Annotated in this window: 46 protein-coding genes, 1 rRNA gene and 2 pseudogenes (2 of these 49 cut by a window edge); 24 read left to right on the forward strand and 25 right to left on the reverse strand. The window is 28.4% G+C overall.

Annotated elements, in window-relative coordinates:
• The 3 genes from rpsR to ACJA22_RS01780 all read left to right on the forward strand — a co-directional run.
• On the forward strand, positions 1 to 188 hold the 3' portion of the coding sequence (gene rpsR / locus ACJA22_RS01770; RefSeq protein ID WP_406617421.1) for a 30S ribosomal protein S18. The gene continues 103 nt to the left of window position 1, outside the view; the window shows 188 of its 291 coding nt (coding positions 104-291); its start codon lies beyond the left edge, outside the window; it ends in the stop codon at positions 186 to 188.
• Between the two features lie 184 nt (positions 189 to 372).
• Complete coding sequence (gene msrA / locus ACJA22_RS01775) at positions 373 to 1,329, forward strand: peptide-methionine (S)-S-oxide reductase MsrA (protein ID WP_406617422.1); 957 nt, start codon at positions 373 to 375, stop codon at positions 1,327 to 1,329.
• A 200-nt stretch (positions 1,330 to 1,529) separates the two neighbouring features.
• Positions 1,530 to 3,182: an IS1634 family transposase gene (locus ACJA22_RS01780; RefSeq protein WP_406617423.1), complete on the forward strand. Its 1,653-nt coding sequence runs from the start codon at positions 1,530 to 1,532 to the stop codon at positions 3,180 to 3,182.
• A 159-nt stretch (positions 3,183 to 3,341) separates the two neighbouring features.
• On the opposite strand, the gene rrf is transcribed toward ACJA22_RS01780, so the two are convergent.
• The 3 genes from rrf to ACJA22_RS01795 all read right to left on the reverse strand — a co-directional run bounded on the left by rrf (position 3,342) and on the right by ACJA22_RS01795 (position 4,841).
• A 5S ribosomal RNA gene (gene rrf, locus ACJA22_RS01785) occupies positions 3,342 to 3,447 on the reverse strand.
• A gap of 168 nt (positions 3,448 to 3,615) precedes the next feature.
• The gene (locus tag ACJA22_RS01790) at positions 3,616 to 4,326 is read right to left on the reverse strand and encodes a purine-nucleoside phosphorylase (RefSeq protein WP_406617424.1); all 711 of its coding nucleotides are present in this window, start codon (positions 4,324 to 4,326) and stop codon (positions 3,616 to 3,618) included.
• 53 nt (positions 4,327 to 4,379) lie between these two features.
• Positions 4,380 to 4,841, reverse strand: a complete 462-nt coding sequence (locus ACJA22_RS01795; RefSeq protein ID WP_406617425.1) for a Sua5/YciO/YrdC/YwlC family protein — start codon at positions 4,839 to 4,841, stop codon at positions 4,380 to 4,382.
• A gap of 65 nt (positions 4,842 to 4,906) precedes the next feature.
• On the opposite strand from ACJA22_RS01795, the gene ACJA22_RS01800 reads away from it, so the two are divergent.
• Genes ACJA22_RS01800 through ACJA22_RS01815 form a run of 4 tightly spaced genes read left to right on the forward strand, consistent with a single transcriptional unit; the run spans position 4,907 to position 10,078 of the window.
• Entirely contained in the window at positions 4,907 to 6,883 is a 1,977-nt protein-coding gene (locus ACJA22_RS01800) for a DHH family phosphoesterase (protein WP_406617426.1), read from the forward strand.
• A gap of 12 nt (positions 6,884 to 6,895) precedes the next feature.
• A complete protein-coding gene (rplI, locus tag ACJA22_RS01805; RefSeq protein WP_406617427.1) occupies positions 6,896 to 7,351 on the forward strand; it encodes a 50S ribosomal protein L9 in 456 nt (151 codons plus the stop codon).
• Entirely contained in the window at positions 7,341 to 8,762 is a 1,422-nt protein-coding gene (dnaB, locus tag ACJA22_RS01810) for a replicative DNA helicase (protein WP_406617428.1), read from the forward strand. The genes rplI and dnaB overlap by 11 nt, the downstream gene beginning before the upstream one ends.
• Entirely contained in the window at positions 8,762 to 10,078 is a 1,317-nt protein-coding gene (locus ACJA22_RS01815) for a hemolysin family protein (RefSeq protein ID WP_406617429.1), read from the forward strand. The genes dnaB and ACJA22_RS01815 overlap by 1 nt, the downstream gene beginning before the upstream one ends.
• A 107-nt stretch (positions 10,079 to 10,185) precedes the next feature.
• Here the strand turns inward: ACJA22_RS01815 and rplS are convergent, their stop codons facing one another.
• From rplS to rpsP, 3 genes and pseudogenes are all read right to left on the reverse strand, one after another.
• Complete coding sequence (gene rplS, locus ACJA22_RS01820; RefSeq protein WP_406617430.1) at positions 10,186 to 10,536, reverse strand: 50S ribosomal protein L19; 351 nt, start codon at positions 10,534 to 10,536, stop codon at positions 10,186 to 10,188.
• Positions 10,526 to 11,209: a tRNA (guanosine(37)-N1)-methyltransferase TrmD gene (gene trmD / locus ACJA22_RS01825; protein ID WP_406617431.1), complete on the reverse strand. Its 684-nt coding sequence runs from the start codon at positions 11,207 to 11,209 to the stop codon at positions 10,526 to 10,528. The genes rplS and trmD overlap by 11 nt, the downstream gene beginning before the upstream one ends.
• A 160-nt stretch (positions 11,210 to 11,369) precedes the next feature.
• A pseudogene (gene rpsP, locus ACJA22_RS01830) lies at positions 11,370 to 11,627 on the reverse strand (30S ribosomal protein S16); the annotation flags it as partial.
• 733 nt (positions 11,628 to 12,360) lie between these two features.
• Here rpsP and ACJA22_RS01835 point away from each other — a divergent pair.
• A complete protein-coding gene (locus tag ACJA22_RS01835; protein ID WP_406617432.1) occupies positions 12,361 to 12,852 on the forward strand; it encodes a hypothetical protein in 492 nt (163 codons plus the stop codon).
• Positions 12,853 to 13,002: 150 nt separating this feature from the next.
• Here ACJA22_RS01835 and ACJA22_RS01840 read toward each other — a convergent pair whose 3' ends face one another.
• Both ACJA22_RS01840 and ACJA22_RS01845 read right to left on the reverse strand, forming a co-directional pair.
• Complete coding sequence (locus ACJA22_RS01840; protein WP_406617433.1) at positions 13,003 to 14,433, reverse strand: M17 family metallopeptidase; 1,431 nt, start codon at positions 14,431 to 14,433, stop codon at positions 13,003 to 13,005.
• A 12-nt stretch (positions 14,434 to 14,445) separates the two neighbouring features.
• The gene (locus ACJA22_RS01845; RefSeq protein ID WP_406617434.1) at positions 14,446 to 15,066 is read right to left on the reverse strand and encodes a hypothetical protein; all 621 of its coding nucleotides are present in this window, start codon (positions 15,064 to 15,066) and stop codon (positions 14,446 to 14,448) included.
• Positions 15,067 to 15,491: 425 nt separating this feature from the next.
• Between ACJA22_RS01845 and ACJA22_RS01850 the strand changes: the two genes are divergently transcribed.
• The 3 genes from ACJA22_RS01850 (at position 15,492) to ACJA22_RS01860 (ending at position 22,554) form a co-directional block, all read left to right on the forward strand.
• Positions 15,492 to 15,812 carry a hypothetical protein gene (locus ACJA22_RS01850; protein ID WP_406617435.1) on the forward strand — a complete coding sequence of 107 codons (321 nt, stop codon included), beginning with the start codon at positions 15,492 to 15,494 and terminating at the stop codon, positions 15,810 to 15,812.
• A 300-nt stretch (positions 15,813 to 16,112) separates the two neighbouring features.
• Positions 16,113 to 20,624: a hypothetical protein gene (locus ACJA22_RS01855; RefSeq protein WP_406617436.1), complete on the forward strand. Its 4,512-nt coding sequence runs from the start codon at positions 16,113 to 16,115 to the stop codon at positions 20,622 to 20,624.
• Between the two features lie 277 nt (positions 20,625 to 20,901).
• Complete coding sequence (locus tag ACJA22_RS01860) at positions 20,902 to 22,554, forward strand: IS1634 family transposase (RefSeq protein WP_406617437.1); 1,653 nt, start codon at positions 20,902 to 20,904, stop codon at positions 22,552 to 22,554.
• Between the two features lie 335 nt (positions 22,555 to 22,889).
• Here ACJA22_RS01860 and ACJA22_RS01865 read toward each other — a convergent pair.
• The 9 genes and pseudogenes from ACJA22_RS01865 to secG all read right to left on the reverse strand — a co-directional run bounded on the left by ACJA22_RS01865 (position 22,890) and on the right by secG (position 30,805).
• Positions 22,890 to 23,771 (reverse strand): annotated as a pseudogene (locus ACJA22_RS01865) (type II restriction endonuclease).
• Positions 23,758 to 24,522: a DNA-methyltransferase gene (locus tag ACJA22_RS01870; RefSeq protein ID WP_406617438.1), complete on the reverse strand. Its 765-nt coding sequence runs from the start codon at positions 24,520 to 24,522 to the stop codon at positions 23,758 to 23,760. The pseudogene ACJA22_RS01865 and the gene ACJA22_RS01870 overlap by 14 nt, the downstream one beginning before the upstream one ends.
• A gap of 5 nt (positions 24,523 to 24,527) precedes the next feature.
• Positions 24,528 to 24,920, reverse strand: a complete 393-nt coding sequence (locus tag ACJA22_RS01875; RefSeq protein WP_406617560.1) for a DNA adenine methylase — start codon at positions 24,918 to 24,920, stop codon at positions 24,528 to 24,530.
• Positions 24,875 to 25,351 carry a DNA adenine methylase gene (locus tag ACJA22_RS01880; RefSeq protein WP_406617440.1) on the reverse strand — a complete coding sequence of 159 codons (477 nt, stop codon included), beginning with the start codon at positions 25,349 to 25,351 and terminating at the stop codon, positions 24,875 to 24,877. Before ACJA22_RS01880 ends, ACJA22_RS01875 begins: the two co-directional genes overlap by 46 nt.
• A 380-nt stretch (positions 25,352 to 25,731) precedes the next feature.
• Positions 25,732 to 26,016, reverse strand: a complete 285-nt coding sequence (locus ACJA22_RS01885) for a putative quinol monooxygenase (protein ID WP_406617441.1) — start codon at positions 26,014 to 26,016, stop codon at positions 25,732 to 25,734.
• Between the two features lie 8 nt (positions 26,017 to 26,024).
• Positions 26,025 to 27,575 carry a methionine--tRNA ligase gene (metG, locus tag ACJA22_RS01890; protein ID WP_406617442.1) on the reverse strand — a complete coding sequence of 517 codons (1,551 nt, stop codon included), beginning with the start codon at positions 27,573 to 27,575 and terminating at the stop codon, positions 26,025 to 26,027.
• Positions 27,565 to 28,365: a tRNA1(Val) (adenine(37)-N6)-methyltransferase gene (locus tag ACJA22_RS01895; RefSeq protein WP_406617443.1), complete on the reverse strand. Its 801-nt coding sequence runs from the start codon at positions 28,363 to 28,365 to the stop codon at positions 27,565 to 27,567. The genes metG and ACJA22_RS01895 overlap by 11 nt, the downstream gene beginning before the upstream one ends.
• Positions 28,365 to 30,557 (reverse strand): ribonuclease R, encoded by a 2,193-nt coding sequence (gene rnr / locus ACJA22_RS01900; RefSeq protein WP_406617444.1) that lies wholly within the window; start codon positions 30,555 to 30,557, stop codon positions 28,365 to 28,367. The genes ACJA22_RS01895 and rnr overlap by 1 nt, the downstream gene beginning before the upstream one ends.
• Before the next feature lie 2 nt (positions 30,558 to 30,559).
• Positions 30,560 to 30,805, reverse strand: a complete 246-nt coding sequence (secG, locus tag ACJA22_RS01905) for a preprotein translocase subunit SecG (RefSeq protein ID WP_406617445.1) — start codon at positions 30,803 to 30,805, stop codon at positions 30,560 to 30,562.
• Positions 30,806 to 31,003: 198 nt separating this feature from the next.
• On the opposite strand from secG, the gene rpmG (ACJA22_RS01910) reads away from it, so the two are divergent.
• From rpmG (ACJA22_RS01910) to rpmG (ACJA22_RS01920), 3 genes are all read left to right on the forward strand, one after another.
• The gene (rpmG, locus tag ACJA22_RS01910) at positions 31,004 to 31,156 is read left to right on the forward strand and encodes a 50S ribosomal protein L33 (RefSeq protein WP_406617446.1); all 153 of its coding nucleotides are present in this window, start codon (positions 31,004 to 31,006) and stop codon (positions 31,154 to 31,156) included.
• 157 nt (positions 31,157 to 31,313) lie between these two features.
• Positions 31,314 to 32,966, forward strand: coding sequence for an IS1634 family transposase (locus tag ACJA22_RS01915; protein WP_406616757.1), 1,653 nt, complete (start codon positions 31,314 to 31,316; stop codon positions 32,964 to 32,966).
• A 55-nt stretch (positions 32,967 to 33,021) separates the two neighbouring features.
• The gene (gene rpmG / locus ACJA22_RS01920) at positions 33,022 to 33,141 is read left to right on the forward strand and encodes a 50S ribosomal protein L33 (RefSeq protein WP_406617447.1); all 120 of its coding nucleotides are present in this window, start codon (positions 33,022 to 33,024) and stop codon (positions 33,139 to 33,141) included.
• 234 nt (positions 33,142 to 33,375) lie between these two features.
• Here rpmG (ACJA22_RS01920) and ACJA22_RS01925 read toward each other — a convergent pair whose 3' ends face one another.
• The 3 genes from ACJA22_RS01925 to ACJA22_RS01935 form a co-directional block, all read right to left on the reverse strand.
• Positions 33,376 to 34,299 (reverse strand): 5'-3' exonuclease, encoded by a 924-nt coding sequence (locus ACJA22_RS01925; RefSeq protein WP_406617448.1) that lies wholly within the window; start codon positions 34,297 to 34,299, stop codon positions 33,376 to 33,378.
• Positions 34,299 to 37,226 carry a DNA polymerase III subunit alpha gene (gene dnaE, locus ACJA22_RS01930; protein WP_406617449.1) on the reverse strand — a complete coding sequence of 976 codons (2,928 nt, stop codon included), beginning with the start codon at positions 37,224 to 37,226 and terminating at the stop codon, positions 34,299 to 34,301. The genes ACJA22_RS01925 and dnaE overlap by 1 nt, the downstream gene beginning before the upstream one ends.
• Before the next feature lie 188 nt (positions 37,227 to 37,414).
• Entirely contained in the window at positions 37,415 to 38,110 is a 696-nt protein-coding gene (locus ACJA22_RS01935; RefSeq protein WP_406617451.1) for a leucine-rich repeat domain-containing protein, read from the reverse strand.
• Positions 38,111 to 38,382: 272 nt separating this feature from the next.
• Between ACJA22_RS01935 and rplJ the strand changes: the two genes are divergently transcribed.
• From rplJ to ACJA22_RS01955, 4 genes are all read left to right on the forward strand, one after another.
• Positions 38,383 to 38,892 carry a 50S ribosomal protein L10 gene (gene rplJ / locus ACJA22_RS01940; protein ID WP_406617453.1) on the forward strand — a complete coding sequence of 170 codons (510 nt, stop codon included), beginning with the start codon at positions 38,383 to 38,385 and terminating at the stop codon, positions 38,890 to 38,892.
• A gap of 31 nt (positions 38,893 to 38,923) precedes the next feature.
• Positions 38,924 to 39,295: a 50S ribosomal protein L7/L12 gene (rplL, locus tag ACJA22_RS01945; RefSeq protein WP_406617455.1), complete on the forward strand. Its 372-nt coding sequence runs from the start codon at positions 38,924 to 38,926 to the stop codon at positions 39,293 to 39,295.
• Positions 39,296 to 39,614: 319 nt separating this feature from the next.
• Complete coding sequence (locus tag ACJA22_RS01950; protein ID WP_406617456.1) at positions 39,615 to 43,295, forward strand: DNA-directed RNA polymerase subunit beta; 3,681 nt, start codon at positions 39,615 to 39,617, stop codon at positions 43,293 to 43,295.
• Positions 43,288 to 47,763: a DNA-directed RNA polymerase subunit beta' gene (locus ACJA22_RS01955; protein WP_406617457.1), complete on the forward strand. Its 4,476-nt coding sequence runs from the start codon at positions 43,288 to 43,290 to the stop codon at positions 47,761 to 47,763. The genes ACJA22_RS01950 and ACJA22_RS01955 overlap by 8 nt, the downstream gene beginning before the upstream one ends.
• Positions 47,764 to 47,907: 144 nt before the next feature.
• On the opposite strand, the gene ACJA22_RS01960 is transcribed toward ACJA22_RS01955, so the two are convergent.
• From ACJA22_RS01960 to recA, 4 genes are all read right to left on the reverse strand, one after another.
• Positions 47,908 to 49,347 (reverse strand): ABC transporter permease, encoded by a 1,440-nt coding sequence (locus ACJA22_RS01960; RefSeq protein ID WP_406617458.1) that lies wholly within the window; start codon positions 49,345 to 49,347, stop codon positions 47,908 to 47,910.
• 13 nt (positions 49,348 to 49,360) lie between these two features.
• A complete protein-coding gene (locus ACJA22_RS01965) occupies positions 49,361 to 50,212 on the reverse strand; it encodes an ABC transporter ATP-binding protein (protein ID WP_406617459.1) in 852 nt (283 codons plus the stop codon).
• A gap of 181 nt (positions 50,213 to 50,393) precedes the next feature.
• The gene (locus tag ACJA22_RS01970; protein ID WP_406617460.1) at positions 50,394 to 51,233 is read right to left on the reverse strand and encodes a TIGR00282 family metallophosphoesterase; all 840 of its coding nucleotides are present in this window, start codon (positions 51,231 to 51,233) and stop codon (positions 50,394 to 50,396) included.
• A 316-nt stretch (positions 51,234 to 51,549) separates the two neighbouring features.
• Complete coding sequence (gene recA, locus ACJA22_RS01975) at positions 51,550 to 52,542, reverse strand: recombinase RecA (protein ID WP_406617461.1); 993 nt, start codon at positions 52,540 to 52,542, stop codon at positions 51,550 to 51,552.
• 159 nt (positions 52,543 to 52,701) lie between these two features.
• Between recA and recU the strand changes: the two genes are divergently transcribed.
• Entirely contained in the window at positions 52,702 to 53,172 is a 471-nt protein-coding gene (gene recU / locus ACJA22_RS01980; protein WP_406617462.1) for a Holliday junction resolvase RecU, read from the forward strand.
• A gap of 21 nt (positions 53,173 to 53,193) precedes the next feature.
• Here the strand turns inward: recU and ACJA22_RS01985 are convergent, their stop codons facing one another.
• Positions 53,194 to 53,469, reverse strand: coding sequence for an HU family DNA-binding protein (locus tag ACJA22_RS01985; protein WP_406617463.1), 276 nt, complete (start codon positions 53,467 to 53,469; stop codon positions 53,194 to 53,196).
• 679 nt (positions 53,470 to 54,148) lie between these two features.
• Here ACJA22_RS01985 and rpsJ point away from each other — a divergent pair.
• The 5 genes from rpsJ to rplB all read left to right on the forward strand — a co-directional run.
• Positions 54,149 to 54,454 carry a 30S ribosomal protein S10 gene (gene rpsJ / locus ACJA22_RS01990; protein WP_406617464.1) on the forward strand — a complete coding sequence of 102 codons (306 nt, stop codon included), beginning with the start codon at positions 54,149 to 54,151 and terminating at the stop codon, positions 54,452 to 54,454.
• 60 nt (positions 54,455 to 54,514) lie between these two features.
• The gene (rplC, locus tag ACJA22_RS01995; protein ID WP_406617465.1) at positions 54,515 to 55,324 is read left to right on the forward strand and encodes a 50S ribosomal protein L3; all 810 of its coding nucleotides are present in this window, start codon (positions 54,515 to 54,517) and stop codon (positions 55,322 to 55,324) included.
• Entirely contained in the window at positions 55,324 to 56,367 is a 1,044-nt protein-coding gene (gene rplD, locus ACJA22_RS02000) for a 50S ribosomal protein L4 (protein ID WP_406617467.1), read from the forward strand. Before rplC ends, rplD begins: the two co-directional genes overlap by 1 nt.
• Positions 56,367 to 56,852 (forward strand): 50S ribosomal protein L23, encoded by a 486-nt coding sequence (gene rplW / locus ACJA22_RS02005; RefSeq protein ID WP_406617468.1) that lies wholly within the window; start codon positions 56,367 to 56,369, stop codon positions 56,850 to 56,852. Before rplD ends, rplW begins: the two co-directional genes overlap by 1 nt.
• Before the next feature lie 67 nt (positions 56,853 to 56,919).
• Positions 56,920 to 57,671, forward strand: partial view of a 50S ribosomal protein L2 gene (gene rplB / locus ACJA22_RS02010; protein ID WP_406617470.1) — the 5' portion only. 94 nt of this gene lie beyond the right edge of the window; only the first 752 of its 846 coding nucleotides appear in the window; its start codon is at positions 56,920 to 56,922; the stop codon falls past the right edge of the window.

Here is a 57,671-nt window from a genome sequence, read left to right on the forward strand (position 1 = left end):
AAAGATACATCGCAGGTACAGGTAAAATCAAACCTCATTCAGCAACAGGAACATGTGCAAAACACCAAAGAAAAGTTGCTAACGCAATTAAAAGAGCACGTTTCATGGCTTTAATGCCTTACATGAAAGATCGTGTACGTGTTATGGCTGCACCTAAAAAAGAAGCTTCTAAAAAAGAAGAAAAATAATTTATAGTGATCACGAATAAAGGCTTATCATAAGTCTTTATTTTTTTTATTTTGTTTTCATATTTAAGGCAAAAGTATGCTTTTTTGCTTAAAAAATATCAAAAAATTAACTTTTTACATTTATTTTAAATAACTTTCTTTTATAATAGGAAATCATAAACAAAAATGTTAAAGGAGACTTGATATGAAAAAGATTTATTTAGCAGGCGGATGTTTTTGAGGTGTTGAAGCATTTTTTAAGAAGCTACCAGGTGTTGTTAAAACTACAGTAGGTTATGCTAATGGTATCTCAACAGAAGCAACATATAAAAATTTAAAAAATACAGATCATGCTGAAACAGTTGAAATTGAATATGATGAAAATAGAATCAATTTAGCCGAATTATTAGAACGCTTTTTATATTTAATAGATCCTTATTCTATTAATAAACAAGGCGAAGATGAAGGCAGACAATATCGCACAGGTATTTACTATTTAGATGATTATAGTAAAAACTGTGCTAATTTAACAATTAAATATTTTGAAAAAGCTCACAATAATAAAAAAGTTTCAGTGGAAGTTTTACCACTGAAACACTTTATTGATGCTGAAGATTATCACCAAGATTATTTAGATAAAAATCCTAATGGTTATTGTCATATTAATTTACAAACAGCTTATGATCCGATTTGAAAATTTGATAAATTATCAAAAGAAGAAATTGAAAAATTAAATTTATCAAAAGCAGATTATGACATTTTAATTAATAAAGATACTGAAATGCCTTTCACTTCTGAGCTTTTAAATCAAAATGAAGATGGCTTATATGTAGATAAAATTAGCAAGCAACCTTTATTTATTTCAGATGATAAATTTGATGCTGGATGCGGATGACCAAGCTTTAGCAAACCAATTATTTCTAGTACATTAATGTATCAAGATGATTATTCAATTAAGAATCGTAAAAGAGTTGAAGTTTTATCAAATGGTCAAGAAAGTCACCTAGGTCATGTCTTCAATGATGGTCCTCAAAATATGGGTGGTTTAAGGTATTGCATCAATGGAGCTTCTTTAACGTTTATTCCTTTAAAACAGTTAAATAATACAATTTACGAAAGATTTATTCCTTATTTTAAAGCATCATGCAAAGATGTTAAATAATGTTTAAAACATATTAAAAATAAAAAGATTAGCATCAATTTACGGTGCTAATTTTCATTTCAAAATAGTTTGAAGAATAATAATTCCTGAGTTTCCAAGTTGGAGCTCTTTTTTATTACTTTTTTCAGTGTTATTTATATACAAATAAAAAAAGTTATTTTTTTACATAATTACATTGTAATTTGTGGTATAATAAAGATATGAAAAAAGACAAATGACTATTAATTTCAAGAAAAAATAAGAACTCTACTTACTTATCTTTAGCACTTTCAGGAGGATTTGGCAAAGGTTATAAGAAATCTATCGGTATCAGTACAGTTGAAAAATGAGAAAAATATTGTTCTGATCCAGTAGAAAAAATTAAAAAACTATCTCAAAACTACAATACTGATTGAGATAGAAATATGATAATTAGACAATTAGAGTTAGATATAAGCAAGGTTAAAATTGAAACAAAACAGTTCAATTATGGATATGATTTGTTATACAGTTTCTTAGAAAAATTAAATCCTTTTAAAGATGCTAAAGTATCAAAATCCAAGTATTTAAATGATTTATTAAAATATATGATTTCAAATAGAATTGTAAATCCGGGTAGCATGCTTTCATCCTTTAAAAATAAAGACAAATTCAATATAAATTTAGAAGTTGAAAAGACGACATTTTATAATACTTTAGACTATTTAGCTGAAAATAAAAATAACATTTTAAAGAGTGTTAACGATACATTGATCAAAGATAAAAATAGAAAAATAGATATTATTTGATACGACTCTTCAACGGTATATTTTGAAAGTTTTGTAAGAGAAGGATTGAGATATCCAGGTTATTCTAAAGATGGAAAATTCAAAGAAGATTCAAATTTTTTAGGTTTAGCAACAGATGAAAACGGCATTCCAATTCACTATAAATTATTCAAAGGGAACACTGCTGATGCATCAACATTTATTAATTTTATTTTGAATATAAAATCACAATATGAATTAAACAAAGTAACACTCATTGCTGATAGAGGAATGAGTACAAATAGAAACATAAGATTCTTAGAAGATAACGATATTGATTACATTTTATCTTATAGATTAAAAGCGGCTTCAAATGACCGAAAGACCTTTGCAATAGATGAATCCGGCTATTTTGGAGACAATAATTTTAAATATAAAGAAACTACTTTTTATTCGTTTTGAAAGAATAGAAGAGCAAACGGACACAAGAGAAGATTGGTAGTAACATATAGTAAAAAAAGAGCATTAAAAGATAAAAATGATAGACAAATTTTAATCGATAATTTTATTAAAAGACAAGATAAAGACGGACTAGTTCATGTTCAAGTAATGTTCGGTCAAAAGAAATTTAAATTCTTCGAAAAAGTTGGTGGTAAAGGTTATTACAAACTTAACTATGACAAAATTATCGAAGATGAAAAGTTTGACGGATATTATGCTTATGAAACCTCTAGATTTGATTTATCACCTGAAGAAATTGTGAATTTATATTCAAAACAATGACAAATAGAATCAAACTTTAGAGCTTTAAAAAGTGCTTTAGGTGTAAGACCTATTTATGTATGAAGTGAAAAGCATATTGAAGGTCATTTCGTACTTTGCTTCTTATCTCTTGTTTTATTAAATTTTGTTATTTATTATTTAAACAAAGGTTTGAAAGAACTCGGTGTTGTAGATGAAAAAATCACAATCAAAAAATTACAAGATGTAATAAAAGAAACAATCAAAACATGCAAGATTATTGACGGAAAAATTGAAAGTGAAGAATATATTATTAACGACAACAATAATCAAGCAATTCAAGATTATCAAACATATTTAAGAATTTTAAATGAATTAAAATTTTAAATTATTAAAAACAGCTCATCAAACAGATGAGTTGTTAAAAATTACATTGTAAAAGTTGGAAACTCGGGAAAATAAAAAGATTAGCATCAATTTACGGTGCTAATTTTCATTTCAAAATAGTTTGAAGAATAATAATTTAATTATAAAAAACGAAATAAAAAAACGCGGCGTCCTATTCTCCCATCTCTGGTACCTTCGGCGCTAAAGGGCTTAACTACTGAGTTCGGAATGGATTCAGGTGATCCCCTTTGCTATGGCCACTAAATATATATTACATTATTTTGAAAATAACGTAAATATTTTTTTCGGATTTTTTTATGTTTATAAATTCCAATTTTAAAAGTCCTAAAACTAGAATTTAATAATTTAATATTATTATTTATTAAAATAACACAAGTCAACTATAAGTAAGTAATGAATTAATAAAAGATCATTAAAGCTTATCGATACTATTAAGAGCTATTTCAAACATAAGAGAAAACTCTAATAATCTTTCATCACTAGTCATCGATGCCCCAGTTATTAAGTTTTCTGAAACACTTAATAATGCAGCGGCTTTTTTATTGCATCTTTTAGCAGTTGCAAAAAGAGCAAAGCATTCGTTATCGACTGTTTGGCATTTAGTAATTTTTATTGTTTCTTCTAATGGTCTAAGGCTATAGAATACATCAGTAGAATGACAAGAAACCTCCTTAAGACTTACATTCATATTATGAGCAGTTGCTTTTAATACGTCCATAGTTTTCTTATCAGGATATTCTTCATGTGTGCTTTCACCTGTCATTAATTCAACGAATCCTAAACCATCAGCGTAAGCTCTTTTTACTAAAACGGGTTGTTTTATATTTAGCTCTTTAACATATGAACCGGTTGAACCAACTCTGATGATAGTATCAACATCATATTCTGTAAATAATTCATATGCATAGATTCCCATTGAAGCACAACCCATGCCACTTGCTCCAATGGAAACCTTTTTGCCTTTATATTCGCCCGTAAAGAAATATACATTTCTTACATCTGAAACTAATTTAACATTTGTTAAAAATTTATTTGCCATGTATTTTGCCCGAAGTGGATCACCAGGCATTAAAACTATTTTAGCAATTTCGCCTTTTTGGCAACTAATATGTGGTGTTGGCATTAAAACTCCTTAATTATTATAAGTAATAAACATTGTTATTATAAATGAAAAAATTATCTAATCCATTCTTTTGTGTCTAAATTATAAATTTTGCTTGGTTTATGATCTTTACTTCCTTCGCCAAAATTATAAATATTTTTAACTTCTGGGAAGATTTTAGAAGCATCCTTAATATCAATTGGACTTTCTCCTGAAAGATTGCAACTTGTTACATACATTGGTCCATTTTCATTTAAAAATTTAAGTAATTCTGGTTGGTTAGGCATACGAAAACCTTGACCATTTACAATAATAGAATAAGCTCCTGGTCAATATGTTTTTGCCCATTTTATAGCATCATTAGTAAATTCTTTAAATGAGCTTGCTTGCTCAATTGAACCAACTAAAATCATAATTTTTTTATTAATTGGGCGTTTTTTCAAATAATATAAACAGTTTAAAGTGTTTTGGTTAATTGGTCCACCAATTCCTGTTACTGTATCCGTTGTACATATAAAAATCTTGCTAAAGTCCATTTTTTTCTCCATATTATGTGCTTATTTAAGTATAAAACTTGATATTAATATATAATTTTAATATTATGAACCAAAAAAAGAAAATATTATTTTATTTTTGCTTTGCTTTTGTATCTTTAGTTTTTGCAATTTGTTTTATAGTTTTAATTTTAAAACAAAAAAACATATATAACATTATTTTTGGAACAATTGGAATTGCTTTAGGAGTTATAGGAACAGGTATTTTTACAACTCTAGCATTAAAAAACTATTGATATAAAAACGCAATTGTTAAAAACTCATTTAACGAATTTGTTGATGAGATGATTAGTTATAACTCAGTAGGATTACTAATTTACGATAGCAACTATCGGATTTTATGAACTAGTTCATTCATTAAAAACCGTTTTGGTAGAAAATGAATTGGAACTACTTTAAATGAATTCTTTAGTAAGTTAGGCATTGATTTTGACATTAATAAAACTAATATTTCTTTTAACTACAAAGACTCAAATTATGTAGTGGACATATGACCTTTAAAAAGCTGTTTAAGCATTCGTGATAACTCAATTGAACAATACATGATTGACATATATAACAATGAATCAGCAGTAATTGGCGAAATTGAAGTTGATAACTATGCTTTATATCAATCAATTTTATCTGAAGAAGAATTATACACAGTTAACCAAACTGCAATTAATTTACTAGATGATTTAGTAGCAAAATACAATTTTGTTTATCGTCAATATACTAATGGTAAGTTCTTAATTTTTACAAACCGCGAGTCAATTGAAGCAATGAGTGCAATTAATTTTAACTTCTTTGCTAAACTACACGGTGCTTTAAGAAATACAAGTCAAAATACATTAATTTTATCTTGCTCAGCTGGTTTTGCTTATGGCTATAGAAGTTTAAGCGAAAAAATGGAACAAGCTAAATTTGCTTTATTACAAGCGCAAAGCCGTGGTGGTGACCAAGTTGCGATAGTTTCAAATATTAATAGACCTAAATACTTTGGTTCATCAAGTGAAATCTTATATGATGTTAGTCGTACCAAGATCGCTAATATTGCTAATATTATCGAAGCTAAAATGAAAGATCCTAACATTAAGAAAGTATTAATTTATGGTCATGCTAATGCTGACTTGGATGCTTTAGGTAGTGCTTTAGGGTTATGAACTTTAGCAAAACAATTTAATAAAGAAGCTTATATTTGTTCAACTACTCAAGATGCTACAGCTAAAAAAGCGCTAGCTAAATATCTTCCTAATAAAGAAGAAATCTTAATTAAAGCTCAACAAGCAAATCGTTTAACTGATGAATCAACTTTAGTCTTCTTAACTGATATTTCAGATATTAAACGTACCGATAACCCAGAATGTATTTCAGGTGCTAAAACAAATAATATTTTCATTTTAGATCACCATAGATTAGGAACTACAATTGAGTTTTGTCCAAAGATTAATCGTTATATTGATCCAGCTGCTTCAAGTGCTTCTGAAATCGTTTCTGAAATTATCATGTTTATCCAAAGACGTATTAAATTAGAGCCATACGTTGCACAAATGCTTTTAAATGGTATTTATTTAGATACACTTCAATTTACAAAACATGTTAACGCTAGAACCTTTTTAGCCGCTGGTTGATTAGAAGAAAGAGGAGCTGATTCAGCTAAAAGTAGTGAAATTCTTAAAATTGATGAAGCAACTCAACTTAAAGTTAATGAATTGCTTGAAAATATTCAAGAAGTTCGTCCAGGCTATTTCTTAGCTTATAAAGATATTCCACTTTCAAATGATGTGATTTCGATCGCTGCTGAAGAAATCTTAAAAATTAGTAACCGTAAAGCAGCATTTGTGGTTGCTAGATTAGAAAATGAAAAAGTATATAAAATGAGTGCTCGTAGCTTCATTATCAATGTTCAATTAATTGCTGAAGAAGTTGGTGGTGGTGGTCACTTTGGTACTGCTGCTGCTACAACTAAAGAAGACTTTAATACTTTCATCGATAATATTAAACAAGCTATTGTAAGTGCTAGAGATGAAAATAAATTTAATTAATAAAGGAGAGTTATGAAAGTAATTTTAATTAAAGATTGTAAAGACGGTAAAGCTAATACAGTTGTTGAAGTTTCTGATGGATACGGTTTAAACTTTTTAGTAAGAAAAGGTTTTGCTCTTCCATACAATGAAAAAACTAAAAAAGAACTTGAAAAAAGACTTAGTGAACTAACTAAAAACGAAATGGAAGTTAGAAAAGAAGCTTTAGAAATTAAAGATAAACTAGAACAAGAAAAGTTACATTATGATTTAAGTGCTAACATTGATGCTAATGGAAACTTAAATGTCCATGGTGCTATTTCAACTAAAGACTTAACTAAGGATTTAGCTGAAAAAGGCTATAAATTAGATAAATACGCTATTCAAAAGGTTCATCTTTTAACTGAAGGCTTACATGAAGTTGATGTAATTGTATATAAAGATATTGTTGCAAAATTAAAGGTAGAAGTAATTATCCATGTCAAATAATCATCCCTTAACAACCTCTAAATTTTCAAAACCAAGGATTGAACAAGCCTTGCTTGGTTTAGCTTATATACAAGATAGTACATCAAGTAAAATTCTCCCTTACCTTACAAGGGAAGATTTTACTGTGCGCGAATATGCTGACTTTTTCGATGTTTTATACGAATTATTCATGAGTGCAAGCTCAATTAATCACGAACAAGTTTTATTATTAGCTCAAAAAAAAAACTATAAATTTATTAACTTTGAATTTTTAAGTTCAATGGAAATGAATGCAGGTTTAACATCAAATATTGCCAACAACTTAAAAGAATTAGTTCGTCTTACTAAATTAAGAACTCTCGAACAAAAATTAAATAGAATTCAAAATGAAATTAGCACAAATGTTGAAGTAGATGAAAACATAATTGTTAATGAAATTCAAGATTTAATTCTTGAACTTGATAAAAGTAGTGCTCAAAGTAGTTTCATAACCTCTAAACAAGCTAGTGATGAATTAATGAAAGACATTGATCAAAGAAGAATGCTTGATCCAAATACAATTAGAGGTATTACAACTGGCTTTAAAGATATTGATACTAATACCCAAGGTTTCCAACCTGGTGAATTTATTATTATTGCTGCTCGTCCTGCAATGGGAAAAACTGCGTTTGCATTAAACATTGCTAATAATGCCGCAAAGAACAATAAAAAAGTTGTTTTCTTCACTTTAGAAATGACCGCAATCAGCTTAATGACTCGTTTATATGGTATTAATACTGAAATTGATTTAAATAAATTTAAAAAGGTTCAAGATTTAAGTGAAACTGATCTTCTTAAAATTGGTGCAACTAGAGAATCATATATTAACAAACTTAACCTTTTAATAGATGAATCGGCTGATAACGATATCAATAATATCATCTGAAAATGTAGAAGATTACAAAAGGTTCAAGGGTTAGATTTAATTATTATTGACTATTTACAACTTTTAAGTAGTTCAATTAGTAACCGTGACAACCGTCAAAATGAAATTGCTAAAGTTTCACGTGCTTTAAAAACTTTAGCTCTTGAATTAAAAATTCCTATCATCGCACTTAGCCAATTAAGTCGTGAAGTTGAAAAACGTGAAAATAAACGTCCTATTCTTTCGGACATTAGAGAATCTGGTGGAATTGAACAAGATGCTGATATTGTTATGTTCCTTTATAGAAAGAACTACTATAAGAAAAAAGGTGAAGTAGTTGAAAACAAAATGGAATATGGTGATATCGGTGAAATAACTGATGTAATTATCGCAAAACACAGAAATGGTCCAACTGATGACTATCAATTATTATTTAGAATGAATTGTGGTAAGTTCATGGACACTGTATGAAAAATGGATGACAATTTAAATACTAAAATTAAAACTAGCGAAGAAGGGGATGACTAATGCCTGAGTATCTGAAAATATTGACCTTAATTGGGATGTTTGTTTTACTTATTTTAAGTGGTATCTTTAGTGCTTGTGAAACAGCTTATACTACTTTAAACCCCGGCAAAATTGAAGTAATGATCGATAATAAAGAATTTGGTGCTAAAGTTATCAAAAAGCAGCACAAATTCTTTAACCAAACTTTAAGTACAATTTTAATTTGTAATAATATAGTAAACATTGCAACTTCGGCAATTATCTCTTATATTTTAAGCAGCTGATGACTTAAGGATAATCCTAAAGTTGAACATTATAATGTTCTTATTTCAACCGCAATCATGACCCCAATTATTGTTATGTTTGGTGAAATATTGCCTAAGCTAGCTGCAAAAAAACATCCTGTTGGAACTGCTAAAGCATTTTGCTATTTACTCGAAGCTTTATACTATATATTTTGAATTTTTACCTTTCCAATTAGTAAGATTGGTAAAAAAATCTACATCACAAATACAGAAGATGATGTTAAAGGATTAATCGATGTAGCACAAAACGAAGGGGTGCTTGAAGCCAACGAAAGTATTATGGCTCAAAACGCCTTAGACTTAGATAGCACACGTGTTTCTAAACATTATGTAAAACTTAAAGATGTTTATAAAATAGATTGAAATGCCTCAGTATCTGATGCATTAGAAATTTTCAAAGAAACTAACTATAGTAGATTACCTGTTATTAAAGATGATATGCCAATTGGGATAGTTCACTTAAAAGATATATTCCATTTACAAAAAGGTAAAGTAATTAATTATTTAAAAACTATTCCTTATGTTTCGATGAATTTCTCTCTTTCAACAGCTTTAGAAAAGATGAGAAGAAAGAAATCACAAATGGCTTTTGTTACTAAAAACACAACTAGTGGCGAAGTTATTGGGATTATTACAATGGAAGATATTCTTGAGGAAATAGTTGGTGAAATTTATGACGAATTTGACTCTGAAGAATGAGAAGATTTCTTCGAAATCAGCTTAGAATTATTCCATGTTTCAGGTAAAGTTAAGATGAAAGAAATAATCAAAAGACTTGAAGTTGATTTAGAACTTAGTGAAGAAGAATTGAATCAAACACTTTATGAGTTCCTTTCTTCAAGAGTAAAACATGAGCTCAGATTAAATACTAAATATGAATTTGAAGACATTAGTTTCAAAGTTATTAATGTTAGTCCTAAGAATAAAAAAGACATTAAAGTTGAAATAGAATTAGGTAATGAAGTTGATATTGATACATCAACTGATACCGAAGTTCAAGACGTTAAAGAAGGTGAAAATAATAATCAATAGATATGCATTAAGGTGCATATTTATTTTTTGTTTAATGCTGTTTAATAGGGAAATTAGGCAAAAATAAAATCACCTCTAAAGTGAGGTGAATATTATTTAAATTAAAATTATCTCTTAATTTCCTTAAGACGTGCAGCTTTACCAGTTCTGTTTTTCATGTAGTAAAGTTTTGCTCTTCTAACTTTATTTGAACGAACAACTTCGATGTGTGCAATCATTGGTGAGTGTAATGGGAATGTTCTATTAACACCAATACCAAATGAAATTTTTCTTACTGTAAAAGTTTCTCTTGTACCTGATTCTTTTTTGCTAATTACTAAACCTTCAAAAACTTGGATACGTTCTTTTTCGCCTTCACGAATACGTACGTGAACTTTAACATTGTCACCTACACGGAATTCAGGTAAATCAGGACGTAATTGACTTTGTTCAACTAATTCAATTAATTTATTTCTCATTGTTAATCCTTTCAATAATATCTGGACGATTTTTTAATGTTTTTGCATATTGAGCTTTTTTCTTTCATTCTTCAATTTCTTTATGATTTCCATTAAGTAAGACTTCAGGAACTTCCATACCTTTATACACTCTAGGGCGTGTATATTGAGGATAATCTAATAATCCTTCACCTTGGAACGATTCATATTCATGGCTTTCTTTTTTAATAACCCCATCAACCAATCTAATGATTGAATCAGCCATTACCATTGAAGGTAATTCACCTCCAGTTAAGACATAGTCACCAATTGATAATTCTTCATCTACTAGTGAAACTACTCTTTCATCAAAGCCTTCATATCTTCCTGAAATAAATGTTATTTCATCATACTTAGCTAATTCATTAGCTTTATTTTGATCAAACACTTTACCTTGTGGCGTTACTAAGATTTTGTATCCGCCTCTATTTTTTAAAGAATCTAATGCTAAATCAATAGGCTCAACTTGTAACAACATTCCATGACCACCGCCAAAGATTTCATCATCAACTTTATGATGTTTATCTTTACTAAATAGTCTAAAGTCTATTACATTAATATTGATCAAATCTTTTTCTATTGCTTTAGCAATAATTGATTCGTTAATAAAAGGTTCATAATAGTTTGGAAATAATGTTAAAAAATTTATTTTCATATATTATTTTTCAGTTTTTTTAGTTGATTTTTTTGTTGTTGTAGTAGTTTTTGCTGTTGTAGCAGTTTTTGTTTTTTAGCGGTTGTAGTTTTTTAGCAAAAGCAGCTTCAGCATCTTTCTTTGTTGCTTTCTTTGATTCAATAAGAATTTCTTCTACATCTGCTTTAGCAGCTTTTTGGAATTTTTCATTTAAACCGTGTTGTCTAAATAAGTTGTAAACGGTTTGTGTAAGTTGTGCACCATCTTTAATTCATTGAATTGTAGCTTCTTCGTTAAACACAAATGCTTTTGTGTGAGGGTTGTATTGACCGATAGCTTCGATAAATCTACCATCACGAGGAGCACGAGCGTCAGCGACTACAATTTTGTAGCAAGCATTAAATTTGCTTCCTAAACGTTTTAGTCTAATTTTAACCATTTGGTTACTCCTTTTTATAATAATGTTCATACCATATGTCAAGCAAAAGTGCTTGACACCAAGTTATTTACATATATATTTTAATATATAAGTTATTTTTTGAAAACAAAAAAATAAAAAAAGAAAGACCATTTAAGATCTTTCTCTTATAGCATAAGACAACTTAAAAACGAAAGCTACCGCGCACAACAACTTTCAGATTATCGTAAGAAGGGAGTATTAAACTCTTAAGCAACCATTTCCTGTGGAAATAGTAATCATTCGCCTTGAGAATGCATCATTATTATTCTAATACAATGTTAGACAAATTCAAAGAAAATTTTTTATTTTATTTATTCATTCTAAAAGTAAAAGTTCCAGCATTATAAAAAAAGGTTTGTAATTATGCAAAAATAAGTCCTTAAAAATAATAATAAAACACGTAAATAAAATATGCATTCTATTATAGTTTGCGGTTAATGACAGCCATTTAATGTATTTGCAATTGAATAATTTTATTGTCATTTAGACAAATATTTTTTTAGAATTTTTGGTTTTTATTTTTTTAATAAATGAAAAAATCCAAAAAACAATTTTATTATTTCAATATAAAAATTATAGTCTTTAAATAAATATTATTTAAAGTCCAAAAGTTTTGCAAGAAAGTTTATAAAATAATTATTTTGGTCAATTTTGACTATAATTATATATAAGAGCATAAAACTCTTTTTAATAAGATAAGAAAGGAAAAATAATGAATAATAATCACAAATTAGGTTTCACTATTTTTAGTTGAATAATATATATTGGTGTGCTAGGCATTGCATGTTATATGATTTATTTAGTTGTTAATGTATCTCAAGCTTTTGATAATAATATTGCTAAGATGCAATCATTCTCTGATCGAATCGGTAGATATTGATTATTTGCGAAATATATAAATGCAAGCTTATATAAAGAATGAATCTCTTCTATTATTGCAATGTCAATCTTTGGTGTTTTTGGAACATTATCATGTATTGCTATAACTATAATGAACGACAGATATTTCAAAGGTGGATGATTAGTTAGAATAGTATTATTGATTTTTCTATGCATAGTAGCTGCTTTCGTAATTATTATGTTCATTATCATTATGACTGATGCATTTTATTCAAAAAATTACGAATTCTTATTATCAAGACAAACAAGAAAAGACCATGCAGAATTAATTGAACAACTTAAAGACTTAATTGGTAAAAAATAAAATTCAGATTTTATTTTTTATAAAATTAAAATTAGCATCGAATACGGTGTTAATTTTTTTATCTACTTAAAATTTTATTCTTAGCCTATAAAACAGAAAAATTGTGCAAAATAAAATGAAGAAGATTTTTACCTTCTTCAAATTATTAGTTTATTTTAAATTTACAAATTCAACTAAAGTATCAATTAATACACCTTGTGGTTTTCCACCTAAATCAGCTGTACCAGCTACATCACAGTGGATATAAGGAACCATATTTGTAAATTGTTTTAAGAACATAGCAGCTGTATTGCTATCTGATTTTTCTGAACTATTATAGTTATTTAAATCAGCCACAATACTTTCAGTATTTGGTTCATTATAATCTTCGTGGAATGGCAATCTTCAAACTTTTTCATGTGCAACATTACCAGCTTGTTCCATTACTTTTCAGTTATCATCTTCAGTTGATCAAATACCTGAATAAGTTGCTCCAAGAGTTCTTAAAACTGCTCCAGTTAATGTACCAACATCAATTAAGGTTGTAGCATTTAAAATAGTTGCACCATAATATAAACCATCAGCCATAACTAAACGACCTTCAGCATCTGTATCAGTAACTTCAACACTTAAACCTGACATTGATTCATAAAGGTTTTCAGGTAAAGCAGCATCACCATCAAGACGGTTGTCTGTTATACACATTACAACAGCCATATTCTTTTTAATTTTAAGTTGAGCAACAGATTTTAAAGCATAAGCAGCAATAACACTTCCTGACATATCATATTTCATACCTTCCATATGATATCCTTTAGTATTAACGCCACCAGTATCAAAGGTGATACCTTTACCAATTACTACTACTTTATCTTTAGATTTTGGATTACCATTATATTCTAGAACAACAACGCGAGGTTCATAGGTTGATCCTCTATTAACTGCTAGAATTAAGTTCATCTTAATTTCTTTTATTTGTTTTTTATCTAAAACTGATACTTTAACATCTTTTAATTCTTCAAAGTCTGCTTTTATATAATCTGCTAATTGTTCTGATGTACAGTAATTTTCGGGCATTACTTGTAAGTTTCTACAAATATTTCTATTCATTGCGATAATTGCATATTTATTAGCTAATTCTTTTCATGAATCATTTGCTAATAAAAATGAATATTCATTTTTGGTAGCTTGTTCTTTTTTCTTGTTAAATAAGTCTGCGTAATAAAAGATAATTCTTGAATAAAAAGCTTTAAGAGCATCTTCAATCTTAATTTTGCCGTTAACAAATGAAGCTATATCAATTTGGTAATTTCTGCTTCTTTTTACAATAACATTGTCAATCAATGAAACTAAATCATCATAATCTTCAAATTTTTCATCAAGAAAAATGTATGCTTCATTATTTTCCTTAAATTCTGTAATTGCTAAATTTTTCTTGCTAATTAATTCAAATTTATCATCTTTTGAACCATTTTTATATTGAGCTTTAAGTAAGATTTTGTTATCTCTTTTTGTAGTATATAAATTTAAAACTTTATCCTTAGCACTTGCTTTATCAAGAAGTTCTTTTAATTCTTTTGTATTAAGTGTATTTTCTTTCATATGTTCCTCCTATTATTTGACGGTGTCAAAATAATCTACAATATAATCAATTTCAGATGAGAAAAGTTTCACAAATAAGTATTGAAAGTTTTTAAAATCTGAGCTATCATAATCTCTTAATATTCTATTGTATTGACGAAGTATTAAGTTAGCAAAACCATCTAAATCTTTTATTTTCTTAAATGGTTTATTGAAAGCAGTATCATAACTTGTTGTGTTATAGTAACTCTTATTTAAATCAATTAAATCTAAATGAATAGTTAAAAACTTGCTTACAAAATCAAATGAAAAGTCTTCATCTCCAGCTAAAGCTCTATTCATATTTACATCAATTCTGTGCACATCATTTTTATCATCAGGATTTACGAAAACGGCTATTTCAAAGTATATATCGTTTCAATAGTCTACCATTTTAGCAATCTTAAAATCATGATGAATTGCCTTTATATCGTTATCAATATAAAAGTATGAACCATAATCAACAAGTTGTAATTTTGCTTGAATATTATTGTCCAAAATAACAGTTGCTTTTTTATCTAATTCTTTAAAAGAGTTAAATTCTTGTTCATTTAAGTCTTTTTCAAAAATATAAATTCTATCTTCGTCAGTATCAATTCTTTTAATTAAACTCATAATGCCTCCATTTGAACTGTTAATAATTATATTCTAAATAATTGTGCTTTTACATATTTATACCTTATAAATGCTTAAAAATTGCTTAAAACCAGGAGAACATTCATAGACATTTTTAAAATAAGACCTCTTTTTATGTTTATTAATTAATAAATAAAAGAAGAAAACAACAAAAATATTTCCTACTTTTTAAATCAAAAATTTGCTTTCAACAATTACAAATAGATTAGTTAATTTAATGTAAAAAAACACATCAAATTTTGGAGCAATATTGACGAAAATATAAGTAAAAAAGGAAGAAACAGACATTTAATTTTTGCTATAAATTTGGCTAAATTAACAAAAAAATTTTTTGTTATAATTAACCTATGTTTTATATAATATATAAAAAAATAATTTAAATTAAAAATATAAAGGAGAAAATCATGGCAGATAAAAAACGTAAAGCTGGCGCAGGACTAGTTATAACAGCATCTATTCTAGTTTCTATCGCAGCAATTTCAACAACTTATGCTTTAGTAGCTAAAGATGCTAAACAAGTGCTCGAAAAAGCTCAAACTGATGCTAATAACAAACTAGTTGAAGTAAATAATGCTAAAAATGAATTTGACCAAGCAATTCAAGCTTTAAATGATGAAAAAACAAGATTAGAAAACAATAACGAAAATGATAAATATAAACAAATTATCAGCCATTTAACAAATAAAATAAATGAGTTAAATCAATCAGTTGCAGATGCTCAATAAGTTCAAGCAATTAAAGCTTTAACTGAAGACGCTAAAAATGAACTTATTTCATCTCAAGCATGAAGTCAAAGCGCTGATAACTTATCAAACAAAATTAAAGAAGCTAGTCAATTAGTACAAGATGCAAAAGATCCTGCTATCCAAAATGCTAAAGAAGAATTAAATGGTGTTCTTCAAGAAGCCTTAAGTCAAAATGGAAAAGGTGATAAGACTGCTTTAGATAATGCTAGCGCTAAATTAGAAACTGCAATTAATAAATTTAATGTTGCAAATAAAAAGTTAAATGATGAAAAAGAACAATTGCTTAAAACATATGAAGCAAAAGTAAAAGAACTTCAACAACTTAAAACAAAATACGATCCTAATTCGACTGATATCATTGTAAAACAAGTAGATTGTACAAATGTGCTTAAAGATATTAATACAGCTTTAAACAACTTAACACCTTTATTAACAGTAGCTGCTAATAAAGCAGATATTGAAGCAAAAATTGCTTATGCTGATGGTGCTATTCAAAAAGTTAATGATGATATTAACAAATTATTAAAAGAATACCAAGAAACTGTTAAGAAGTTACAAGACTTAATTGCTGAAGCTAAGAATTTCAAAGACACAATGAAAGATAATTCTTTAAGCGCTGCTAAAGATGCTTTACAAACAGCAATTGAAAAAGCTACACAAGCAATTACAACTAATACTCGTGAAGCAATTACAACAGCAACAAATGAGTTAACTCAAACTTACAATAATGCTAAGAAACTATTTAAAGAATGTGATGACAATAAAGCTAGATTATTACAACAAATTGCCAACTTATTAAAACAAGGTAATGAAAAGGTTCAACCTTTTACAAATGATGTAAACTATGAAACTTATGTTCAACAAATGAACCAATTAAAGACTAAATATAGTGTATATAACAAAAATAGTGAACTTAAAGCACTTCAAGATGCACATGATGCTCTTAAAGGAGAAATTGCTCAATTAATTCAAAATATTGATAATACTACTCAACAACTTAATGCTGCAAATAGTGCATATAACAGTGTAATTCAAGCATTAATAGCAAAACAAACAGAATTAAGTAACAATAATACTTTAAAACAATATGATGCTATTATTGCTGATATTACTACACATCTTGCTGACTTCAATAATGAAAAGGATAGCGCAAAAACAATACAACAAATTAATGATTTAACTTCTAAGGTTACGGCATATACAGCTACTATAGATGGCTGACAAGCTGCTGCTACAAGTCTTTCAGACAAAATCCAAGAAGTTTCACAATATATTAGTAAAAACAATTATCCTTCGCTTTCAAGTTATTCTCAATTACAACAAGCTATTGAAGAAGCTAAAAAATCATTAGAATCAGGAACAGAAGCTTCAGATAAAGATAATGAAAATAAATTAAAACAAATTTATGAACAATACCAACAAGAAGTTGCTCAATTGAATAATGATAAAACACAAGCTTTACAAAGAAATAAATCATTAATTAATCAAATTAATGAACTTAAAAATGAAATGGAAAAACCTTCTGCTGTAGCTGATTATACTAATGCATTAGGTAAAATTTCTGCCGCTGATCAAAGTAAGTTATTAACTCCTTTAACTGAACAAAATACATTAGATTCAATTCTAGAAGCAAATAGAAAGCTTGATGAATTATTACAAACTGTTACAGCTGATAAAAAGGCTGCTGAAGATGCATATGCTCAAGCTAATAAGGAATTAGATGAATTAATTAAAGAAGCAAACACTAAACTTCAAAGTGCTGAAAATATAACAGATTTACAATCAAGTCCAAGTTATACTGAACTTAAAAATGCTGTTGCCTCTGCTAAACTTGCTTTAAATAAGAAAATAAGTGATATTAATGCAGAACGTCCAAAATTAGAAAAAGCTATTAAAGACTTTGAAAAAGCCGAATCAGCTTATGACCAAAAAAGAACTCAAGTTATATCAGCATTAGATGATGCAATTAGAAATGCCAAGGAATGTTATGAAAAGGTTTCAAAGATTACTCCTTTAAAGAATGATCCTCAAGTTACTGCTTATCAACAAGCTATTAAAGATGCAGAGAATGATCGGAAATTAATAGATACAACTTTTCCAACTATTCCAAATGCACGAATTGAACAATTAGCTAAAGCTTTAAATGACCAAACTAAAAGCATAGAATCATTAATTGAACAAACTCTTAAATCTCAAATAGAAAGCTTAGATAAAAAGATTCAAGATGCCACTGAAATAAAAAACAAGATGGCAGATCCTGTTTTAAAGAAATATGCTGATGAATTGTCTAACGCTATTTCACAGGCTCAAACATCAAAAAACAGCAATGATATTAATACTATATATCAAGCTAATCAAGATCTTGAAAGTGCAATTTCTACAGCAAAAGGTGTATTAGAAAAATTTGATGTTTATAAACAATTATTAGACTACAAAGCTAAAATTGAAGCTGGACAAGCACTAATTAAACCAGGTGATGCAAAAGCTTCAAAGATTGCCTCAGACGCACTTGAAGCAATTAATAAAGTTAACTTCGATACTCAAAGTAAAGAAGAAATTCAACAAGCTGTTGAAAATGCTAAAAAAGCATTAGCTGATATTGTAAAAGCTAGAGCTGAATTTATATCTACTTCAGTCCAAAAATTAATTAAGAACACTGAAGGTGTAGATAATATTATCGATAATATTAAAGTAAGTAGTATCGCTGAAACTCTTAAACCTCAATTAGAAGGCTTAAATAATAAAATTTCTGCTTTAAATCCTTCAACTGACATCGATAAATGAGTTAAAGATATTAATAACTCAATTAATGCTTTAGAAAAAAGTTATAACGAAGAATTCGTTAAATATGAAACAGTAATGAGATCGTTGAAAGACACTTTTGATGGTTTAGTTGGAGAATTAGGTAAATTAATTGTAAGTGATGATTTTGAAAATATTAAAGATAATGAAACTACACTTTACAATACACTTATAGCCTCATACAATGAATATAGTCCAGTAAAAGCCTACAGTATTGAAAAAACAATAAGTGACAAAACACCTAAATACTTTATTGATGCAAATGCTAATTTAAATAACTTAATGAGTCCTGAAAACTTGAAGGTTATTAATACTGTTAGTCAATTCGTTAAATGAGTTCAAGAATTAAAATTACCAACATCATTTTTAACCATAAAAAATACTCTTGAAGAACATGGAACTGACTTTGAAGACTTTATCAATGCTGGTAATAACATATGTCAATTACTAAAAAATTCAAATATTGATATTAATAATGTTTCATTAAATGAATTGCAAACAGCTTATAATAATGGACTAAATGATGCTAAAGCATTTGTTGATGCATTTAATGAATATTTAAATGCTAGAAGTAAATTAAGTAAATATATTGATGCAAAACCAATTAGTGATTATTCAAATGTTCAAAGTTGACTAAAAAAATTATTTAATGCTGAACCTGATTATTCAGCACAAGGTGTTAAAACAACAACCAAAGATCTCGTAGAAGCTAAAGCAAAATTAGAAACACTTAACGGTCTAACTACAGATACTAATGGTTTAGACACATTAAATCAATTATTTGCGGATAAAAAGGAAGCAGAAGCAATATTTAAACAAAAACCTGAAGAAATTAATGGTTATCAAAATGCAGACCCAATATTTGGCAAATTGATTAATTGATATACAAATCTTTTAAGTGATGATAACACAATAATTCAAGATTTTTCAAATGAAAATTATCCAAACAATAAAGCAAAATATAATGGATTAAGAAAAGATTCAAATGATTTATTAGCAAGATTAAAAGACACTATTGAATTAAACAAAATAGAAGCTAAAGCATTGAACTATATTCAAAATATTGGCCCTAATAATCCATATTTCCAAAACTTTTCATCTAATTTAAAAGTAGGATACCAAGCGGCATTAGAACAATTATGTTTTAAAGTTCAAAAAGCTACCGATTTTATTAATCTAGATTATTTAAATCCTGATACCGTTCACAATGAACAAGCAGCAAAAGGTCACAAATATTTTATTCAATTCTTAAAACAAATATGCAATTACGGATTAGAATTAACATTTGAAGATCCTTTTGAAGGTTCAAACGAATCTAATAACAAACAATATATGAAAAACTTAATTGCTAATAAAAACAAATATAATGAAGTGTTAAAAACTGCAAAAAGTAAAAATGAAGTTTTAGAAGATTTAATGAATAATTATTTTGGATTTCAAGATACAAAAGATTTTAATCAAGATGGAACAGATATATATAAATTCTTCAAAGCTCTAAACTCTAATTGGAATGCATTCCCACGAACTCAGGCACAAAGAAAATGCTGATTTGACATCATACAAGATACTAGATTTAATTGAGGTGCTCAAAATGGTTTGCAAAAATGAATGTTTCGTCTAAAATACACAAGTACAAATCAACCATTTGATAGATTTGTATTAAACAAAGACGGAGCCTTTGATTCAGTAAGTTCTCTTAATGCGCTTGAAAATAATGGCGAGTTATACTATTTTGATGGTCAAACAAGTATATATACACAATATATTACATTGTGAGTGGGTAAGAACACTTCTAATAAAGCTAGTGAAGTTGGAGTGTTGAGATTGTTCTTACTTGGAATAAATTTATATAATGCATTATTGGACCCATCAAATCCAAACTTCTTGAATGGGTTTGACTTTGAGAATTATGATACTTATCCTGGCTATACGGGCAATCATCATAATGTATTTATGTTATACAAACTTTATATCACATTAGCAAAATAATGCATATCAGTTGATCCAATTAATCCTTAAATTAATAATAATTTAAACTCAATTTATAAAATACTATCTAACATTACAATTAAAAATACTAGATTGTAATCTCAAAAGCTACAGTCTTAAAAACAAGAAGATATATCTTTATACAAGGTATATCTTTTTTTCCTGAGTTTCCAAGTTGGAGCTCTTTTTTTATTACTTTTTTCAGTGTTATTTATATATAAATAAAAAAAGTTATTTTTTTACATAATTACATTGTAATTTGTGGTATAATAAAGATATGAAAAAAGACAAATGACTATTAATTTCAAGAAAAAATAAGAACTCTACTTACTTATCTTTAGCACTTTCAGGAGGATTTGGCAAAGGTTATAAGAAATCTATCGGTATCGGTACAGTTGAAAAATGAGAAAAATATTGTTCTGATCCAGTAGAAAAAATTAAAAAACTATCTCAAAACTACAATACTGATTGAGATAGAAATATGATAATTAGACAATTAGAGTTAGATATAAGCAAGGTTAAAATTGAAACAAAACAGTTCAATTATGGATATGATTTGTTATACAGTTTCTTAGAAAAATTAAATCCTTTTAAAGATGCTAAAGTATCAAAATCCAAGTGTTTAAATGATTTATTAAAATATATGATTTCAAATAGAATTGTAAATCCGGGTAGCATGCTTTCATCCTTTAAAAATAAAGACAAATTCAATATAAATTTAGAAGTTGAAAAGACGACATTTTATAATACTTTAGACTATTTAGCTGAAAATAAAAATAACATTTTAAAGAGTGTTAACGATACATTGATCAAAGATAAAAATAGAAAAATAGATATTATTTGATACGACTCTTCAACGGTATATTTTGAAAGTTTTGTAAGAGAAGGATTGAGATATCCAGGTTATTCTAAAGATGGAAAATTCAAAGAAGATCAAATTGTTTTAGGTTTAGCAACAGATGAAAACGGCATTCCAATTCACTATAAATTATTCAAAGGGAACACTGCTGATGCATCAACATTTATTAATTTTATTTTGAATATAAAATCACAATATGAATTAAACAAAGTAACACTCATTGCTGATAGAGGAATGAGTACAAATAGAAACATAAGATTCTTAGAAGATAACGATATTGATTACATTTTATCTTATAGATTAAAAGCGGCTTCAAATGACCGAAAGACCTTTGAAATAGATGAATCCGGCTATTTTGGAGACAATAATTTTAAATATAAAGAAACTACTTTTTATTCGTTTTGAAAGAATAGAAGAGCAAACGGACACAAGAGAAGATTGGTAGTAACATATAGTAAAAAAAGAGCATTAAAAGATAAAAATGATAGACAAATTTTAATCGATAATTTTATTAAAAGACAAGATAAAGACGGACTAGTTCATGATCAAGTAATGTTCGGTCAAAAGAAGTTTAAATTCTTCGAAAAGTTGGTGGTAAAAGTTATTACAAACTTAACTATGACAAAATTATCGAAGATGAAAAGTTTGACGGATATTATGCTTATGAAACCTCTAGATTTGATTTATCACCTGAAGAAATTGTGAATTTATATTCAAAAACAATGACAAATAGAATCAAACTTTAGAGCTTTAAAAAGCGCTTTAGCTGTAAGACCTATTTATGTATGAAGTGAAAAGCATATTGAAGGTCATTTCGTACTTTGCTTCTTATCTCTTGTTTTATTAAATTTTGTTATTAATTATTTAAACAAAGGTTTGAAAGAACTCGGTGTTGTAGATGAAAAAATCACAATCAAAAAATTACAAGATGTAATAAAAGAAACAATCAAAACATGCAAGATTATTGACGGAAAAATTGAAAGTGAAGAATATATTATTAACGACAACAATAATCAAGCAATTCAAGATTATCAAACATATTTAAGAATTTTAAATGAATTAAAATTTTAAATTATTAAAAACAGCTCATCAAACAGATGAGTTGTTAAAAATTACATTGTAAAAGTTGGAAACTCGGGATATATCTTTATACAAGGTATATCTTTTTTTAGTTTTAATTGGTGTAATCAGAATAATAACATGAGAAAAATATAGTTATCGGTTTAAAAATAAAAAACAAGAAACAATTATCTTCTAACTTATTGTTCTTGTTTTGGATACTTTTTTTATATAAAAAAACGTATCCACGTTAAATTTTAATCTACTACGTGTTGCGTTTGTTGATACAATATAGCCACTTCCTTTTGGAAATGTCTATAAATTTTTTAGTTTAACAGTAATTTTAATTAATTTTTATTTTTTAGATAAGCTTTAAACGCACCGTTTTTTAATTCGTTAATATTAAATACAGTTTCCATTGCTTCATAAGTTTCTTTTAGATTATTTTTTGTAGATTTTCAACCCTTGCCATCAGTAATTCAAAGAAATTTAAAATTAGATATATTTTTGGTTTCTTCAAAAAGCTGTTTATAGCTTCTAGAAACTTCATTTAATTTTGAGCCACTTGAAGAATAAAAATTACACTCAATAGCATATACTATATTGTTTTCCAAAACAACAAAATCAAACTTTTTAATTGCTTTTGAATTATCTGGATCGATTATAATTCCAAAATTCTTTTTTAATTCTTTCGTGCTTACTTGTTTAAATAAATTGACACCAAGTTTATACCCAAAATTAATTAAAGTATTTTCAACTAAATTTTCCATTAATGTTCCAACCCTATTCTTTCGAGCATTTGAATCTAGTCCAACTTCAACTCCAAGAACATAATCATTCAAATCATTAATTTCTTTATTTATAAATTATGAAGCTAAACCTGATTTATTAAAAAAGTCAAAATACACATCTGCTTCTTCATCGTTTATTATTTTTTTATTAAAGTCTAACTTAAAATTATTGTATTCTAAAAAATCTATAACTTTTTCTCTTTTAGCTAGTAAAACAGGAATAATCGGCAAAACTTCAGGATATTTTTTAATTAATAATTTAAAATCATTTTCAATATTTTTAGAACCTATTAAAGAGTTTAAAATATTTAATTGAACCTTTATATCAAATCTATTTTTTAAAACTTTTTTAAAATTGATAAAAGAGCCAGCGGAAACAATATTTTCTTCAAATGTTTCGAATCATTCATCAAAATTTTTCATGTTATTTTTCTCCATTTTTAAATTCTTTATATCTTTTTATACAAATGTCATTAAAGCCGGGATCCAATTCTATTCCTATAAATTTTCTTTTAAGTTTTAATACTGCTATACCGGTAGTTCCTGAACCATTAAAAGGATCTAAAACAATATCATTTTCGTTTGATGCCGCTAGTATTATTCTTTCTAAAAGTTCTAATGGTTTTTGAGTAGGATGCTTACCGTATTGTTTTTCAGATTTTGAAGGTAATTTTATTATTCAATTATCTTTCATTTGTTTATTGTCATTAATTTTCTTCATTTCCGCATAATTGAAAACATGAGTTTCTTTGTTATCTAACTTAGCTCATATAATTGTTTCTGTTGAGCGCGTAAAATATTTACAACTTAAATTTGGAGCAGGATTAGGTTTAATTCAAGTTATATTGTTTAATATTTTAAAACCCTCTAATTCTAATGCTGTACCGGCTGAATAAATGTTGTGCAATGTACCCGAAATAAAGATTGAACCATTTTCTTTTAAAATTCTTTTACATTTTTGAAATAGTTTTATGTAATATTCCAGTTTTTCTTTTATTGATATTGTTTTATTCCATTCACCTTTATCAACTTTTGAAAATTTACCTGATTTGCAAGTAACGCCACCATTAGATAAAAAATATGGTGGATCCATAAAAATTAAATTAACAGAATGTTCTTCAATGGTATCTAAAATTTCAAAACAATCATCTTCATATAATTTAAAATTTTCATCATTTATTTTAATCATATTAATTAATAGTTAGTAATAATAACTTCACTAACTAAACCTCTTTTTTGTCCATTTGAATTAATCACTCTTTTTGCTTTAACTTCAGTAATCTTAAAATCTTTGTAAAGCTCTTTGATTAATTCAGTATTATGGTTGCTTAACATAACATAAGCGCCTTTATTAGATAATTCTTTAAAAACATTAGCTAGTTGTTTTTGAGATTCTTTATTAAAGTTTTCTTTTGTATACGAAGTAAAGGAGTCTTTATCATCAGGAGTATCATAAGGAGGGTCTAAGTAAATAAAATCACCTTTTTTAACATCTTTTAAGGATTCAGCATAATCTATTGCTAAAACTTTTATATCCGAATTTAAGAAGTAATTTTTAATCTCTTCAAAATTAGATTGTTCAAATAATGAAACTTTTGTTTTTTACCAAATGGAACATTAAAATAGCCATTTTTATTAACTCTATACAAACCGTTAAAACCAGCTTTATTCAAATAAATAAATCTAGCAGCTTTCACAACTGGATTAAGTTGAGCAAACATCGGGTTTCTATCAAAGTCACGAATTTTATAATAATTATCTTCATTATGTAATGTTTCAAAACCTACAAGATAGGTAATTAAATCGTTATATTTTTCCTGACTTTGAAAACATTTAAAGGTATCCATTAATTCAATATTTAAATCATTAATAACTGCTTTTTTTGGTTTTATTTCTAAGAATAAAGCGCCTCCGTCAATAAAAGGCTCGTAATATGTATTAAATTCTTTAGGCATATATTCTTTTAAAACATTGATTAGTTGTCTTTTTCCACCGGCTCATTTTACAAAAGTTTTCATGTTTCCTCCATCTTTTTTAAATATAGTAAATATATTATAACAATAAAAGAAAGATAAACTTTTTATTATTAAAATAATAAACATTTAAAAGTTTATAAAATTATTTAAAATTCCTTTTCTTTTTACTTAAAATACTATTAAACAGGCTTTTATGTAAAATATTGATTTTATATTTAAGAAAATAATTAATAAATTAAAGTGCGCGATTGTTCTTGTTTTAGACACTTTTTATATGCATAACACTAGATTAATAATTCAACACTTATAAAGCTAAAACCGTTAAGGAATCTAGTTAATAAATCACGAAGCTTAAAGCTTCGTTTTTTGCGCAAAAAAGTAACATACCTTAAGCATGTTACACAATTAACTTATATAGTATCTTAGCATATAGTACTTAGTTTTTCGGTTCTAACTACGTAATCTACAAAAGAGTCCATATCGTGTAATAATTGTTTTCCTTCAGGGCTCTTAATGTACGCGTTATAAGCATCTTGGTTACTTCATCTTTCAATTAAGATTAAAGTATTATCATTTTTTCAACAAATGTCAGTAGAGAGGTTTAATGGTTGTTTTTTAACTGAGTCTAATCATGTTTTTAAAATACCATTAAATCTTTCCCTAGTTTCTGACTTCATTATAATTTCTTTATAAACAAGGTAAATCATAATTCCTCCTATTTTTTTATTCTATTATAAAGAATAAATTTATCTAGCATTGTTTTATTATCAAATTTAGATAAGTTTTTAATTTCTTCTAATTTAAATTCTTTAATATTCATAGCCCGAGCTACTTCACTAACTTTCTTAGGCATTACTATTTGAAGAGCTCAAGAAACAGCATAAATACCATTTAATAATCTAGATAATACTAATGATAATTCTTCTAAATTATCAGTTAGTTTTCAAGGTGTTGTTTCATCAATGTATTTATTTAAATGTGAAGAAAGTTCGATAGCACTTGTTAAAGCTTGATCAACTTTAAAATTATCCATTAATGAAATAAAATGATTTGGAAAGTCTAAAATTTCTTGTTCAATATCAAGATGTATTTTTTGACTAGAAGGCTTATAAAACAAACCTTTTGGAAAACTATTATTAAGCATTTTAAGTGTTCTAGAAATTAAATTTCCATAATTATTAACTAAGTTTGCATTAATAATATCAACTAATTTTTCTTCAGAAAAGTTGCTATCTTCCCCTAAAATAACTTGAGACATAAAATAGTATTTAATCATTTCGTCATCATATTTTTGAAGTAAGTAATCTGGTGCTATTACATTATTTAATGACTTAGACATTTTTCTACCATCTTTATCTCTTAATAAACCATGAGCATAAATATGTGTAGGCTGTTTGATGCCTAAAGCTTCAGCAAACATGGTTCAATAAATAAAGTGGAAACGAGCAATTTCTTTACCTATAATATGTATTATTTCATCACCATTTTCTCAGTATTTTTTATAAGCTTCTCCAGGATTATCTATATCAAAATCTAAAGCGGTAACGTAATTAAATAAAGCATCTAATCAAACATATAAAACATGTCTAGGATCTTCTTTAATTGGAATTCCTCATTTAATGTTGGTTCTAGTAACTGATAAATCTTCTAAACCTTCAGCGACAAAGTTTTGAATCATTTCTTTAGTCATTTTTTGAGGCATTAATCATTGTGGCTCATTTTGAACTTTTTCTAATCATCATTTTTGCATTTTGCTAGTTTCAAAGAAATAACTTTCTTCTGACATCACGATTAGTTTGTGCCCACTACTTGGGTGATAATATTCACCATCCTCTTTTAAAACAGCTTGATTTTTGCTTAAGAATTCTTCATCTTCAACTGAATACAAACCTTCATATTTTCCTTTATAAATGAAGCCATGTTCTAAAAATCAAGAGAAAACTTTTTGAACAGCTTTAATATGTTTAGGACTGGTTGTTCTGCTGAAGTAATCATAATCAATGTTTCATTCTTTTCACATTTGCTTGTATGTTTCAACTAATTCATCAACGAATTGTTGAGGACTTTTGTTAGCTTTATTAGCTTTATTTTCAATTTTTTGTCCATGTTCATCGCCACCAGTTAAAAACTTAGTATCATAACCCATTATTTTTTTGTAGTTTCTTAAAGTTCAAGCTACGGTTGTACAATAAAGATGTCCAATATGCAAAGGACCAGATGTGTAATAAATTGGAGTAGTTATATAAAAAGTCTTTTTATTCTTCATCGTTATCTTCTTTCTCTTTTACTTTAATAGGTTTATATAAAGCTTTGATTTCTGGTAAATATTCATGATTAGTTAATTCATTTGGATTATGTAGGTATAAATTAGGGAGAAAATGAACTCCTCAACCTGCTTGATATCTGCCTTCAACTAGCACAAGCTTTGGCTTATTTTGAACTCTTGGAATAATGAATTGCACTCTTTTAGGTTCAAATTTATATTTACGCATGTAGCAAAAACAATCAACAAGTCTTTCGACCGGAATAACTAAAGTTAAATAACCTTTTTGTTCAATAATCTTTGAACTGCCTTCGATAATTTGTTCTAAATTAAGCATTACTTCATGTGTAGCAATTAACATCTCTTTAGAAATGGATTTGCTTACTTTAGATTTATCATAAACATAAAAAGGTGGATTACATACGATTGAATCATATTTAGGCACTGCTTCTTTTGCTTTCGTTTTATAAAAGTCATTAAAGTCAGCTTCTATTACATTAATTTGCTTTTCTTTATGAACTAAAGCAACATTATACTTAGCTAATTCAACTGCTTTAGCTTGTATTTCAATAGCATCTATTTTGAGTTTACTATCTCTATCAGCTATAAAAATACTTAAGGCACCATTATTAGTTCCAATTTCAAGCATGTTTTTAATTTTATAATTCAAGAATACAAAATTACCAAGCAAGATAGTATCAACTGAATAATTAAACATATCTTTATCTTGAAATATATGCAAGTCTGAATCAAATCCTAATGAGTTCTTTACTAACTTACGATCTTTATCCATTAATTATCCTTATTTTTATTATTACGGTGGTTAATTTCATCCCTTAGTTTATTTAAGTAATTAGTGTAATCTTTAGCTAATACACAGTCAACTTTACCAGTTGTTTCATCAGCTCCGATAATAATCACTCTAACGAATTGTCCAAGCTTATATTTTTGATTAGGATCATTTTCATTAATTAATTCAGTGAATTGTTCATTTGGTTTATATTCACCATTTCCAACATTAGATAAATGAACCATTGCGACTGTTTTATTGGCAAATTGGACAAACATACCAAATTTTGTAATGCTAAAAATTTGCCCTTCAAACTCGCTGTTAATCTTAGATTTATAGTATTCAGCATACTTTAAGTCATTAGTATCTCTTTCAAGTTGTACAGCATTTTGTTCACTTGTTGAGTTCATTGAAGCAATCTTATTAAGACTTTCTCTAAAGTCAGCTATTTCATGATTTGATGAGTGATTAAATACAAATTTTCATAATGCTCTATGAACAATCACATCAGGATATCTTCTAATCGGACTTGTAAAGTGGCAATAGCATTCGCTAGCTAAACCAAAGTGTCCAATATTATCAGGAGAATAAATGGCTTTTTGCATGGTTCTTAAAAATAGCATTTTAAGAAATTCATCTTGCTGTTGTGAATTAATTTCCTGAACAATTTTTTGGAAGCTTAATGGGGTTATATTGTTTCTATCAACATTAACTTTAATGTTTAATAATTTAAGTACATTTAAAAAGTAGTCTAATTTTTCTTCATTTGGAATTTCGTGAATTCTATAAAGCATAGGAAGTTTTTTCTTAGTAATAAATTTAGCTACTTCTTCATTAGCACGAACCATAAAAACTTCAATCATCATTTCAGATTCACCGGTAGGTTTAACTTTAATATCAATTACTCTGCCTTCAGCATCTAAAATAATTTGAGGTTCTTCAATTTCAAAGTCAATGTATCCTTCATTAGTTTTAAAGTTTCTAATTATTTTAGATAATTCAAAAGCATTTTTGATTAATTCATTAAGTTTAGGATCGTCGAATCGCTCATTATTTAAGTAGAATTCGTTAACTCTATCATAAGTTAAACGGTACTTAGAACGAATAATTGAAGGAGCAATTTTAGTTTTTAAAGTTTTACCGTGTTTATCAATTACACTAATGCAACTTAAAGTCAATCTATCTTCGTTTGGATTAAGTGAACAAATACCATTTGATAATTTAAAAGGTAGCATTGGCACAACTTTATCAACAAGGTAAATACTTGTACCTCTTTTAAGAGCTTCATCATTAAGTGGAGTATTTTCTTTTACATAATAAGCAACATCAGCAATATGAACGCCAAGCTCATATGTTCCATCTTCATTCTTTTTGATGCTAATTGCATCGTCAAAGTCCTTAGTATCAACTCCATCAATTGTTACGATTAATTCTTTTCTTAAATCTAGTCTATTAGAAAGATCTTCTTTAGAAATATCATTTGGAATGTTTTCTTCGACATAATCATAAACTTCTTGAGGGAAGTCTTCAGGTACATTTCTTGAAACTTCTAAAGATTTAACATAAGCCATTGGATCATTTGTGTTTGTTATCTTTTTAACAATGTTAATGCCTTTGTATTTCTTTTTAAAGTCAACAATTTCAGCAAGCACAATATCTAAAATTCTAGCTTCTGGGATTGAGTTATAAACTTTAAAACTCATCGATTTATAAAATTTATCAATTGGTTTAAAAGTTAAATAGTTGTTAATGTTATCTAGAACCCCAATAATTTTAGTTGTTGCTCTTTCAACAACTTTATTAATCATTGCAAATGTTCTATCATCATTTGGGTCGTAATATTTATATAAAGTTGCTTGAACTTTATCATTGTTCATCGCGTCTTCGAAATAAACATTAGGCACAAAGTAGCTAATTTTTTCTTCAAGATTTTCATCTTGTTCAGGTTCAATAAAACCAAATTTGCCTTCACTAGCAAATTTTAAAGTTCCTTCGATATCATCTAGTTTTTCTAAAGCTATATAAGTTGATTTTTTGCGATTATTTAGAATTAATTTGCGGTCAGCAAAATCAATTAACATATCTGTTAATTGGCGGTTCATATTGTATTTAATATTCATTTTTTTAGCAATATCAACAAAAGAAATATTTGGATTATTTTGAATTACTTTTAGTAGTTGTCTTTCATCTATCATGGTTATTGTTTGCTAGCTAATGCTCAAAAGACAATTGCTAGAATCATAAGGAGTAAACCAAATGCAACCATCAATCACTTAAGAACTTTCTTAACTCCCCTTTCTTTTGATGTTTTAAATAATTCTAAGTCACCAGAACCAACTAAAGCCCCTGAAAATCCATTTGAATCTGGAGACATAATTAAAGAAACAATAGTAATACCCAAAGCTAAAATTAACATTATAATTGCTAATATTGTATATGCCATTCAATGCCTCCTATTTAATATATTTATAAAACTATTTAATTATATATTAGATTTTATATATTTGATTAAATTAATATATATGTTTATTGTAGTTATAAACCTAGATTTTACATAGTAAAAAAATTTAATCAAACTATTTAAAATGCTTTATAATATAACAAGTTTATACAAAGCTTAGTATATGAAAAAGGAGTGCTAATGGCAAGAGACGGAATTACATTGGTTTGTGCTGATTGCAAAATGGAAAATTACATTAGCAAAAAGAACAAAAAGAATACACCTGAAAAAATCGAAATGAAAAAATATTGTTCAAAATGCAACGCTCACACAAACCACAAAGAAAAGAAATAATTATTTTTTATATTACACCATACGGTATTTTTTATTACCTTCCTGAGTTTCCAAGTTGGAGCTCTTTTTTATTACTTTTTTCAGTGTTATTTATATATAAATAAAAAAAAGTTATTTTTTAACATAATTACATTGTAATTTGTGGTATAATAAAGATATGAAAAAAGACAAATGACTATTAATTTCAAGAAAAAATAAGAACTCTACTTACTTATCTTTAGCACTTTCAGGAGGATTTGGCAAAGGTTATAAGAAATCTATCGGTATCGGTACAGTTGAAAAATGAGAAAAATATTGTTCTGATCCAGTAGAAAAAATTAAAAAACTATCTCAAAACTACAATACTGATTGAGATAGAAATATGATAATTAGACAATTAGAGTTAGATATAAGCAAGGTTAAAATTGAAACAAAACAGTTCAATTATGGATATGATTTGTTATACAGTTTCTTAGAAAAATTAAATCCTTTTAAAGATGCTAAAGTATCAAAATCCAAGTATTTAAATGATTTATTAAAATATATGATTTCAAATAGAATTGTAAATCCGGGTAGCATGCTTTCATCCTTTAAAAATAAAGACAAATTCAATATAAATTTAGAAGTTGAAAAGACGACATTTTATAATACTTTAGACTATTTAGCTGAAAATAAAAATAACATTTTAAAGAGTGTTAACGATACATTGATCAAAGATAAAAATAGAAAAATAGATATTATTTGATACGACTCTTCAACGGTATATTTTGAAAGTTTTGTAAGAGAAGGATTGAGATATCCAGGTTATTCTAAAGATGGAAAATTCAAAGAAGATCAAATTGTTTTAGGTTTAGCAACAGATGAAAACGGCATTCCAATTCACTATAAATTATTCAAAGGGAACACTGCTGATGCATCAACATTTATTAATTTTATTTTGAATATAAAATCACAATATGAATTAAACAAAGTAACACTCATTGCTGATAGAGGAATGAGTACAAATAGAAACATAAGATTCTTAGAAGATAACGATATTGATTACATTTTATCTTATAGATTAAAAGCGGCTTCAAATGACCGAAAGACCTTTGCAATAGATGAATCCGGCTATTTTGGAGACAATAATTTTAAATATAAAGAAACTACTTTTTATTCGTTTTGAAAGAATAGAAGAGCAAACGGACACAAGAGAAGATTGGTAGTAACATATAGTAAAAAAAGAGCATTAAAAGATAAAAATGATAGACAAATTTTAATCGATAATTTTATTAAAAGACAAGATAAAGACGGACTAGTTCATGATCAAGTAATGTTCGGTCAAAAGAAATTTAAATTCTTCGAAAAAGTTGGTGGTAAAGGTTATTACAAACTTAACTATGACAAAATTATCGAAGATGAAAAGTTTGACGGATATTATGCTTATGAAACCTCTAGATTTGATTTATCACCTGAAGAAATTGTGAATTTATATTCAAAACAATGACAAATAGAATCAAACTTTAGAGCTTTAAAAAGTGCTTTAGCTGTAAGACCTATTTATGTATGAAGTGAAAAGCATATTGAAGGTCATTTCGTACTTTGCTTCTTATCTCTTGTTTTATTAAATTTTGTTATTTATTATTTAAACAAAGGTTTGAAAGAACTCGGTGTTGTAGATGAAAAAATCACAATCAAAAAATTACAAGATGTAATAAAAGAAACAATCAAAACATGCAAGATTATTGACGGAAAAATTGAAAGTGAAGAATATATTATTAACGACAACAATAATCAAGCAATTCAAGATTATCAAACATATTTAAGAATTTTAAATGAATTAAAATTTTAAATTATTAAAAACAGCTCATCAAACAGATGAGTTGTTAAAAATTACATTGTAAAAGTTGGAAACTCGGGAAAATTACATTAGCAAAAAGAACAAAAAGAATACACCTGAAAAAATCGAAATGAAAAAATATTGTTCAAAATGCAACGCTCACACAAACCACAAAGAAAAGAAATAATTATTTTTTTATATTACACCATACGGTGTTTTTTTATTACCTTTTTTGCTTATTTGGCTATAAAACAGGCAAATCATGCTAAAGTAAGCAATCGATATTTGTGATTTACCTAACAAAATTTTACTATTAATTAGCCTTATATGTTAGCGATAAAGGGCGCTTAATATACATCGAATCATTAATAAATCGCCCCAAAAAATCACTAGCATCAAAAAAAGATTCCAATTAAGGAATCTAATTCTTTTTACCATAAATAGGTAGTCAATTATCGAAATAAAGGTCAGCTACATTATGAAGTCCATATTTTGTAAAAACGTCAGAAGCTTCTTGATCATTTAAAGATAAAATATAATTTTCCATTTTAAGATTCATATCAACGTTTTTGTTTAAAATGGCTAGCTTTTTACAAAACATTGCTTGTTCTTTATCTTTTTCTAAGTATTCTTTGGTTTTGCCTTTTATTTCACTAAGATGGTCATAAATATTTTCAAGTGTATTGTATTCGTTAAGCAAAGTAACTGCTTTTTTAGGTCCAATACCTTGCACACCTTTTAAGTTATCAGATGAATCGCCAGCTAAACCTTTATAGTCTGGAATTTGTTCTGGATTAATTCCGTAAATGTCTTTAAAATTATCAATTGTTTCAAGTTCATAACTATTATAGCTATCATAGTCTTTTTGAACTTTAATAATATTAGTGTTTTCATCTACAAGTTGTAATAAGTCTTTATCTTTTGAAAAAATTCAGTTAGGGCAAGTATTATTATGAAATGCTAAAGTAGCTATTAAATCATCAGCTTCATCGCCTACTTTTTCAAACCATTTAATATTTAAAGCGCTTAAAATTTCTTTAATGGCTGCAAATTGTTCAAAAATAATTACAGGAGCTTTAACTCTACCGGCTTTATAACCTTCAAATTCTTCATGTCTTTTAGTTTTGCCATGTGCATCAAAAGCTATAAAAAGATATTTTGGATTAGCAAACTTAAGCAATTTAAATAAAGTTTGCATAAAGACATGCACGCCATTTGTGGTAACACCATTAGGTGCTGTCATAACATTTTCTGGATAATATGGATTATATGAAGCATAAAATGATTGAAACATTAAAAAGTTTCCATCAATTAATAGCATTCTTTCTTCAATTTTGTTCTTCATTAAATAACTCCTGTTCATGAATTCAAGTACATTTTGCCATCTTTAACTCTAACTTCAATTTCAATGATTTGGTTTTTAGATAAAATTGGCAATTCTTTTAAAATATTATTTTGCACAAAGAAACCATATTGCAATGAACTATCTTGCACTTCGATTAATGTAAATGATTTGTTTGTAAAGTTCTTGATATTTACAACTTCAACAACAGTTTTATAAATACCATTTTTTCTGCTAAGTTGAGCTAAACGATAAGGATATCTTTTTTCGTATTTGCTAGTTTTGAAAATATTGTAAATTGCTCCTAATAAAGCTTCTTCATTTTTAGCTTCTTCTTTTTCATCTTCACTAGAGAACTCTAATATATTATTAGTAGCATTTTTAATTCTTTCTCAGTTTAAAATATTTTTAGCTTCATTATAAGTTGTAATCTTCTTATCGATTTGGTTATATTCATCATCAATAAAATCACATACTTGTTTAATGTAATCTTGATAACCAAAATCTCTAAATACACTAGCTTTTACTAATATATCAAGCATATTGTTTTTAATACCAGCATATTTTAAACGCAAGATGATTTCAGGAAGTTGCATATTTGTAAATGGTCCATTTTCATTAACATCTTGGATAATTTTATTAATGCTTTCATTACCGCAACCCTTAATCATATTAAATGGAAGATATAAATTACCATCTTGAAGTAAAGCACTATTAGTAAAGTATCTAATATTTGGTGAGAACACACAGAAGTTTAAGTTTCTAAGTTCATTTACATAAAGTTGAATTTTCTTTTGATCGCCCGCTGAATTCGAAATTAATGCAGCAAAGTATACTTGAGGGTATCTTGCCTTATAATAAGCCATTTTCATAGTTAAATAAGCATACGAAACAGCATGCGATTTATTAAAGCCATATTGAGCGAATTTCTCTATTTTATTGTAGATTTCGTTTAAAACACTTTGGCTTAATCCCTTTTTTAAACCACCTTCAAAAAAGACTTTACGATATTTAATTAAGTCATCTTCTTTTTTCTTACTAATTGCTCTTCTTAATAAATCAGCTTGAGCAAAAGACATATTTCCAACTGCTTGCGCAATTTGCATAATTTGCTCTTGGTAAATAATAATGCCATAGGTAGGCGCTACTATTTCATCGTAAGCTGGATAAATTTTTTCAATTAATTTTGGATTTTGTCTATTTGCAGCATATTCACTAATATAATCTTTTGGTCCAGGACGATAAAGTGAAATAATAGCATATAAATCTTCAAATGATTGAATACCTACTTTTTTAATTGTGTTTTTCATACCAGGTGATTCTAATTGGAATAAACCTTCAGTATAACCATTATTTAAAAAGCTTAAAGCTAATGGATCTTGTAATTCAAGCGGATTTTGTTTTACTAAATCATCAAAAAGGACTTGGTTATTAAGTTTATTTTCCATATTTTTAATTTCGGTTAAGGTTTTAAGCCCAAGTAAATCGATTTTTAAAAGTCCAAATTCTTCAATAAATTCCATTGGCACTTCAATTTGTTGATAAACATTTGAAGCATTAATAAAACATGGAGCATAAGTAATAATTGGTTTATCAGCAATTATAAAACCGGCAGCATGAATACCATATTGACGTGGTAATCCTTGCATCTTACATGCATGTTTATATAGGTCAGGGAATTGATTAATTTCTTTTTGGAAAGCTAAATTATTTTTAAATTCTTCTTCAATAGTTTGTGAATTTAAAAATGAATTAATTGATTTACTAATACGGTTAATATCAGCTAAATCGATATTTAAAATTCTACCAGCATCACGAATTGATTGTTTAATACCTAAGGTTTGAAATGTTGAAATAACTGCGGTATGATATGTACCATATTTTTCTCTTAAATAAGCAAATATTTCGTCACGTCTATCATCTTGAATATCAATATCAATATCAGGTCAAGAAACTTTTTCTGGGTTTAAAAATCTTTCAAAAAGCAAGCCAAATCTTAAAGGATTAATATTTGTAATATTTAATAAATAAGAAATTAAACTACCAGCAGCACTACCTCTACCTGGTCCTATAGCAATATTATTATTTTTTGCATAAGTTATTAAGTCTGAAATTATTAAAAAGTAATTAATAAAACCTAATGATTTAATTACTTTAAATTCTTCATTTATTCTATTTTTATAAATTGAAGCATAAGGTTTTAATTCATTTTGATGTTGAATAATACCATCATTAATTTTTTGAATAAAGAGCTTTTCGTTTTCTTCTTCTGTTTTACAAAAGGAAGCTAATCTAAGTTCTTTTTTAGGGAACTCAACATTACATGATTCGACTATTTTATAGATTCTTTCGATAATTCTTGGGTCCAAATCAAAGTCATGAAAATAATCAAATATCGCGTTAGATAATTCGTTATTTCCTAATTGTTGCACAATGTTTAAAGTATCTAAATCTTCAACTTTCATTAATTTATTTTCTTTAATAAAAATCGAATTAGGAATTGAAGGATCTGAAGAATTAATATAATAATTATTTCATTTATTTAGAGAATTATTTTGAGTTTGAGCATATAATCCCTTACTTGGGTGATCTAAGATAAAAATATTATCATTTTCTAAGTCATCAATTGTTAATTCTTTCTGACTTTTAAGCAATAAAAGTTGATTAATTTTTTGAAAACCAGCATAGTTTTTTGCTAATAAAATAAAACGATAATTTTCGACATCTAAGTCCACTCCAATAATTGGTTTAATGTCATTTTCTTTACATTTTTTTAAAAATAATCCTAAAGCAAAAAGATTATTATGATCACTTAAAACCACGGCATTGAATCCATGTTTTTTGGTTTCAGTAACCAAATCTTCTACTTTGATTAAAGAATCTAAGAATGAATATTCAGTAGTGTTATATAAGTTAAAAAATTTATTCATATAATTATTATATTTATTATTCTTATTTATTAAAATAAATAGTCAAAAAGTCAGGCAATATAAATTACAATTTAAATTGTTATCAAGCATTCAAATCTTTTTTAACTAAGATGTTAAGTTAAACCTTACAACTCAACATAATCATCAATTGATAACACTTTCGGCATTAAAAAATAGAGGACTAACCTCTAGTTCTTAAAAATAATTTGATTTGGTTGTAAACCATTTTTTCATTGTTCTGAAGTTGGATTATTTTCACCTGAAAAATTAATATTGTTTTTACTTATTTTTGTAAATTCGATTGTGAATTTATCACTTACACCAGAAAATGCGTTGGCGCCAATATTCATATTGCCTTCTGTAGTTACAACTAATTTAAAGTTTTCGCTAGAAGCATTAAAAAAGGCTAAATCACTAATTGTACGAACATTTTTTGGTAAGGTAATTTTAGTTAAACTTGTACAACCAGCAAAAGCTTTTTTACCAATTGTAATAAGTTCTGAATTTTCTTCAAAAATTACTTCTTTTAAGTTTTTACATCCTTGGAATGCTCCATCGCCAATAAATTGTACTGTACGAGGAATAATTAATTTTTCAATAAAAGTGTCATAATTAAAGACATTTGGATCAATACCAAGCACTCTAGTATTTTCTACAGTAGCAGGAATTTTGATTTCTTTGTTAATGATTAATTTGCCATCTTCATCATATATAACACGGTTATAACCATCTAAATAACAAGCTCCAGCTTTATCATCTTTTCTATAATAAAACACATTTTTATTATCAACTTTTTCATCATTTTTACAGCTAATTGTAAGTGCACTAGTTGAAATAACGGCAACTGGCATAAAGGCTGATGTTAATAATAATTTTTTATTCATAATCTCTCCTAAACAAATTAAGTAATTAATATTAGAATTATAAAATAAATCTTAAAATCCTAAATATAATTTTTCCTTACGCTGCCGCGCACAAAATAATATAAAAAATATTATAAAAAATCTAAAACCTATATATAATATAAAACGCAATACATAAAGACAGTAACGGCATAAAGCTTAAAAATGTTACCGAGTGTATATCTATTTATTTCACTCACATTAATTTTGTATTGTAATTACTTATTTTGTTTATACATGAAAGGGGGATCTTAATGCACTCTAAACAAGTTAAAGAATCAGCTTTAAAATTAGCTAAAAAAGAAACTGTTGCTGAAATTAAAGATAAATTAGCTTCGTCTAAATCACTTATTATTGCTGAATACCGTGGTTTAACAGTTGCTGAATTAAGAAAACTTCGTGTGCTTGCTAAACAAGCTGGAGTTGAAATCAAAGTTTACAAAAACAGATTATTCAAAATAGCTACTGATGCTGCTGGCTACCAATTAGATGAATACTTAGTTGGTCCAAACTTATTCGCATTTAGTAATCTTGAAGATAATGCTGCTGCTAAGGTATTAGTAAAATTTGCTAAAGATTTCAAATTATTACAACCTAAAGCTGGTATTTTTGAAAACAAAGTTATTGATGCTAAAGGCGTTCAAGAAGTTGCTACACTTCCAAACTACGAAGAAGCACTTACAATTCTTGCTCGTTCACTTATGGCACCATTACAACAACTCTCTCTTTCTCTAAAATTATTTAGCGAAAAAGAAGAACAATAATTAATTAAATTAATTATAGAAAGGATTAATCATGGCAAAATTAACAAAAGAAACATTCATTTCATCATTAAAAGAAATGTCAATTAAAGAAGTTATGGAATTAGTTGAAGCAATGAAAGAAGAATTCGGTATCGACCCTACAGCTGTTGTTGCAGCTGCTGCTGCTCCTGCTGCTCCTGCTGAAGAAGCTAAATCAGTTGCTACAGTTATTATTAAAGGTGACAACGGTAAAAAATTAGCGATCGTTAAAGCTGTTAAAGAATTATTAAACATCGCTTTAATGGATGCAAACAAATTAGTTTCAACACTTCCAGCTACAGTAAAAGAAAACATTCCTATGGCTGAAGCTGAAGCTCTTAAAGCTAAATTAGTTGAAGCTGGTGCTGACGTTGAATTAAAATAATTCCAATAAATTCATAATTTATGACGCAAAAAGTTTGATAACTTTTTGCGTTTTTTATTCTAAAAATTGCTAAAAAAATTTTTGTGATTTTTTGAAGCTAGCAAATTTAGAAAAAATAAAATTGACTAAAAACCCTACAAAACAATTTAATTAGGAAAAGAAAAACCTAAGTTTAAGACGCTAAAAAAACACGAAATTTTTAAGTTTGATTTTTAAATCTTTTGGTAAAATATTTATATATTTTAAGATTAATGCTTATAAGTTTAATTATAAGTAATTAATTTTTATTTATTTTAATTATTGTGGGGGAGCTTACCGTATGGAAAAATTAAATCAAAATAATTCACATGGTATTGATTACAAATTAACAAAATTTGGTCCTAAAACACTTCGTCGTGATTACTCAATCACTAAGAAGACTTTAAACGTACCAGATTTTTTAACTATCTCTAAAGAATCTTTTAAATGATTCAAGAAAAGTGGTATTGAAGAAATTTTAAGGGAACACTATCCTATTACTTCAAGCAACAAAAAAGTTTCTTTAGACTATGTGAATAATTCAGCTCGTTTAGAAATTCCTTCTAAAGAATTTGACGCTGTTGTAGAAGCAAAGGCGAAAGGTATTAACTACTCTTCAAAACTTTTTGCTAAGTTTAAAGTAACTACAGACAAAGGTGTGGTTAAAGAAGATGAAGTTTTACTTGGTGAAATTCCACTTATGTGTTCAGGTGGAAGTTTTATTATTAACGGTAGTGAAAAAGTTATCGTTAGCCAATTAATTAGATCTCCTGGTGCTTACTTTGGTTGTGGCGTTCGTAACAAACAATCAGATGACTTGTTTAACAAAGTTGAAATTTTACCCAGATTAGGTTCATGAATTGAAATTTCACATAAAGTTACTACTAAAACACCTGACTGAGTAAAAATTAAAATCGACAAAAATAAAAACGTGAACTTAATTACTTTCTTAGGTTCGTTAGGTTTAACAAAAGAAACTATTTATTCATTATTCGGTGAATCACAAGTTTTACAAGAAACCTTTAAGAAAGATAAAAAAATGACCGATGATGTCGATAAAGGTACAAAAGCTGAAAGAGAAGAAAAAGTTTACAATTTAGCTAGAGAATACCAAGAAGAGTTATTTAGAGTAATTCGTCGTGGTGACTTAATTACAGAATCTGCTATTTCAAACTTAATTCCAAACTTATTGTTTAACAAAAAACGTTACAGCTTAAGTGCTACTGGTCGTTACATGTTAAATAAAAAACTTAACTTAGTAGATCGTATCACTGAAACATATTTAGGTCAAGACTTAGATATTAAAGACTACTTTGCTAAAGAAGATGAAAAACCAATTATTCATTTAGAAAGAGGTGAATTCATTACACATAGATTAGCTTTATTAATCCAAAAGAACTTCGATGCTGGTTTCTTATCATCAGAAGATATTCCTGGAATTAAAGCTGATATTGTTTATGGTAAATTTGTTTCTGACCAACAACAAAGTACAAATCCATCTTTAAAAAGACGTATTAAGATGATTAAACTTTATGTTTATGCAAACAGAAAACAATGTGATGAAGGTAAAAAACCTATTTTAGTTATCGGTAATGATCCTAAAGGTGATGAACAACACTTATTAGTTTCAGATATTATTGCTGCTATTAACTACTACTTCAATTTACTTGAAGGTATTGGACAAGACGATGATCCAGACTCATTAACAAACAAACGTATCGTGTCAGTTGGTGAATTGCTTCAAAACCAATTAAATGTTGGTTTAGCAAAACTTGAAAAAACTACACGTGAAAGAATGACTGCTAAAGATCCTGAAAAAGTTACTCCAAAAAATATTACTAACAACAAGTTAGTTTCAAACCAAATGAAGACTTTCTTCAACTCTTCAAAACTTTCGCAATTTATGGATCAAATTAATCCACTTGCTGAAATTTCAAATGAAAGACGTATTACATCTCTAGGACCTGGTGGTCTTAACCGTGATACAGCTCAATTCGAAGTTCGGGACGTGCATGCTACTCACTATGGTAGAATTTGTCCAATTGAAACACCTGAAGGACCAAACATCGGTTTGATTCTTAACTTAGCTTTATATGCAAATGTAAATGAATACGGTTTTCTTCAAACACCTTATTTCAAAGTTAATAATGGTGTAGTTGATTACAACCAAGTTGACTGATTAACAGCTGCTGATGAATTTGGTTTCAACATTGTTCAATCAACTGTTAATGTTGATAAAGACAACAAGATTGTTGACGAACAAGTTACAATGCGTAAAAACTATACCTATATTATGGGTAAACCAGAAGATGTAGATTACATCGAAGTTTCTTCACGTCAAATGGTTTCTGTTGCTGCTGGATGTATTCCATTCCTTGAAAACGATGACGCGAACCGTGCGTTAATGGGTTCTAACATGCAACGTCAAGCAGTTCCATTACTTGAAACTGAAGCTCCATTTGTAGCTACAGGTACTGAAGCTGATATTGCTAAATATTCTTCAGCAAACTTTAGAGCTAAAAATGATGGTAAAGTTGAATATGTTGATGGTTCAAAAATTAAAATTAGAACTGAAAAAGGTACAGCTGATACTTATACACTCAAAACCTTCCAACGTTCAAACCAAGATACAGTTATCCACCAAAAACCTTTAGTTAGAGAAGGTGACATTGTTAAAAAAGGTGATTTACTTGTTGATGGTTCATCATTTAAAGATGGTGAATTAGCTTTAGGTAAAAACTTATTAGTTGCCTTTACTACTTATAAAGGATACAACTATGAAGATGCTGTTATTCTTAACGAAAAATTAGCTAAAAATGATGTACTTACTTCAATTCACATTGAAGAACAAGTTATTCAATTTAGAACATCAAAAGCTGGTGCTGATGAATTAACAAGAGATATTCCTAACGTTTCTAAACACTCAATTAGACACTTAGACGAATTTGGTATTGTACTTGTTGGTGCTGAAGTTACCCCTGGTGATGTTTTAGTAGGTCGTGTATCTCCTAAAGGTGACGATAATCCAAGTCAAGAAGAAAAATTATTAGCTGCTGTTTTAGGTCAAAGATCACTTAATGTTAAAGATACATCATTAAAAGTTAAAAACGGACACAATGGTACAGTTATCGGTGTTGAAATTTTAAGTAGAGAAAACAATGACCAACTTGAAGATGGTATTGATAAAATCATTAAAGTTTCAATCGCTGTAAAACGTAAGATTAGAGTTGGGGATAAAATGTCTGGACGTCACGGTAACAAAGGTGTTGTTTCAATCATCTTACCTGAAGAAGACATGCCTCACTTAGAAGATGGTACACCAGTAGATGTTATGCTTAACCCACAAGGTGTGCCTTCACGTATGAACATTGGTCAAGTACTTGAAATTCACTTAGGTATGGCTGCTAGAAGTTTAGGTTGCAAGTTTGTAACTCCTGTATTTGGCGGAGTTAAGAAAGAAGCAATCCAAGCTGCTATGGAAGAAGCTAACTTACCTAAAACTGGAAAACAAATTTTAATCGACCCAATTACCGGTGAAAAATTTGATAAACCAGTTTCAGTTGGTGTTATGTACATGCTTAAACTTAACCACATGGTTGACGATAAAATGCACGCACGTAGTGTTGGACCATACTCACTTATTACTCAACAACCACTTGGTGGTAAAAGTCAAAATGGTGGTCAAAGATTTGGTGAAATGGAAACATGAGCTATTGAATCTTATGGAGCAACAAATGTGCTTCAAGAAATCTTGACATATAAATCAGATGATATCAACGGACGTAATCAACTTTATGCAGCATTAGTTTCTGATAAAGAATTACCTACCCCTGGTATTCCTGAATCATTTAACGTATTAAGCTATGAATTAAAGGGATTGGGAATGAAGCTTGATACAATTACAACCGAAAATGAAGAAGAATATGATGTACAACAACACTTCGATATAAACAATGTATCAGATGGAGGTTTTAATGAATAGTTCATCATTTAACAAAAGTTATCAAAAAGAAATCAGAAAAGTTACACTTTCATTAGCTTCTAGAGAAGATGTTACATCTTGATCATGCGGTGAAGTAACTAAACCTGAAACAATTAACTATAAAAGTTATAAACCAGAAAGAGAAGGTTTATTCGACGAGTTAATTTTCGGACCTACAACTGATTACAAATGTCCAATTTGTGGTACTAAATATAAGAAAAGTGACGAAGGCAACAAGTGTGAAAAAACACCTATGTGTCAAAAATACGGACCAACAATTTTACCTAAAATTGTACGTCGTAGCAGAATGGGTCACATTCACTTAGAAAACCCTGTTGTACACTTTTGATTCTTCAAAATTGATCACTCAATCATCTCAAAACTTTTAGGTTTAAAAGTTGCTGATTCTTCAAGAGCTATTTCAAAAAGTGATTTAGAAAAATTAATTTACTACAAAAGCCACATCGTTTTAGATGATGGCGGTCTTAAAAGTTTACAAAAGAACTCAATTATTGATATTTCAGATGCTGCCGCTATTTATAGAGATGCACTTTTAGAAATAAGAGAAAACTTTGACCAATCTAGTGATGAATACGGCATTATCGATGAAGCATTAACTGGATTGGAACAATATGCAATTTCTAAAACAGGTAAAGACTACGGTATTGACTTCTATGAATATAATGAAATTATTCATGAATTTAGTAAAGCTCGTATTTCAACCGGTTCAAATGCTATTGAATATCTTTTAGAACACATTGACTTACATAAAGAAGCTAAAGCTGTTGAAGCAGAAATTAATAAACTTAATGCTTCTATTGCTAAAAACTCAACAGCTTCACCTAAAATTCAAGAAAGATCAAAACTTTACAAACGTTTAGCAGTTATTAATGCTTTCATTCAATCAGGTCAAGATCCTAAATCAATGTTAATTTATGACTTACCAGTTATTCCAGCTGATTTACGTCCTTTAGTTCAACTTGATGGTGGACGTCACTCAACTAGTGATGTTAACGAACTTTACCGTCGTATTATTATTAGAAATAATCGTCTTAAAAAATGAGAAGAATCAGACGCTCCTATGCTTATTAAGCAAAACGAATACCGTATGATTCAAGAAGCGGTTGATGCTTTAATTGATAATGCTAGAAAGAAACCAAATCCAGTTGCTTCAAAAGACAACCGTCCTTTAAAATCTATTTCTGACGCTTTAACCGGTAAAAAAGGTCGTTTCCGTCAAAACTTACTTGGTAAACGTGTTGATTATTCAGGTCGTTCAGTTATTGTTGTTGGACCAGAATTACAAATGCACCAAGTTGGTATTCCTCGTGAAATGGCTGCTAAATTATTCGAACCATGAATTATTAGAGAATTAATTAAAGGCAACAACCGCATTAATTCAATTAAAGCTGGTAAAAAAGCAGTTGAAAACTTAGATCCAATTATCTGACCATATGTTGAAAGAGCTATTGAAGGTAGACCGGTATTACTTAACCGTGCTCCTACATTACACCGTCTTTCAATTCAAGCTTACGAACCTGTTTTAATTCGTGGTAAAGCTATTAAACTTCACCCACTTTCATGTACTCCATTCAACGCCGACTTCGATGGTGACCAAATGGCAGTTCACGTTCCAATTAGTGATGAAGCTGTTCGTGAAGCTCGTGAATTAATGTTAGCTTCTAAAAATATTTTAGGACCTAAAGATGGTGAACCTATTATTAACCCAGGTCAAGATATTATTCTTGGTTTATATTACTTAACAATGGAAAAATCAGCTAAAGAAAATCCAGAACTTGCAAAAGGTGAAGGTAAATTCTTTGCTACATATGAAGATATGTTAAGAGCATATGAAAACAAAATTATTTCATTACATGCTCGTGTAGTATTACCAATTAGCGAAATCAAAAAGACAAGATTAAATGTTGGTTCAGATAGTAAATACATTATCTCAACAGTTGGTAAATTTATTTTCAACAGATCATTCCCAGAAAGTTTTGAATTTATTTTCGGAAAACATGTTGAAACTCAAGTTGATAAAAAAGGTGTAACAACAGAAAAAGAAGTTGTCTACACATCAGCCGAAAAGAACGAATTAGCCTGTTTTGTAGTACCATACGGAACAGATTTCAAACAAGTTATTGAACAAATGCCTCTTAATTTACCTTTAAGTAAAAAAGACATTGCTAAAATTGTTCGTCGTGTTTATGAACGTTATGTAGCTGTTGTAAACATGTCAGACATCGCTTCAATCGTTAATAAAATCAATGAAATTAATTTAAACGATAAAGGTGCTTTATTTGACGCTTGTGCTAAATTAATTGACTTCAAAGGTGATGCTTTAGACATCAATCATGTTGAAATCATTGAAAAAATCATGAGAGAAGAACATGATAAAATCGCTGAAGAAGTATTCATTAGAGAAAAACATGAAGAAGCTATTTGAACAATTTATGACTACACCAAGATGCTTGAAAGAGTTTGATTTAGATACACAAACATTGTAGCTAATGTACTTGACTCAATCAAAACTTTAGGTTACACTTTCTCAACTAAATCAGGTACAACAATCTCAATTACTGACGTTATTACATTACCAACTACTAAAGCAAAAATTGCTGCTGGTGATGAATATGTTGAAAAACTTTGAGAATGTTATAACCAAGGTCTTATGACTGATGACGAAAGATATAACGCAACCATTCAAAAATGAGCTCAAATCAAAGACGATATTGAAAAAGAACTTAAAAAGGTTACTAAAGAACACCCAGATAACCCATTATTCATGATGCTTAACTCTGGTGCTCGTGGTAACTTAAGTAACTTCGTTCAATTAGCTGGTATGCGTGGTCTTATGAATAACAACACTAAGATTCTTAAAGCCGATGCTGAAAACGAAAGAGTTGTTCGTTCAACAGTTGAAATTCCTGTTAAGTCATCATTCCTTGATGGACTTACCGCTTATGAATTCTATTCATCAACCCACGGTGCCCGTAAAGGTCTTACCGATACTGCTCTTAACACAGCTAAATCTGGTTACTTAACACGTAGATTAGTTGACGTTGCGCAAGGTATCGTTGTTAGAGAAGAAGATTGTGGAACAGACTACGGTGTAGTTGTTAAAGATATTAAAGATACAAAAACTAATACAGTTATTGAAAACTTATTTAGCAGAATCGAAGGTCGTTTCACTACAAAACCAATTTATTACAAGAATAAATTTGTAGATAAAGAAAAACTTATCAGAAAAGAAATCGTTGGTGCTAACCAATTAATTACAGCTGAAATTGCTAAGAAAATCGTCGATGAAGGTATTGAAGAAGTAGAAATTAGATCAGTACTTTCATGTTATACACAAAATGGTGTATGTAAGAAATGTTATGGTAAAGACTTAGCTCTTAACCGTGTAGTTAATATTGGTGAAGCTGTCGGTGTTGTTGCTGCTCAATCAATCGGTGAACCTGGTACTCAGCTTACAATGCGTACCTTCCATACAGGCGGTGTTGCCGGTGTTGAAGATATTACTGGTGGTTTTGGTCGTTTAATGGAACTTATTGATGCTTATGATTCTCCATGAGGTCAACCAGCTGTTATTGCTGAAGGTTATGGCGAAATCCAAAACATTCAATATGGTAAAGATGGTCAAAGTGATAGCGATATTATCGTTATTGAAGTTAAATACAAATCAAGAGATGAAAAAGACTCAGTTAAGACATACCAAGTAAAAGCCGGACGTAAATTAAGAGTTAAAATTTCTGACAAAGTTAGACCAGGTCAAAAGATTGTTGAAGGTCCTATTATTCTTAATGAATTACTTAAAGTTGGTGATACACGTTTAGTCCAAAACTACATTCTTAAAGAAGTTCAAAGATTGTACCGTCTTCAAGGTATTACAATTGCCGATAAATATATTGAAATTATTATTCGTCAAATGTTAAGTAAAATTTTAATTACTGATCCAGGTGATTCTAAATTCTTTAATGGTTCATTAGTTGATATCTTTACATACCAAAAAGAAAGTGCTCGTTTAATTAATGAAGGTAAAAAACCTCCTTTTGGTGAAGTTAAGATCAAAGGTGCAAAACAAACTCCTTTACTTTCAGATTCATTCTTAGCTGCTGCATCATACCAAGAAACTCCTAGAATTTTAGTTAATGCCTCAATTAGTGGTCAAACTGATAGACTTAGAGGTCTTAAGGAAAACATTATTTTAGGTCATAAAATACCTGCAGGTACTAACTCTAATTTCGAAGAAAATGGTAAATATGACATTCGTGATCCTCGTTCATACTTTATGGATAAATATGGCCCAGGTAAAGAAACTAGAATGTTCGTTGATGAAAACACAAATGAATTAGATAGATCAATTTTAGATGACGCCAAAGATTTATTAAACGAATACGAAGTTGATTCATCATATGACGATGACAATAATCTTTATGATGACGACGACGATACACAAAACTAATAATATGAAAATCTAGAGCCCGAAAAGCTTTAGATTTTTTGTTTGCCTTAAGGATTTTTAAGTTGCAAAAAAAGATATATTAGCTTGATGCGCTAATATATCCATTTTGAAATTATTAATCTGTTTTATAGTATATTTAGTAAATTATCTAGTGTTTCATGTAAATGATTTTTGGGCTATAGACATTAATGAAACAATTCAAACAAATGGTAAGATAAAGTTTAAAATGTTTTCGGTTTTTGAACCAATTGTAATGATTGAATTTTTATCTAAATTACCTGCTCTTACTTGAACAAATGAATTGTTAAAGATGTTGAAGTTATCAGCAAATTTAGCATTAGTCATTAATTCACCAGCTTTAGTTGAAGCAAATGCAGGTTGAAGTGAAGAATAATCAAAGATAATTGGAGGAGTTGTATTTAAGGCATTTATTGTACGATATTCTTTAGTTACATTAAAGATGCTATAAGAACTAAATTTAATACCTAAATCTGTAGAATTCTTTAAAGCATCTGGTGCTTGGATTAAGGTATCTTTTAAACCAGCTATTTTTGTAGCACCAATAATGTCACCTTTAGAAAAACAATCTTGAATTGCTTTAGCATAATTTCCAACACTTTTAATGTAGTTTGATACATCTTCAATTGTATAAATGGTTGAGGTTGTAGCATTAATAGTTGTATCATTTGCACCGGCTAATAATGGTTTTGCAGCATCATTAAGTGTTATGGTAGTACTAATGTTGCTTACTTTATAAATAGTAGAAAGCTCTGCTTGACCCTGGAACGCCATCGTGTTTTGAATAATAACGCTCTTAAAAGGAGTTATATAAGCTAAATATCACATACTTTTAACATTAGCAATTTGAGCGAGAGGTAAGACTTGACCACTTAAGAACATTGTAATAATTAATAATGAGCTACCAATTGCTTGTATCATAAGAATTGACTTTGAAAAACTTACAATAAATAAACCAACAGCAACACTTACAAAAGTAAGAATTACAAAGCTATATAAGTAGCCTCATCATTCGATTCTAGCGAAAATACTTTTTAAACTGCTTATATGGAAGTTAATATCAATTGAAGCTTCACCAATTTTAATACCATTAACTGTTTGTTCAACTCTACCTACATTTCAATATCTACCAAAAACAATTAAGGCAATTAACATAGTTCATAAACCTGAAATTAACATGATAAAGAAGTAATAAACTGCTGTATAAATTAAGAAGGTAATCGGTTTAACGTTCGTTGCCCCTATCCGTTTTAAAAGGGTCGATTTTTTAAATTCAAAAATCGCAGTCGGCAATGAAACACAGGCAATAGCTAATGGTCCAATACTAATTGTACTTCCTAAAACCATTTCATAATTGAAGATAGTTCCTAGAATAATTGTAAAGACAATTGGGTATCCAAAAGCGAAAAATGGTCCAACGAAAGCTTTCCAAAAGTGCTTATTTATAATGCTTAATATACCTAAGAATGAATTATTTGAACGATGAGGTCGATTTGTTTTATTTTCTTTTTGCTGCTTTTTTTCATTTTGAATTACAGCATCTGGAAATTGAATTTGATCTTTCATTTTAACCTCCTTTTTAAATATATGTATCTAAGCATTTTGCTAGCGAGCCATATTCTTTAATTGCTTCTTCTTTAGTTCTATCATAAACAATTTGACCATAGTTCATGATTACAATTCTATCTGCTAGTGTTTGAATTTCATTGATATCATGCGAAACTAAGAGTAAAGTACTATTACTTTCTTTAATAAAATCTTTCAAAAAATACATTAAACGCGATTTAATTTTAATATCAAGTCCAGTACTTAATTCGTCCAAGATCAATAACTCTGGTTTATTAATAATTGCTAATAAAGCGTTCAATCTTTGATGTTGACCACCACTAAGAGAAGCAGCTTTATTATTAATAAATTCATTAACCCCGAAGATTTTTTCAATCTTTTTTAACTCTTCTTCAGAAGTGATATTACCATAAATTTTATTAACTGATTTAATGACATCTTCAACCGTTAAACCTTGTGGATACGATGAATCTTGGAACTGAATTCCAATTTTAGCAGCCGCTGAACTTGAAACAACACCATCGTCAAAGTAAAATTCAATTGATCCACTAGTTGGTTTTGAAATACCTACAATCATTTCAACTGTTGTCGTTTTACCGGCTCCATTACTTCCTAAAAGCGCAACATTTTGACCTTTATAAATATCTAAATTTAAATCATTAACTGCTTTAAATTTTTTACCTTTAGCTTTAAATTCTTTCACTAAATGATTAATTGAAACTAATTTATCTAAAGGATATTCTCTTTTAGTAGTAATTGGTTCAAATGACTGTGTTTCACTTTCATGCTCTTCTAAATTAGCTAAGAATTCATCAACAATTTTACTAACATGTCCTTCTTGTTTTAAATTGTCTTTCTCTTTCATTAAAACTTCCTTTATATTCAAATTATATTTATATACTAATTTTACACTATTATATTTAAATTTCAATAATAGGCTTATTATTAAAACTTAATATTAAGTAAATAAAAATCCTAATTTCCTTTGAAAATTAGAACAATGATTTTTTTATTATTTAATTATAAAACAATGGTTTTGGTAAAAACTAGTACGGTTTAATATTAATTAGTTCAATTGAGTTTTTGCTCTTATCAGTGTGCAATTTTATCACAGCACCATTTAATTGACTAGCATTCATTGAAGGGCATAATTTTACTTTTGAGTTATATCTCATATGTTGGTAAACTTCTTCAAAGTTAGCCCCAATTGCACAGTCATATGGACCACACATACCAGCATCAGTTAAATAACAAGTTCCATGTTGAAGCACGTGTGCATCATTAGTTTGAACGTGTGTATGAGTACCACAAATTGCATCAATTTTGCCGTCAAGATATAAACCTAAAACATATTTTTCACTAGTAGTTTCAGCATGGAAATCTATGAAGTGAAAATCTGCTTTTTCGCGATATTCAATAATTGAATCAATTGTATCAAAAAAGTTATCTGCTGTTTCTTGACCTCAAGGTTTTAATAATTTATTAAAAGTAATTCCCATTAATGAAGTTACACGTAAAGTAACACCTGGTTTAATTTCAAAAATTTCAGTACCATGACCTGGATATGAACTATCAATATTTGCTGGTCTAATTAAATCTTTATTATTAATGATATTAAAAATATCATCTTTAGCTCAAACGTGATTTCCTAAAGTGAAAATATCTACGCCAGCTTTTTTCATTTTATTGTAATCTTTGCTGATCAACCCTTTTCTTCCTGAAGCATTTTCACTTTGAGCAATAACAACATCAACATTATATTTTTGTTTTAATTTAGGAATGTATTCAGTGATAATTTCAACTCCTTTTTCACCAAAAACATCACCTAAAAACAAGATTGTAAGTTCTTTTTCAACCTTATTTTCTGTTTCTTTAACACTATCCATTATTAAGTTATCTTTCTACTATTTTAGAAATAATTCTAAAATAAACAAGTTTTTTAATAGATTTATTATATTACAAAAATCATACTTTAATAGTTTTTCAAAATTATTCAATTTTTAAAAATGAAAATCCCAGCACACAAAAAATGCTGAAAGTTTTTGCATTTGAATAATTTGCCAAAACCACTATAAAATAATGCTTTTTAATAATTTATACGATTTTTAAAAACCAATAATTTTATAATCGCCAGCTATATTTTTAACTTAAATTCACACTCCAAAAATTTCAATTTAATCAAAAAAGTAAAATAAAATTAGCTTACTCGCTAACATTATTAAGAACTTTTTGTTCAATTTCTTTTTTGAACTCATCATTTGAAAGTAAGAACTCTTTCAAACTCTTTTTACCCTGCGCTATGTTCTTATCTTCATATGAATATCATGCACCTTTTTTGACAAAAACACCTTTTTCACAGGCTAATTCAATCAACTCACTAGTTGAATCAATTCCTTTTGAAAATAAGATTTCAGTAGTAAATGATTTATATGGAGCAGCTACTTTATTCTTAACTACCTTAATTTTAACTTCATTACCTGTAATTTCTTTACCATCAGTTATCGAAGTTGATTTTCTAACTTCTAGTCTAATTGATGAATAGAATTTTAAGGCTCTACCACCAGTAGTTGTTTCTGGATTTCCAAACATCACGCCAATTTTTTCTCTAATTTGGTTTACAAAAATAATTGTAGTTTTATTTTTATTCAAGCTAGCTGTAATTTTTCTTAAAGCCTTCGACATCAATCTAGCTTGCACACCAATTTGCTGATCTTTCATATCACCTTCAAGCTCAGCAATTGGTACTAAAGCAGCCACGCTATCAACAACAATTAAATCAATTGCGCCTGATTTAGCTAGAATATCTACAATTTCCATTGCTTGCTCACCACTATCAGGTTGACTTAAAATTAAGTTATTTAAGTCAACTCCTAAATTACGTGCGTAATTTGGATCAATTGCATGTTCAGCATCTATAAAGGCTGCTACACCATTATTCTTTTGCACTTCCGCAATAGCGTGTAAACATAATGTGGTTTTACCACTACTTTCAGGTCCATATATTTCCACAATTCTACCTTTTGGATAGCCTCCAACTCCTAATGCCTCATTTAATAAATAAGAACCAGTTGAAAAAGTTTCAATTTTTTCATTAATTTTATCTTGATTAAAAAGCATAATTGCTTCTTCACCAAAACGCTTAGTAATTTCTTTTAATGTGTCGATTACTAAAGTATTATTTTCTTTTTTACTCATTTTAGTTTCCTTTCACATTAAGATGATAAAAATAGGCGTTTTTTCAATAAATGTGAAAAAATTTGGGAAAAACCCAGGAAAAGTCTCAATCTTTTCCTTTTTTTAAATTTTATTCACCTTGTGTAAATACAAGATTGTATGAACTGAAAAAATCGCGGAATGTTACTAGAAGAAATTATAAACCACACTATTTTATATTATTACGAAAATGAAATTGCTTATATCGAGAAGAAAGGGCTCCCTATTAAGTTTCAAGGCACCAATTTCCAAAATAATAAATTATTTTTGGAAAAAGCTTTTATATACAAAAAATCAACGGTAGATTACACCGGTTGCTTCAAAGGCAAGTTTATTGCTTTTGAAGCAAAAACAACCAATGAAAATCATCTCCCACGGTCTAATATCCCAGAACATCAAATTAATTATTTGAAGTTGATTAGCAAAAATGGAGGTGAAGCTTTCTTTATAATCTTTTTTAATCTATATAACGAGTTTTACTTAGTTAAATATGATCAAATTAAAGATTATATTCATAAACAATCAATAACTTATGAAGAAATTAAAAAAATAGGAGAACTTTTGCCCCTGGCATTTCCAGGGATCATCGATTTTCTCACTATTTTGGAATAAAATATATCTAATATATATAAATTAGAAATTAACTAATTCTTTTAAGTATTTAGATGGCGTGAATTTAACAATACGTTTTTCAGGAACTGAAATATCTTCACCTGTAAATGGGTTAATTGTTTCACGACCTCTTCTAATTCTTGTTTCAAAAATTCCTAAGTTTGATAATTGAACTTTGTTTTCAGCAATTAATTCTTCTTTAAGTACGAAAACAAAAGCGTCAAAGAATTGATCTGCTACTCTAACTGGAACTTCAAGTCTTTCAGCAACTGACTTAATAAATTCTTTTTTAGTCATTTCTATTTCTCCTTTTTTGTTGTCTGTAAATACATATTACTATAATTTTACATTAAAATAAATAAAAAACATAAAATTTTTTTCTTATATGCCTATAGTTATAGCCTAAAAAGCAAAAAGGGAATAACTAAAAATGACTTCAAAATTAATAAAAAAGCTGATTTTGGACCCAATTTTCATCAAAAAACATTTAAAAAAGCAATAGAGCCATAAAATAATGAGTTAGAATCAATACAAATTAGCTTAAATTTAGCGCACACTATATTATTTATATTACCTTATTTATTATATATATAATTGCCGGCTTATTTTGCATGGTTTAAGCATTCTAAAACAAGGAATATAGTTTTTACAACTCTTATTGGTGTTTCTATATATAAAAAATTGTATTTTTTTGAACAAAAAACACAAATACAGCTTAAAAACCAAGCATATCTGATTTTATGTGCTAAAATGTATAAGTTCAAAATATATAATATTTTGAGTATAACAAAAAAGACGGCTATAAAAATTCGAAAAAAACTTATTTTTTTGCTTTCGTAAAAATGCTTTTCCACTATAATTGTAATTGTAAATATTTTACGTAGATGCAAGAGGTTGTTAAAATGCCATCCGTTGTCAAGGACATTTTAAGAAATTTTTGCGGAGTAAAGTTCAATTATGAACAAAGGAGGCAACAATGAGTAAATTAAATATCAAAGTAAAAAGTTTTGATCACTCATTAGTTGATTTTGGAGCAAAGAAAATTATTGAACTTGCCGAAAAATCAAAAACTGAATTTAGTGGTCCAATTCCTCTTCCAACAAAAAGAGAAGTTGTTACAATTTTGAGATCAGTTCACATTAACAAAAAATCACGTGAACAATTTGAAAGTAGAACTTTTCAAAGATTAATTGTTTTGAACAACCCTAGTGCTCAAACAATCGATCAAATTAAAAGACTTGACTTACCATCAGGTGTTGAAGTTCAAGTTAGTGAAAAATAAATTCCATCTTGTTAATAACAAGCAATGGTCATCATAAATTTTTAAAAAAGGAGATGAGATATGAAAGGAATCTTAGGACGTAAGGTTGGGATGACTCAAATCTATACAGAATTCGGTAAAAGAATTCCTGTAACAGTTATTGAAGTTAAACCAAATGTTGTTACAAAAGTTCTTTCAGTAGAAAAAAATGGCTATGTAGCTACTCAATTATCTACTGGTGAAAAGAAAGCTAAGAGAACAAACAAACCAGATGCTGGTCAATTCTCAAAAGCAAATACAACACCTAAGCAATACTCAAAAGAAATTCGTAACATGAACGGTTATGAATTAGGTCAAGAAGTTAAAGCAAGCATTTTTGCTGCTGGTGAACTTGTTGATATTACTGGTACATCAAAAGGTAAAGGTTTCGCTGGTACCATTAAAAGATGAAACCAACACATAGGACCTAAATCACACGGTGGTGGTGGTGGTAGCCAACCTATTAGACAAACTGGATCACTTGGTGATATTTCAGGTAACAGAGTTTACAAAGGTATGACTATGCCTGGTCACTTAGGTAATGTGAAAACAACTGTACAAAACTTAGAAATTGTTAAAGTTGATGTACAAAACAATTACATTTTAGTTAAAGGTTCAATTCCTGGAGCTAAAAATTCATTTGTAGTTATTAAAGAAGCAGTTAAAGGCTTACCTGCTAAAGAAGCTATCAAGCTTGTTGATGTTAAAGAAGTTCTTAAAATGAATGAACTTGTTGAAAAAGCTAAGAAATACAACATTGAAGTATTAGCTGGAATGACATCAGCAGAACTTGAACCTATTATTACAAAAGCTGAAGAAGAAGCTGCTGCTAAAGCTGAAGGAGATAAATAATGGCTGAACAAGAAACAAAGAAAACTTCTAAAACAACATCAACAAAATCTGCAACAGCTAAAAAAGCTTCTACAACAGCAAAATCAACTACTGCTAAGAAAACAACTACAAAGAAAACAGCTAAAGTAGAAGTTACAATAGGAAAAGTATCTGTGCCTAAAAAAGCTACTAAAGCTGAAACAAAAGCTCAAGAAGCAAAAGCAAAAAGAGCTATGAAAAAAACAGCTGATGATTTAGCGCAAGAAAAAGCTAAATTAGCTGCCGAAGAAGCAAAAGCAAAAGCTAAAGCTGCTAAAGCTGCTAAAGAAGCTCTTGAACAAGTTAAACAAGAAGCTGCTAAAACAAAAAGAACAAGTACCAAAATTAACTCTTCAAATACATCAAAAGTTAAAGTAAATACAGCTAAAGCTAGAGGTGTTAAAGAAGAAAGTTTTGCAAAAGTTGTAGTTCTTGATTTCGATACAAAGAAATTAAACCCAACATTATTTGCTTCAGAAAAAATTTATTCACAAGCTATTTTTGACACAATTATGGCAGAACGTGCTTCATTACGTCAAGGTACACATGATGTAAAAAGCCGTGCTGAAGTTAGTGGTGGTGGTAAAAAACCATGAAGACAAAAAGGAACGGGTCGTGCTCGTGCTGGTTCAACAAGATCACCTATCTGAGTTGGTGGTGGTAGAGCATTTGGTCCTACACCAGAACGTAATTACAACTTAAAAGTTAACAAGAAAGTTCGTAAGGCTGCCTTCATTTCAGCTTTAACCTTATTAGCAAGAAACAATGCTGTTATTGTTGATGATCTAAAATTAGACAAAATTTCAACCAAAGCAGCAGTTGCTAAATTAACAACATTAAAAATCCAAAACCTTAAACACATTTTAGTTGTTGCAACAGATGAAACACTTTACAAATCATTAAGCAACTTACCAAATGTTATTTGTTCAAAACCAAATTCAGTTTCAGTTGAAAACTTAATTTGAGCTGATGTATTGGTATTATCAAATGAAGGTTTAGCAAACTTCGAAGGGAGAGTTAAATAATGGAATTAACACGTATCATTCGTAGACCTATTATTACTGAAAAAACTAATGACTTATTAAGTCAAAACGTTTATACATTCGAAGTTGATTATGCTGCTAACAAATACCAAATTAAAAAAGCTGTTGAATTTATTTTCAAAGTTAAGGTTTTAAGTGTTAACACAATTAAAGTTGATAAAAAACCTGCTAGATTAGGTCGTTTCTCAGGTTTTGATAACCGTTATAAAAAAGCTATTGTTAAATTAGCTCAAGGTTACTCAATTCAATACTACCCACAAGAACAAGAAGCTCAAGACGCTAACAAAGCAGAAAAAGAAGCATTAAGTAAGAAAGCAAAAGCTGAAGAAAAAGCTAAAGCTGCTGAAAAAGAAAACAAAGTAGCTGAAAAATTAGCAGCCAAAAAAGCTCAAAAAGTTGAAGCTGCTAAAACAGAAAAAAAGGAAGCTAAAAAAGTAGTTCCTAAAAAAGAACCTAAAAAAGACTAATAAAAAGAGGATTTAATTTTGCTTAAAAGAAAAATTCCTCAACTATTTTTAAGCAAGGAGAAAAGATATGGCAATTAAACATTACAAGCCAGTTACAAATGGTCGTCGTAATATGTCATCTCTTGATTACAATAAAAATTTATCAGGTCACGCACCTGAAAAATCATTAATGGTGATTTTAAAGAAAAACTCTGGTCGTAATAACCAAGGTAAAATCACTGTTCGTCATCAAGGGGGACGTGTAAAGAGATATTACAGAATTATCGACTTTAAACGTAACAAAGATAACATTCCTGCTATTGTTAAAACAATTGAATACGATCCAAATAGATCAGCAAACATTTGTTTATTAGCATATGCAGATGGTGAAAAAAGATATATTTTAGCACCAGAAGGTATTACAGTAGGTCAAACTGTTATTTCAGGAAGCAACGCTGACATTCTTGTTGGTAACTGCCTTCCATTAGCAAACATCCCTGAAGGTACATTTGTACACAACGTAGAAATGCAACCAGGTGGTGGTGGTATTATCGCTAGATCAGCAGGTACTTCTGCTCAAATCTTAGGTAAAGATGAAGATGGTAAATATGTTGTTTTACGTCTTAAATCTGGCGAAATGCGTAGAATCTTAGCCCGTTGTCGTGCTACAATTGGCTCAGTTGGTAACGAAGAACATTTACTTGTTGACTTAGGTAAAGCAGGTAGAAATAGATATCTTGGTGTTCGCCCTACAGTTCGTGGTTCTGTAATGAACCCAATTGATCACCCACATGGTGGTGGTGAAGGTAAACAACCAGTTGGACGTAAAGCCCCTCTTAC

This window comes from Mycoplasmopsis adleri (genome assembly GCF_045276205.1).
GTDB lineage: Bacteria > Bacillota_I > Bacilli_A > Mycoplasmatales > Metamycoplasmataceae > Mycoplasmopsis > Mycoplasmopsis adleri.